We start from the raw sequence: 57671 nt of genomic DNA, 5'->3' as shown, positions 1-57671 counted from the left end.
GCGGAGAAACCACTACCGCCGTGCCTTCACTCAATAGGGCGGGAAGTTGGTAGCAGATGGATTTTCCACCTCCCGTAGGCATCAGTACTAATGCGTCTTTACGGTCCATCAGATGGCGTATGATGTCTTCTTGTAAGGGGCGGAAACTGTCGTAACCGAAATATGTCTTGAGCGTTTGTAGCATAATCTGGCAGTATGGATTTCTTCCGGCAAAGGTACACTAATTATTGCATATACTACAAATGTAAAGTCATCAAGATTTTGTATCATATGAGTTTCTACAAAAGGTTAAAGTTTCTTATTAATGGCTGAATTGACCTACTTTTCAACCTTTTTCGTTGTTTATTTATCAAAAATATATACGGGAAAAGTTGTGTATTAAAAAAAAATGTCTGACTTTTGTAAAGTCTAAGGGGCTAACCCTTTGGATTTTCCGATTTTAAACAACCCTAACCAGTTAATTCAATGAGTGATTTAGAAAACAATGCCCAGGAAAAAGGAACGAAGAAACGTCCTTACAACCTGCGCGAAAAGAAAGAAAAGGATGCTGCCTACCGTTCTTTGATAAGGCCGGAATTGGCAGATGAGTTGTATGACAAGATATTGAATATCGTTGTTGTACAAAAGAAGTACAGAGATGCTGATTATTCCGCTAAGGATTTGGCGAAAGAATTGCAGACCAATACCCGCTATTTATCTGCAGTGGTGAATTCACGCTTCGGCATGAACTACTCTTGCCTGCTGAATGAATATAGAGTAAAAGAAGCGCAGCATTTGTTGACAGACAAAAGATATGCTGACAAGAATGTAGAGGAGATCAGTACGATGGTCGGCTTTGCAAATCGTCAGTCTTTTTATGCTGCTTTCTATAAAAATGTAGGTGAGACTCCTAATGGATATCGTAAAAGACACGCAGAAAAAGAAGCTAAGAAGAAATAATTCTGTATGACTGAATGAATAAAAAGGAAATATTCCGGAACAGTTGTTTCGGGATACTTCCTTTTCTTCTTTTTTAATACCAATCTATATACTCCCGACACATGAAGAAACAACTAATTTCTATGGTGACTGCCCTTTCTCTATTGACGGCTTGTGGCGGAAATCCGAAAACAACTGCTGAGGCAGAAAAATTTGACTATACAGTGGAACAATTTGCAGATTTACAGATTTTACGTTACCGCGTACCAGGTTTTGAGGATTTGTCCCTCAAACAAAAAGAATTGGTTTATTATTTGACGGAAGCGGCTTTGCAGGGCAGAGACATTCTTTTCGACCAGAATGGTAAGTACAACCTGACGATTCGCCGGATGCTGGAAGCTGTCTATACCGGCTATAAGGGAGATAAGAATACTCCTGATTTCAAGGCTATGGAAGTGTACCTCAAGCGGGTATGGTTCTCCAATGGCATTCATCATCACTATGGCAGCGAAAAGTTCGTTCCGGGATTTACTCCCGAATTCTTCAAGCAGGCTGTGCAGAGTGTGGATGCAGCTACGTTGCCGCTTGCCGAAGGACAGACTGTGGAACAACTGTGCGAGGAAGTGTTCCCCGTTATTTTCGACCCCACGGTAATGCCCAAACGGGTGAACCAAGCTGCCGGTGAAGATTTGGTTTTGACTTCCGCATGCAATTATTACGATGGCGTGACGCAGCAGGAGGCCGAAGATTTCTATAATGCCTTGAAGAATCCGCAGGATGAAACTCCCGTTTCCTATGGTTTGAACAGCCGTTTGGTGAAAGAGGATGGCAAGATTCAGGAGAAAGTATGGAAAGTGGGTGGCTTGTATGGACAGGCACTTGAGAAGATTGTCTACTGGCTGAAGAAGGCGGAAGGAGTTGCCGAGACTCCCGAGCAGAAGGCGGTGATAGCCAAACTGATGGAATTCTATGAAACCGGTGATTTGAAGACGTTCGATGAATATGCCATCCTGTGGGTGAAGGATTTGAACTCACGCATTGACTTTGTGAACGGTTTTACCGAAAGTTATGGTGACCCGCTCGGCATGAAGGCAAGCTGGGAATCTCTGGTGAATTTTAAAGATTTGGAAGCTACCCAGCGTACAGAGTTGATAAGCGGCAATGCACAGTGGTTTGAGGACCATTCGCCGGTAGACGGACAATTCAAGAAGGAGAAAGTGAAAGGGGTGTCTGCCAAGGTAATCACGGCGGCTATTCTGGCCGGTGACTTGTATCCTGCAACTGCTATCGGCATCAACCTGCCCAATGCCAACTGGATACGTAGCCATCATGGTTCGAAATCCGTTACAATCGGTAACATTACAGATGCTTATAACAAGGCAGCTCACGGCAACGGGTTCAATGAGGAGTTTGTGTACAGTGATGCAGAGCTTCAACTGATTGATAAGTACGCAGATGTGACAGATGAACTGCATACTGACTTGCATGAATGTTTGGGACATGGTTCCGGTAAATTGCTCCCGGGTGTGGACCCCGATGCGTTGAAGGCATATGGTTCTACTATCGAAGAGGCGCGCGCCGACTTGTTCGGACTCTACTACGTGGCCGACCCGAAACTGGTGGAACTGGGGCTTACTCCAAGTGCGGATGCTTATAAGGCTCAATACTACACCTATCTGATGAATGGTTTGATGACACAGCTTGTACGTATCGAACCGGGTAACAATGTAGAAGAAGCCCATATGCGCAACCGTCAGCTCATAGCCCGCTGGGTGTACGAGAAAGGTGCGGCGGAGAAGGTTGTGGAATTGGTAAAGAAGGATGGGAAGACGTACGTTGTGATAAACGATTATGAGAAAGTGCGTGACTTGTTTGGCCGGTTGCTTGCCGAGATACAGCGTATCAAGTCCACCGGTGACTATGCCGGCGCCCATGATTTAGTGGAAGCCTATGCCGTGAAAGTCGATCCCGCTTTGCATGCCGAAGTGCTGGAACGCTACAAGAAGCTGAATCTTGCGCCGTATAAGGGTTTCGTCAATCCCAAGTATGAAGCGGTGACGGATGCCGACGGTACTATAACAGATGTGACAGTGACTTATGATGAAGGTTATGCGGAACAGATGTTGCGTTATAGCAAAGACTATTCTACATTGCCTTCTGTCAATAAATGATGAACTATGATAGATACTAAAGAGCAGCTGCATCAGCGGCTGAAAGATATAAAGACACAGCTCCGTCTCTCGATGAACGGGGCTGTGTCCCAAAGTATGCGTGAGAAAGGGCTGGTATATAAGCTGAACTTTGGCGTGGAGCTGCCCCGTATCAAGGGTATTGCTGCCGGTTACGAGAAAGACCACTCCCTGGCTCAGGCTTTGTGGAAAGAAGATATCAGAGAGTGCAAAATATTGGCGGGACTTTTACAGCCGGTAGAGAGTTTCCTGCCCGAGATAGCCGATATCTGGGTGGAAGATATCCGTAACATCGAGATTGCAGAACTTACCAGCATGAATTTATTCCAACATCTTCCTTATGCGCCTGCCAAGTCCTTCCATTGGATTGCAAGCGAGGACGAATACACGCAGGTTTGCGGCTTCCTCACCATAGCCCGTCTATTGATGAAGAAAGGGGATATGAACGAACGGGTTGAAAATGAGTTTCTCGACCAGGCAATAACGGCTTTTTTGTCGGGCTCCTATCATGTACGCAATGCAGCCATGACTGCCATCCGCCGCTTTATGCAGCAAAATGAGGAAAATTCTTTTCAAGTTTGCCGCAGGGTGGAGGGTATGGACAATTCTTCTTCTGATGTAGAACAATTACTATACAATCTTGTAAAAGAGGAGGTTTGTTAGATTAGTTCTATGGTTATAGAGACTGATGCGGTAAGGGAATATTTCCCTTATCGCAATTTTTATCTCTTTCTCGTTTGCTTTCCACAAAAAAGGATTAACTTTGTTGGCTGTAAAACTGCGCCGTCAAATGGAAAGTCAGAATGTGAAAGATACAGTTAGGCAGATATTCACTGAATATCTGAATGCGAACGGGCATCGGAAGACTCCCGAACGTTATGCTATACTTGACACCATTTACTCCATAGACGGTCATTTTGATATCGACACGCTCTATTCACTGATGGCCGACCAGGAGAACTTCCGCGTCAGCCGTGCAACGCTTTACAATACCATCATTTTGCTTATAAATGCTCGTCTGGTCATCAAGCATCAGTTCGGCAACTCTTCCCAATACGAAAAATCTTATAATCGCGATACGCACCATCATCAGATATGCACCCAGTGCGGAAAGGTGACCGAGTTTCAGAACGAGGAGTTGCAACATGCCATTGAGAATACCAAACTGAGCCGTTTTAATCTTACGCACTATTCCTTATATATGTATGGGTTGTGCAGCAAGTGTGACCGGGCCAATAAACGGAAGAAAAAGAATAATAACCATAAAAAAGAAAAATGAAAGTAGACGTATTATTAGGATTACAATGGGGCGACGAAGGCAAAGGCAAAGTCGTTGATGTGTTAACTCCGAGATACGATGTCGTAGCTCGTTTCCAGGGCGGACCGAATGCCGGACATACACTCGAGTTTGAAGGGCAGAAGTATGTGCTCCGTTCCATTCCGTCTGGAATATTCCAGGGGGACAAGGTGAATATCATTGGTAACGGTGTAGTGCTTGACCCGGCTCTCTTCAAAGCGGAAGCCGAATCTTTGGAAGCGTCCGGCCATAACTTGAAGGAACGCTTGCACATTTCCAAGAAAGCACACCTCATTCTGCCGACTCACCGCATACTGGATGCTGCATACGAAGCAGCCAAAGGCGATGCAAAGGTAGGAACGACCGGAAAAGGCATCGGACCGACTTACACGGATAAAATCAGCCGTAACGGTGTGCGTGTAGGCGACATTCTGCATGATTTTGACAAGAAGTATGCAGCGGCCAAGGCCCATCATGAGCAAATCTTGAAAGGCTTGAACTATGAGTATGACATTACCGAAATGGAGAAGGCATGGTTCGAAGGTATCGAATACTTGAAACAATTCCAGTTGGTGGATAGCGAACACGAGATGAACAATCTGCTGGCTGCCGGCAAGTCTGTATTGTGCGAAGGTGCGCAGGGGACAATGCTGGACATTGATTTCGGTTCTTATCCGTTTGTAACGTCTTCCAATACGGTTTGTGCAGGTGCTTGTACCGGTCTGGGTATTGCTCCCAACAAGATTGGTGAGGTATATGGAATTTTCAAAGCCTATTGTACGCGCGTAGGTGCCGGTCCGTTCCCGACGGAATTGTTCGACAAGACCGGTGACCAGATTTGCACGCTAGGTCATGAGTTCGGTTCTGTGACAGGACGTAAGCGCCGTTGTGGCTGGATTGACCTGGTGGCATTGAAATATGCCATTATGGTAGACGGGGTTACCAAACTGATTATGATGAAGAGCGATGTACTCGATTCTTTTGAAACCATTAAGGCTTGTGTAGCTTACAAGATGGATGGGGAAGAGATTGATTACTTCCCGTTCGATATCAATGAGACTATTGAACCGGTTTATGTAGAGCTGCCCGGTTGGCAGACGGATATGACCAAGATGCAGAGTGAAGATGAGTTCCCGGAAGAATTCAATGCATACTTGTCATTCTTGGAAGAACAGCTTGGTGTGCCCATCAAGATTGTTTCCCTGGGACCGGACCGTGAACAGACCATCGAACGGTATACAGAGGAATAATAAAACAAACAGATAACCTTAGACACGGATTACACGGATTTCGCGGCTTCATCTGAAGAACCGTGGGTGTCCGGATAATCCGTGTCTTTTTTATTTATTGCCATGAAAACACGTCTTTTGTCTTTTTTACTGTTGTTTCTTCTTGTGTGCTCCGCACAGTCGCAGACTTATCAGCCGACGGAGGAGAACCTGAAATCCCGTCAGGAGTTTCGGGACAATCGCTTCGGTATCTTCCTGCATTGGGGGATATACAGTATGCTGGCTACCGGAGAATGGACCATGACGAACAAGAACCTTAATTATAAGGAGTATGCCAAACTGGCGGGAGGTTTCTATCCTGCCAAGTTCGATGCCGCCAGATGGGTGTCAGCCATCAAGGCGTCCGGGGCAAAGTATATCTGCTTTACATCCCGGCATCACGATGGCTTTTCTATGTTCCACACACGCTTTTCCGATTACAATATTGTGGATGCCACCCCTTTTAAACGGGATATTCTGAAAGAATTGGCGGACGAGTGCCACAAGCAGGGTATCCGTCTGCATCTCTACTATTCGCACATCGACTGGTATCGCGAAGATGCTCCGTGGGGACGCACCGGACGTGGAACGGGACGGCCGAATCCGAAGGGCGACTGGAACAGCTACTATAAATTCATGAACAACCAGCTGACCGAGTTGCTCACCAATTATGGAAAAATAGGTGCCATTTGGTTTGATGGCTGGTGGGACCAGGACCAGAATCCGGATTTTGACTGGCAACTGCCCGGGCAATATGCCATGATACACCGCCTGCAACCGGCTTGCTTGGTTGGGAACAACCATCATCAAGCACCGTTTGCCGGCGAGGATATCCAGATATTCGAGCGCGACCTGCCGGGAGAGAACCGTGCCGGTCTTTCCGGGCAGGATATCAGCGCCTTACCCCTTGAAACCTGCGAGACGATGAATGGAATGTGGGGATATAAGATTACGGACCAGGATTATAAATCCACCAAAACGCTGATACATTATCTGGTGAAGGCTGCGGGTAAAGATGCCAATCTGCTGATGAATATCGGTCCTCAGCCGGACGGTGAGCTGCCTGCTGTTGCATTGGAGCGTCTGGCAGAAGTAGGGGAATGGATGAAGGTATACGGTGAAACCATCTACGGAACCCGTGGCGGCTGCATTGCTCCGCATCCTTGGGGAGTCACTACACAAAGAGAAAATAAATTATACGTGCATATCCTCGAATTGCAGGATAAGGCTCTCTTCCTGCCGTTGGAAGGCAAGAAAGTGAGGAAGGCAGTGGGGTATGCCGACCGTCTTCCAGTGAAGTTCCGTAAGTGTGAAGGAGGGGTGATGCTCTACTTGCCGGAGGTTCCGACGGATATCGATAAAGTGATAGAGGTGGAGATTGAAAAATAAATTATAAATCAGAAATCTTTAATTCTTCCTAAAAGATAAAGGAAACGCTGGCATTGCTCACCGTTTCCTTTTATTTTTGGCAGACTATTTGTTATACAATAAGAAACGACTGATTTATTCACAATTTAAAGAAAGAAAATTATGGGAACAGGAATGATAGGAATGCAATGGATTATTTTTATCGGTATTGCCGTCGTCAGCTGGCTGGTACAGATGAATCTTCAGAACAAATTCAAGAAGTACTCTAAAATCCCTACCGGCAACGGAATGACGGGAGCAGACGTGGCTTTGAAGATGCTGCACGACAATGGCATCTACGATGTGACTGTGACGCATACTCCCGGACATCTGACCGACCATTATAATCCTGCCAATAAGACAGTAAACCTGAGTGAGAGTGTTTATAGCAGTAACAGCATCATGGCTGCTGCCGTTGCAGCCCACGAATGTGGTCACGCCGTGCAGCATGCACGCGCATATGCTCCGTTGACAATGCGCAGCAAACTGGTACCGGTCGTTTCTTTTGCCTCACAGTGGATGACGTGGTTGCTGCTGGCAGGTATCTTGATGCTGAACTCCTTCCCGCAACTGTTGCTGGCAGGCATTATACTGTTTGCATTGACAACTTTGTTCAGCTTCATCACCTTGCCGGTGGAAATCAATGCAAGTAAGCGTGCGCTGGTATGGCTTAGCAATTCCGGCATTACGAATTCATATAATCATGCGCAAGCGGAAGATGCACTCCGTTCGGCTGCCTATACGTATGTAGTGGCTGCTCTCGGTTCGCTTGCTACCCTGATTTATTATATCATGATATTCCTGGGACGCAGAGATTAAACACATGATGCAGACATAAAAAACAGACCATCTGTTCACCCGAAACAGATGGTCTGTTTGCTTTAAATAGATGATGTGTCTCTGCCGGATGCATCATCTGTTTTTTTTATTCCTGATAGGGCGATTGCCAGAACCAGGTATCGTCATTGACCACGTACTTGGCTTGGAAGAAGTTTTCTGCATTAGGGTCTGAGGGGCAAAGCAGTACATCGTCTGCTTTTATGCTGTAGAGATTCTTGGCCATATAGCTGTCTAAATAATATTCTTTGGTAATCTTCTGCTGGTTGTTCCAGTTGGCTTCTTCATTTAGGATTACCGGACGACCGTCTCGCAGACGTTCGCGCACTTCTTGCACGCTTAGCATGATGCCGTTTTCATCCATCACCCAGGCATTGTTGGTGGGGTCTACCCATATCCATTTATCCAAGGTATTGGAATAAACTACGTTAATGGAATGGCATTCGCCGATGTATTTTTGAGGTAATCCGCTGATGTGTCGTGCCTTAAATCCCATGGACAGATAACAATCCTTCAGTACATGGGCAAGACCTCCGCAATGCAGACCTCGCGCACCGCCTTTGCAAGCTTCTGCCCATTTGATGATGTTGCTGCCTGCCGGACTTTCATGGTTTCCGTCATGTTTTATGGTGTTGTGTATATAAGTCAGTATGTTCTTTATTTTTGATAATTCGTCGCCTGCGCCTGCCACACTGTCCAACTTGAAGTATTGGCGTACCTCTACTAAATACTTGTTGTTGGGATTGATGTATTCGAAGCGGGGGAGTGTATCAGGGCGCTCATTGTGGGTGTATCCCGGTGCTTTTTGAAGTATGTCGAGGTAGTCACCCACTTTCTTCACTTTGGCAAGCACTGCTTGAAGCGTTTATCGCTGCGCAGGTTGTCTAAGTCGGTATCATTCATCATGTGGTTGTAATCTTGAAATCCATTGTCGTAGGCCAGTTCTAAATTTTTGATGGCTTCACCTTTTTTCTTTAACAAGGATTGGAAGCAGGCTAAATTGTAGTAATAGGACTGTATGAGCCAGCTATACTTTTTCTGAGTGTTCTCGTCTTGTTCTTTGAACAGAGTTATCAAAGCCTTACCGTTCTTTTCGGCTTCTTTATAGTTTTTCTCATTGACGGCTTGTTGCAGCTTTTGTGCGATGGCTTCTTCTTTTTGGTCGAAGTCTTTGGCGTTGTCGGATTGTGCCCGGCTAATGCCGATGCCGCATAGCAACAACATGCAGAATAAAATCAGTCTCTCTTTCATAAATGTGTAAGTTTGAAGTTTGTTTTGGTCGTTTTTATGCGACGGTAATGATACAAAGGTAAACATTCTCTTTTCTTAATCAATAAAATACTGTAACTTTGTCGTCCGATTTTTAAAATAATTGAACTGATTATGGCAGCAAAACCAAGTATTCCGAAAGGAACCCGTGACTTCTCGCCCGTAGAAATGGCGAAGCGTAACTATATATTCAATACGATTCGTGAGGTGTATCATCTCTATGGTTTTCAGCAGATAGAAACGCCCTCGATGGAAATGCTTTCTACCTTGATGGGGAAGTATGGTGAGGAAGGCGACAAGCTTTTGTTCAAGATACAGAATTCCGGTGATTACTTCTCCGGACTGACAGATGAAGAACTGTTGAGCCGTAATGCCCCGAGACTTGCCTGCAAGTTTTGCGAGAAAGGTTTGCGCTATGACCTCACAGTACCTTTTGCCCGCTACGTGGTGATGCACCGCGATGAAATAACTTTTCCTTTCAAACGTTATCAGATACAGCCCGTCTGGCGCGCCGACCGTCCGCAGAAAGGACGCTATCGTGAGTTCTATCAGTGCGATGCCGATGTGGTAGGCAGCGATTCCTTGCTGAATGAGGTGGAGCTGATGCAGATTGTCGATACGGTATTTACCCGCTTCGGCATCCGTGTTTGTATCAAGATTAACAACCGTAAGATATTGAGTGGCATTGCCGAAATCATCGGTGAGTCTGACAAGATTGTTGATATTACTGTGGCCATCGATAAGTTGGATAAGATAGGTCTGGACAATGTCAATGCCGAGTTGAAAGAGAAAGGCATCAGTGACGAGGCTATCGCCAAACTGCAACCTATCATTTTGTTGAGCGGAAGTAATGAAGAGAAACTCGCAACTCTGAAGGAGGTTCTTGCTGCCAGCGAGACCGGACTGAAGGGCGTGGAGGAAAGTGAATTTATCCTTTCCACCTTAAAGAACCTTGGCTTGAAGAACGAAATCGAGCTGGATTTGACATTGGCCCGTGGCTTGAATTACTATACCGGTGCCATCTTTGAAGTAAAGGCGCTGGATGTGCAAATCGGTAGTATTACTGGTGGAGGACGCTATGACAACTTGACGGGTGTATTCGGTATGTCCGGTGTCAGTGGTGTCGGTATCTCGTTCGGTGCAGACCGTATCTTTGATGTGCTGAACCAGCTTGACCTCTACCCGAAAGAAGCGGTGAACGGTACTCAGTTACTGTTTATCAACTTTGGTGAGAAAGAGGCCGCATTCTCAATGAATGTATTGACTGAAGTGCGTGCGGCAGGCATCCGTGCCGAGATTTTCCCCGATGCAAGCAAGATGAAGAAACAGATGGGGTATGCGAACTCCAAAGCCATCCCGTTTGTGGCTCTGGTGGGTGAGAATGAAATGAATGAAGGTAAGGTGACATTGAAAAACATGGAGACCGGAGAGCAGAAAATGGTCACTCCCCAAGAGTTGGTTAGCGAACTGAAATAATAAAAACTGAAATACATTTAAAAAGGAGCACAAAGTTGCTCCTTTTTTTGTATATTTATGGCACGAATATAGGTATTTGTAATAGTGGCGTAGGAGAAATGAAACATCCTGCATTTATCTTTGTACTGACAAAAAAGGAGGTTCTTATGGTTTCTGTTGAGCTTAAGCAAGAAAAACACAATGCCCTCGTCAGTTTCCTGATGATTGTCATAGCGGCATTGTTCCTGCTCTATATGGCAGTTCATTGATACATTCTACAAAAGCGTTCTGGGAAAATTATTCCATAGAAGAGCTGCTGGAATAGAAGGAATTCAAGTCAAATCACTACCTTTGTCGGCAAAACATATTGCCGATGATACTTTATTTTACCGCAACCGGAAACTCACGCTGGATTGCAGAATTGCTTGCAGAGGCTATGCATGATACTGCTGCCAGCATTGTTGATTGCCTTAAACAAGGCTTGATACCCGCAGGGCTGTCGACTGCTGACAGACTGGGTATTGTTTTTCCGGTACACTCATGGTATGCACCCCGTGTCTTGATTGATTTTTTGTCGCAGCTCCGGTTGCCGGACTGCTGTTACCGTTATGCCGTGTGTACATGCGGGGACGATATGGGAAAGGGAATGAACCGCCTGGCGGAACATTTTCCGTTGGATGCAGCCTGGTCTGTTGCAATGCCCAATACCTACGTACCGATGTTCGACTTGGACGATGAGGCGCTTTGCCGTAAGAAGATAGAAAATGCACGGCATGCCATTGCTTCGATTGCGGCGGATGTCATTGCACGGAAAAAGGTCTGGAGTGTGCATGAAGGCGGTGCTGCCTGGTTGAAAACGTATGTAGTGAATCCTTTGTTTGTACGTTTTACCATTGGTACCAAGGGATTTCATGTAGATGAAGGCTGTGTCTCTTGCGGAATATGCAGAAAGTCTTGTCCGGTAGGCAATATCAGGATGGTAGATGGACGTCCGGTGTGGGGAAAGCAGTGCATTCACTGCATGGCGTGCCTGCATGCTTGTCCCCAGGAGGTGATACAGTATGGAAAAACGACACGGAAGAAGGGGCGGTACCGGTTGGCCGACTACTTATAGGCTATCGGGATATCAACTTGTCCTTCAATAGGGCATTCAGTACCTCATCGCGTAGGTTGCGGGCTATCGGTATCTTATGTGTCCCTATGATGAGCATATTCCCTTCTATGGCTTGTACTTTGCTTGTCTGCACAATGTAGGAGCGGTGTACTTGCATAAACTGGTTACCGGGCAGGAATTCCAATAAACTCTTTAGGGGAGAATAGGTGATTTCCTTTGAGGAGGAGGTATGTATCAATACGTAGTTGCCCATACTTTCTATGAACAGAATATCCTGGATGGTCACCTTCTTGAGCAGTTTGTCTGTCTTTACGAAGAGGTAAGGCGTGGGAGTGGATTCTCGCTCTTTCTGTAGCAGTTCATGCACTCTGTTCACCGCTTTCAGAAAGCGGTCGAAGGAAATGGGTTTGAGCAGATAATCGGTTACATTCAGCTCATATCCTTTCAATGCATACTGCTCGTAGGTTGACGTGATGATGACTTTGGGAGGATTATGGATACCGCTTAGAAAATCAATGCCGTTGATGTAGGGCATTTCTATGTCCATAAACAGCAACTCTGGCTGTTCTTTTTTCAACAGCTCGTTCAGTTGCAGGGCGTTCTCGCATTCTCCTGTCAAAGTCAGGAAATCTGTTTTTTCAATGTAACCGCGCAATCCTTTGCGTGCAATCGGTTCATCGTCGGTTATCACACATTTTATTTTCATAGGGTGTCAGTTCAATGGTGAGTTCTGCAAAGAAAGTGTTTTCTTCGGGACATATCTTTAATAGGTGTCTGCCGGGATATAGAATGTTCAGGCGCTTCTTCATATTTTCAATTCCCAGGCCACTGCTCTTTTTACGGTGGGCGATTGCCGGTTGGTCTACAGAATTCCCGGCTGTAAAAACAAGCTTATTTTCAATAGCTTTCAAGGAAAAGTGAATCCAATAGGCTCCGCTGACATATTTGAAGGCATTTTCTACTAGAGGCTGGAATAGGAGAGGATGAATCTCCTGCGTGTGGAGGTGTTCGTCGTATTCCTCTGTAAGTACAAGTCGTTCACTCATCCGTAATCGCTGAAATTGGATGTATGCCTCCAGATAGTCGAGTTCCTGCTTTACGGTTACTTTTTGCTTGATGTCATACAGTTGATAGCGCAACAGTTCGGAAAGTAGCTCAATGGAGTGCTTGGCCTGCATGTTGGAGTCTTCTATCTGGAAATAGATGGTGTTCAGCGCATTGAAAAGGAAATGCGGATGATATTGTGATTTCAGTAGTTTGAGTTCTGTATCCAATTGCTCGTTTCGGAGCTTTTCCAACAGCAAACTCTGGTGCTGGTAGTAATTGGATATTTCCTTGTTGCGGATGATTGTATAGTATAGTACGTTGAGGGGAACATAGATAATATTGACTAAGATATAGTCACTTATAGGTTGTCCTAATTCTATGAGTCCTAACGCGTAGGTGATTGATAGGGTAACGTTGGTCGTTATGAACAGTCCGAGTGTTATGTACGAATACTCTTTGCCTATGGATATTTCTTTTCTGAATATGTATTTATGAAAGATGTTCCGGAGGCAGTAATCCACTATATAGCAAAGTAATATGGTCAAGAGCAGGGCACGTAGCTGGTTGTTGAAGTCAGGCCACCACTCGGTTCCCCGCGAAGGGTCCGTTGCCAGCCTTAGGAAATAGAACTCAATTACTCCTAGGATTAGGGGAGATATCCAACGCAGGAAATGCTTCATTCGGAATTGTTTTAACTGGTTACAAATTTATCCGTTTACTTTCACTTATACTATTTTTAGGGGTAAATTCTTTCGGTGTCTCTCCTTTGTGGAAACGGAAAGAAAAGCCTACGCCCAGTTTCATTCGCATTTTCTCTTTATACCATCCTTGCTGGGTGGTGCTGAATACATCTATGTGTATGTGGCGTGAGGAGAATAGGTTCTCGGCAAAGAGGCGTAATGTCCCCCGGTCACCGAACATACTTTTGCTGATTCCCCCGGATACGGACCACATGGGGAGATGATTGCTTGCCCCTGGGGTGTCTTTCCGTTCCAATAGCCGTTCAGCTCGGTTGTCCATCCTTGGGGCAGATGCAGTTGGTGGCCTATGTAGAGCATGGGAGTAAACTTTTTGTTCCGGTATTCGTCCCCATCCATTTGCCAGGCATACTTCCGGTAGATGAGGAGCAGGTTTGTATTAATCTGCCACCACGGGAACGGTTTCAGGTTGGCGGCACTCAGCCGTATACCTGCTGAATAGTCGGAGGAAAGATTCATGGGCAGTACCAATATGCGTTTGTTTTCTTCGGCCATGTAACTTTTAGTTATGGGATGACGGGTATAGGAAGCCAAGAGACTCATTCGATAGCGACTCTTCAGGATATAGGAGAATTCGGTGTTATGGGCGAGTTCCGGTTCCAGGCGGGTATTGCCTTGTTCATACAGATAATTGTCGTTAATGGTGACAAACGGGTTCAGGTCCCGGTATTGCGGACGTACAATCCGTTTGCTGTACAGAAAGGAGAGCTGGTGTATATCCTTCCACTGATATTGCATTTGCAGAAAGGGGAAGATATGGGTGTAGTGATTGGTAAAGGAAGAGTCTGCACGCAGGGTATTTCCTGCCAGTTCTCCTTTTATATTGGTATTTTCTACACGTATCCCTGCTTCCATCTTCCAGGATTTTCCGAAAGATGTATTCAACGTTATATATCCGGCGTTGATATTCTCATTGTAGATGAAGTGATTGTTCAGTGACAGTATTTCTTGCCAGTTGTCATATTCTTTATTACAATAGGTGGCGGAGTTATCGATGGATACAAAGGTAGTCTTGCCACCGATACCCAATGTCGTTTTCTCAGAGAGTGGTGCAACAAGGTTCGTTTGTCCGCAATAGATTTGAATATCCCCTTCCATGTCTCCCTTGAGTAGGCTGTTCCTATATATTTCCGAGGATTCTATGAGCGAGAAACTACTTTGCTGGTCCTGTTTGTCGGCGTTGCCGAACAATTGGAAATCAAAGGAAGCATCCCATTTCAGTTTGTTGGGAGATTGATAGCCGGTACTGATTCCGCCAATCAGGTTGTGCTGGCTTGCTCTCAGGCGGTTCCGGGTGATGGAGGAGGAATCTGGAGCTGCTGTGAGTGAATAGAAATCCGAGCCCAGCTTTTCTTTTCCCCGCCGGCTGATCGAGCTCCCGTTGAGATAGCCGTTCAGGTTAGTATGCGGAGTCAGCTCATAGTCGGCTGCAATCCTGAAGTTATGGGATTTATACGCGTAGGTACGATAGGCTTGCTGCCCCATATGGAAATCAAGGATTTGTTGGGTAGCCAAGTCTATGTACTCACGGGACATGGTGGTTTCGTTAAGGTCGATTCCCTCATAATAGGCATAATCGGTATATAGATTGAACTTGTTCTTGCGCAGGTTTAGATAAATGTTGCCATAACCGGAACCGTAGATGTACGCTTGATTGTAACCGGCATTCCCGCCGGCAACCAGTCCTTTTATATTTATCCTTTTTGTTTCAATGTTTATCACTCCCGTTTTCCCGGCTGCATCGAGATGGGAGGACGGATTGTTTATCGGTTCTATTTTCTCCACTGTCGACGCCGGGATACTTCGCAAGTAGTTTATCAGCGTTTCTCCGCTCAGATAGGTTGTCTTTCCATTCATCAGTACGTTGATGCCTCCTTGTCCGTCCAGCAGAATATTGCCGTTGCTTTGAATCTGCACGCCTGGCATCTGTCTCAATGCGTCGTACAGATTGCCTTGTGTACCCGAGATGGTAGCCGAGAGGTTGTAGACCGTTTTCCCGGCCTTCATCTCTACCGGTACTTTTTGTGCAGTAACGGTGATACCGGACAATGCATAGGAATCTTCCTCCATAAGAATCCTACTCAGTTTGGCGGTTTCTGTGTCGGTGATACTGAAAGGGATATAGCGAGTTTTGTATCCTACGGCCGATGTCTTTAACAGATAACTGCCGTTATGCCGCAGGGGTAGGGTGAAGTGACCTTGTTCTCTGGTGACAGTGCCTTGTACAAAGGAAGAATCCTTTGCATCCAGTCCCACTACGGTAGCTCCTTCTATGGGTAGTTGCTTACTGTCGGTTATTTCACCTTGTACCGCTTGTGCTTGAAGTATGGAGAAGGGCAACAGCAATCCCCACAAAAGAATCGGAATTCGTTTCATCATCATATCCATTTGTTTTCTGCACGAAAGTAGATATGAAGAGGGCGGTAATCAAATAAAAAGGATGAATGGCAGGAAATCCGTGATGAACGGTTGGTTTCTTATCTTCGTTTTACTATTCCCACGTAAACCAGCAGAATGACGTTCATCATCAGTGCGTAGATAATAGCAGGTATTGCAATGATGTCATTGTTGAATACAAACGGGCTACTGGCAACAGCAATTGCTTGTGCGGCATTCTGCATACCGATTTCTATAATGAGTGTACGTTGTTCTTTCCGGTTGAGATGCATGGACTTCGATAGCACTACGCCGCCTCCTATAGCCAGCAGGATAAGAATGGAGATGCAGAGGCCCAGTTTGCCGAATTGGTCGGTGATGGTAGCATGGTGCTGTATGAAGAAGATGGTTGCCAGCAGGATAAGTGCGGGAAAGGCTGTCTTGGACAATATCTTATGAAGCCTTTCTGCCATTTGCGGACGGTAGCGCTTCGTGAGTATGCCGGCTACAATGGGAAGAAGCATCAGGACCAAGTTCTGCATGATGAGGCTGCCTACGGGGAGATGGATATCTATGTCCAGATTGCTGTCTACAAAGTGTGTGGCGAATTCCATAATCACGGGGATAGTGAACAGCGTAATAATGCTGCTGCATGCCGTCAGTGATACGGACAATGCTACGTCTCCTTTGGCTATCATGGAGAAGATGTTGGATGAGCTGCCGCCTGGCGAGCAGGCTATGAGTATGATGCCGATAAAGAACAGAGGTTCGAGCTGGAAGACATGTCCTAAAGCAAATGCCAGTATCGGCAGTAGGATGATTTGGCCTGCCAGCCCGGCAATAATGGGGCGGGGGCGTTTGCGGAACAGTTTAAAGTCTTCGGTTTGTAATGTCAGTCCCAGTTCAAACATCAATAAGGTAAGAATGGGGAGGACTATCCATATTGCGTTCATAAGTCAAATCATTTTTGAGGCTGCAAAGATAGCAAATATTGTTGTATACTTTGCCATTTTGTCAGCCTTTGTCTGCCAAACAATCAGCTTGTTCGTTTGGCACGGTTTTCGTAAGTTGTTTATCGCTTGTTTAAAGCAAAATTACCATTATAACAAATGTATAACATATAAAACAAAAAGATTATGAACATTAAACCATTAGCAGACAGAGTGCTGATACTCCCTGCACCTGCAGAAGAAAAGACAATTGGCGGTATCATTATTCCTGATACAGCGAAAGAGAAACCTTTGAAAGGTGAAGTTATTGCAGTAGGCAACGGAACAAAAGACGAAGAAATGGTGTTGAAGGTTGGTGACACAGTGCTGTATGGCAAGTATGCCGGTACTGAACTGGAAGTTGAAGGAACCAAGTACCTCATCATGCGTCAAAGCGATGTGCTCGCTGTTTTAGGTTAATTTGTAAATTGTAAATCGTTAAAATGTAAATATAGTTATGGCAAAAGAAATATTATTCAATATCGATGCCCGTGACCAATTGAAGAAAGGTATCGACACACTGGCAAATGCAGTAAAAGTAACCCTCGGCCCTAAAGGTCGTAACGTTATCATCGAAAAGAAATTCGGTGCTCCCCACATCACGAAAGATGGTGTAACGGTAGCTAAAGAGGTAGAGTTGGCAGACGCATATCAGAATACCGGCGCACAGCTGGTAAAGGAAGTTGCTTCCAAGACCGGCGACGATGCAGGTGACGGTACTACAACTGCTACTGTTTTGGCTCAGGCTATCGTGGCCGAAGGTCTGAAGAACGTGACTGCCGGCGCTAGCCCGATGGATATCAAACGCGGTATCGACAAGGCTGTTGCCAAAGTGGTTGATTCCATCAAAGGCCAGGCAGAGAAAGTGGGTGACAACTATGACAAGATTGAACAAGTTGCTTCCGTTTCTGCCAACAACGATCCCGTTATCGGCAAACTGATTGCAGATGCTATGCGCAAAGTTTCCAAAGACGGTGTTATCACTATCGAAGAGGCCAAGGGTACTGATACTACTATCGGTGTGGTTGAAGGTATGCAGTTCGACCGTGGTTACCTTTCTGCTTACTTCGTTACCAATACGGAGAAGATGGAGTGCGAAATGGAAAAACCGTACATCCTGATTTATGATAAGAAGATTTCCAACCTGAAAGATTTCCTGCCTATCCTCGAACCTGCAGTACAGACCGGCCGTCCTTTGCTGGTTATTGCAGAAGATGTGGATAGCGAAGCGCTGACAACTTTAGTTGTAAACCGTCTGCGTTCTCAGTTGAAGATTTGTGCAGTGAAGGCTCCGGGCTTCGGTGACCGTCGCAAGGAAATGTTGGAGGATATTGCAGTGCTGACCGGTGGTGTTGTCATCAGCGAGGAAAAAGGTCTGAAGCTGGAACAAGCTACTATCGAAATGCTGGGTACTGCCGACAAGGTAACTGTTTCCAAGGATAACACGACCATCGTAAACGGTGCCGGTGACAAAGAGAACATCAAGGAACGTTGCGAACAAATCAAGGCTCAGATTGTAGCTACGAAGTCTGATTATGATAAGGAAAAACTGCAGGAACGTCTGGCCAAGTTGTCTGGCGGTGTAGCTGTTCTTTATGTGGGTGCTGCTTCTGAGGTTGAAATGAAGGAAAAGAAAGACCGTGTGGACGATGCACTCCGTGCTACCCGTGCTGCTATCGAAGAAGGTATCGTTCCTGGTGGTGGTGTAGCCTATATTCGCGCGTTGGATGCATTGGAAGGCTTCAAGGGTGACAATGTGGACGAAACCACAGGTATTGACATCATCAAGCGTGCTATCGAAGAACCGTTGCGTCAGATTGTTGCCAACGCCGGTAAAGAAGGTGCTGTTGTTGTGCAGAAAGTACGCGAAGGCAAGGCAGACTTCGGCTACAATGCCCGTACCGATGTTTATGAGAACCTGCATGCAGCCGGTGTGGTAGATCCTGCCAAGGTTACTCGTGTGGCTCTTGAAAATGCCGCTTCTATTGCCGGTATGTTCCTGACTACAGAATGTGTAATCGTAGAGAAGAAAGAAGATAAGCCTGAGATGCCGATGGGTGCTCCCGGAATGGGAGGCATGGGCGGAATGATGTAAGATCGTTTTCCCTGATTGCTTAATCAAATAGGAGAACCGCAGTATCTTTTTGATAGATACTGCGGTTTTTTTGTTCTATTTTCCTTCTTGATTATCAATAAAAAGAGTGTAATATTACAAAAGTGTTGCAAAAATGGTTCATTTTCATATCTTTTGTTCGTTTTTGTTGTTAGTTAAATAAAAAATCATATCTTTACCCTTCGTAAAGATAACCTAATCAACAAGAACTATTAACCTTTTTAATTGAAGAGAAAATGAACAAAAGCGAAATTGGACTAAATGCTGGGAAAGTTTGGCAGTTGCTTAGCGATTATACCAGATGGAGCTACGGTTCTTTAAAGAGGAAGTCCGGACTGAAGGACAAGGAGTTGGGAGCCGCATTGGGGTGGCTTGCCCGTGAGGACAAGATTGAAATTCATCAGGAAGAAGATGAACTTTATGTTTCACTAGGGGTAAATGTTTATATCGGATAAAGGAAACCGATTGAATGGATTGATTGAGGAGCACAGATTTCGCAGTGCGGAAGCATTTTCCGCCGGGGGATGAAATCTGTGCTCCTTTGTTTCTTCATGTTGCAGAATATTCTTTCCTTTGCACATTCTTTTCAATGAACAAAAACAGAAAGACTATGAGAAGTTTTGCTTCAGACAATAATTCAGGCGTACATCCGTTGGTAATGGAGGCGCTGAACCGGGCCAACCGTGACCATGCTGTCGGTTATGGGGATGACCCTTGGACAGAGGAGGCTGTCCGTAAAATAAGGGAAGCGTTTACGCCGGATTGCGAACCATTGTTCGTATTCAACGGTACGGGCAGTAATGCGGTGGCTTTGCAGCTGTGTACCCGCCCTTATAATTCCATTATTTGTGCGGAGACCGCCCATATCTATGTCGATGAATGCGGTGCGCCTGCCCGCATGACAGGTTGTCAGATTCGTCCCATAGCTACTCCTGACGGCAAGCTGACGCCCGATTTAGTCCGTCCTTATTTGTGCCACTTCGGCGAGCAGCATCATTCGCAGCCCGGAGCCATTTATATTTCGCAATGTTCGGAGCTGGGCACTGTCTATAAGCCGGACGAGTTGCGGGCTTTGACGGATTTGGCCCATCGGCATGGCATGTATGTCCATATGGACGGAGCCCGTCTGGCAAATGCTTGTGCAGCCTTGAATCTTGGCTTTAGGGAACTGACAGTGGATTGCGGGATAGATATTCTTAGCTTTGGCGGTACGAAAAACGGACTGATGTTGGGAGAAAGCGTGGTTGTCTTTAACCCGGCCTTGAAGAAGGAAGCTTATTTTGTGCGCAAGCAGTCGGCACAGCTCGCATCCAAGCTCCGCTATCTGTCCTGCCAGTTCACTGCCTACCTGACGGACAGCCTTTGGCTGAAAAATGCCACGCATGCCAACCGTATGGCAAAGATTCTTTACGACGGATTGAAGGAGTTGCCAGGTATGCATTTTACGCAGAAGGTGGAAAGTAACCAGCTTTTCCTTACGATGCCCCGTCCGGTGATTGACGAGCTGTTGAAGGACTATTTCTTCTACTTCTGGGATGAGGCCATCCACGAAATCCGTTTTGTAACCTCTTTTGATACTACGGAAGAAGATATCGGGCAATTGCTGCAATCGGTAAAAAGGCTTCTCTGAAATATATAAAAGCTCCTAACCTTCACAGGCTGGGAGCTTACTTCGAAACTTTCCCCTCTTGGGGCAGGGGAAAGTTTACTGAAAACAAACCGATTGAATATTTACCTTAAATAGCTTTGCACGATAACCTTTTTAACTAACCTTTTCAATAAATCCTTGTTAGAGTATGCTTATATACCGACAGCCTCGCGGACCGGTACAAAAGTGTAGCCTTTTCGTTTCAGCGTCTTAATCATCTTGTCCAGATAGCCATTATAGAACTTGTCTGTGCGGCGGTCGTCCGTTCCGAAATGTATCAGCATCAGGTGTCCGTTCAGACCTTCTTTCTTTTCCACCTCCATAATCTTGTCGTAGATGAATTTGCTGCTCCGGTACTTCTGTCCCATGTCCGGAGTGGTGTAGTCGGCATTGCTCATGGTGCCAGGGTATAGTTGATAACTTGAATACCCATATTCTTTGCCCAGGCGGATATTTCCTTGTTATAGTATTCGTAAGGAGGAATATAGACGGGAGCGTCCTTGTATTCGATACCTGCCTTGCGGAGAGTCTCGTAGCTTTTCATCATATCGTTCTCAAACTCTTCGCGGGTGACCAGCAGAGAATCACGGTCTTCCCAAGGCATGTACAACAGATGTCCGTAACTGTGGCTGCCTACAAAATGCCCTTCGTCGAGCAGGCGTTTCACTACATCGGGATAGAGTTCATAGAACTCTCCGGTAAAGAAGAATCCGCCTTTGATGCCATGCTTCTTCAAGGTGCTGATGATGGCATCGGCACCGTCTGCTTTGTCGGCAGCAGTGAATACAAGGGTGATTTGCTTTTTTGAGGGATCGGTGCGGATAATGCCTCCGTCCACATATACATTCTTGTCATTTGGGATACCGGCTTGCTTCATTCCATCCTTCTGCATGGCAGAGAGGTAGTACGTGAGGCAGGCGGTTCCGTCCATGGTAGGCTCATTGGTGGAATAGTCGTGGATGGCGTCGTGATATACCATCAGGTCCGGCTGGAAGCGTTCGTAGTCTTGTCCGGGAGTTCCGGGAATTCCCGTCATGTTGACACCGCGCAGGCTTTCGAAGATGGTACGATAGACAGGACCGTCCACTAGTCCGCCGGTAGTATTGCCCACGCCTGCATTCAGCAGTGAGGAGTGGGGTTGCGAGGGATAGTCTCCGTAAAGGGGAAGTTCCACAATCATGCTGGTTCCCCAAGGGTTACAGCCGAACAGCCAGTCGCGCAGGGAGGCTTCCATTTCGGCGTATGTGTCATCGCCGGTGATTTCACGGTACAGCCGGCATTGGGTCAGCATGGCGGTAGTCAGATTGTTGGAACACCAGATGTAGGGTATACCGTGCAGGAAGGGGCTTTCTACCGCTTTCTCGTACGTGCGTTCGATGCCCGTACGCATGTTGCGGATGAATTCCTTGCTGATGCGGCTGTTGTCCACTTTGGCAAGATGGTAGTGGCCCATGTTCATGAACGGATACCATTGGTAGTGGCGTGCACTGTCGGCGCCCATCCAGGGAGTCACCGGTTCGCGACGTCCGTATTCAAGGGCTTGGGCCAGATATTTGTTGTCGCCGGTGGCTTTGTACAGCTCCATGGCTCCCAGTTCCATATCGTCCACCCAGTTGTCCTCTTCGTAGATGTAGGGAGACAAGACAGAGGCAGTCTGGCATGCTCCCGGCTTCTTGACGCCTTCCTGATAGGCGGCATCGGCCTTGTCTTCGATTTCTGCTGCAAATTCAGGATAGTAGTCTTTCAATATCTTGGCGCCTAAAGCGAAGCAGGAGGCAAACTTGCCGGCAGTGCTTGCCACTCCGGTCGTTGCGTTCTTGAACTCTCCACGTACTTGCGGTTCGCCACTGCAAAAGTAAACGGGGCGTCCTTTACCCGGTCCGTAGCCGTAATCCACCCGGTCTTTGTTAGGTAGGCGCATTCCGGCATGGTCACGGTCGTCGGCTATCTGGTTGTACAGCTCGCCCGGAGCGGGATTCATCCGGTTCAGCCAGTCCAGTCCCCACTTGATTTCGTCCACGATGTCGGGAATGCCGTTGGCTCCCGGATGTCCGGCTGCATCATAGGCGTCACCGAATGATTCCGGATTTTCCTGATAGGCAAACATCATCTGGTAGATGGCATTGGCGGAAGTGGTGGTGTATTGCAGATAGTCCGTAGCATCGTGCCAGCCTCCGCGGACGTCTATATGTTGTCCGGTTTTGGTGGGGTGATAGACGATGTAGCCGTCGTGCACGTGGCAGCTGTCTTTCAGGAACGGATTATAGCCGCAGCGTTGCTGCCGCATGTAGTGCAGCAGGTAGTCTGCGGTACCGTTGTAGACTTGTGCATTGATGGGAAAACGGGGGGAGACCGCTTTGCCTGCTTTCAGATAATACGTGCCCGGTTCTGTGAAATCACTGAAGTTCAACCGGTAGGTACTCTTCATGCCTCCCATCTTGCCGGTGGCCTTGGCTGTGTTGAAGGTACGCACCACCTTTCCGGTGAAAGCGTCAATCAATGAATAATTTTCTACGTTTGTTCCTTCCTCGCTCATAAATACAGCGACTTTGACGGATTGCGGCAAATAGCCGAGTTGGTTGATTCTGATCCATTCGCCTGCTTTGCCCGGCAGGGCTACGAGAGCGAATATTACCGTTAGGAGCCAATAATTACTTTTCATAATGGGGGTTTTTAATCTAAGGTTGGGGATTATATATAAAACAAATTTTCCTTATTACAAATAAAGCATTTTCTGTCAATTTTAGGAAGATTTAGGATGAATAATTAGACGATATTAGGTGTCGTTTACACTATTTTGGTATTTTATAGACGTGAAATAAGTGTTTGGTTGAAACTAAATGTTTGTTTATCACGTAATTATTATGCTTGATGATGCTTTTTAATTTTCGTTTACCTATTTTAGTAATGTATGAAACAAATTGGCGTGTTATTTGTTTTATGGTATTTAGACAATAAAACTAATAGACTATGGCTTATATTGATTACTATCAGGTCCTTGGAGTGGACAAAAAGGCATCTCAGGATGACATCAAGAAAGCGTTCCGCAAGCTGGCGCGCAAGTATCATCCTGACTTGAATCCGAACGATGCTACGGCCAAGGATAAGTTTCAGGCTATCAACGAGGCGAATGAGGTGCTGAGTGATCCTGAAAAAAGAAAGAAATATGATGAATATGGTGAACACTGGAAACATGCCGACGAGTTTGAAGCGCAGAAGCGGGCACAGCAGCAAGCCGGAGGATTCGGGGGATTTGGCGGTGCCGGTTTTGGAGGTTCCGGTGCAGGATTTGGTACGGACGGAGGCGGTACGTATTGGTATTCTTCCGACGGTCAGGAATTTTCGGGCAGTAATGCCGGTGGTTTCTCGGACTTCTTCGAACAGATGTTCGGTCATCGTACGCGCGGCGGAGGCGGTGCCAATGCCGGTTTCCGCGGGCAGGATTATCATGCGGATTTGAACCTCTCGCTTCGTGAGGCTGCGAAGACTCATAAACAGATATTGACGGTGAATGGCAAGCAAGTGCGTATTACCATTCCGGCCGGTGTGGCCAACGGACAGGTCATCAAACTGAAAGGCTATGGTGGCGAGGGCATCAACGGAGGTCCTGCAGGTGACTTGTACATCACGTTTGTGATTCCGGACGACTCGGTATTCAAGCGTTTGGGAGATGATTTGTATGTAGATGTGACCGTCGACCTTTATACAGCTCTGCTGGGTGGCGACCAGTTGGTGGATACTTTGGATGGTCAGGTGAAGCTGAAGGTGAAACCCGAAACTCAGAATGGGACTAAGGTACGTCTGAAGGGTAAGGGCTTCCCCATATATAAGAAGGAGGGACAGTTTGGCGATCTCATCGTGACTTATTCCGTGAAGTTGCCGACAAACCTGACGGAACAGCAGAAAGAGATGTTCCGTAAAATTCAGAGTATGAACTAATGAAAGGAGAACGGATTATGCAGAACGAATGGATTGTCATCAGCGAATATTGTGACAAGTGTCATATAGAGCCCACTTTTATTGATATGCTGTGCGAAAGTGGACTGATAGATGTGGAGCAGGAAGGTGGAGAGCGTTATCTGCCTTTCTCCGAGTTGCCGGATGTGGAACGGTACAGCCGTATGTACTACGACCTTTCCATCAATATGGAAGGGATTGATGCCATCCACCATCTGCTGGCAAGGATGGAAGAGATGCAGCGGGAGATACACTCGCTGCGCGGCAGGCTGAGGCTGCACGGAGAGTATTAATTTTCCTTTCGTCTCTTTGAGAGCTTTTGTCCTTTTAAGAAGGGGCAAGCAGGAGGAAGTATTTCAAAAAAAACAAGCGGGCACCGGAGTAGCTAAACTCCGGTGCCCGCTATATTTGTCTTGTCAAGCAATGCGTTTACTTGCGGTAGCTTTCTAGCTCTTCTGCCTTGAACTTACGGATGAAGTTAAAGTGTTTTTCCACTTCTGCTTCTGCGTAGTTCACATACACCAGAGCCGACTTGCCGAACAGTTCGGGAGCCTTTGTCGCGTCCTGGATGATGAGGTGCGACATGATACATACCGCAGCCATCTCATAGAGGCGACGTGCCACGAAGTCCAGCAATTCTTGGTTCTGTGCCTCTTTCACCGCATTGGTGCAGGCTTCGAACTTGTTGGTCATCTCTTTGATGCGGTCCATCAACGGTTGCATTTCTTCGCTGCACGGCACTTGCTCGTAGTCGCGCAAGGTGGCAGAGTATGAGCCGTTTGTTACATAACGGATAGCGGCTACGGTTTGCAACTGAGTAGTACCTTCGTAGATAGAAGTGATACGTGCATCACGATAGATACGTTGGCAAGCATACTCCAGCATGAAGCCCGAACCGCCGTGAATCTGGATGCTGTCGTAAGCATTCTGATTGGCATATTCAGAGTTCATACCTTTTGCCAGCGGAGTGAAGGCGTCGGCAAGTTTGGCATACTTCTTTTGTTCCTGGCGTTCTTCCGGAGTCAGTTTGCGTTCGCGAGCAATGTCGTCCAGCGCTTTGTAGATGTCCACGTAGCGGGAAGTCTGGTACAGCAAGGAGCGTCCTGCATCCAACTTGGCTTTCATAATAGCCAGCATGTCATATACAGCCGGGAATTCGATGATAGCCTTGCCGAACTGCTTGCGGTCTTTGGCATAAGCCAGACCTTCGTTGTAGGCAGCTTGTGAAAGGCCTACCGACTGTGCGGCAATACCCAGACGGGCACCGTTCATCAAAGCCATAACGTATTTAATCAAACCAAGCTTGCGGTCGCCGCAAAGTTCTGCCTTTGCATTCTTGTAAACCAGCTCGCAGGTGGGAGAGCCGTGGATACCCAGCTTGTTCTCGATGCGGCGCACGTCTACACCGCCTTCATTCTTATCGTAGATGAACATGGACAAGCCACGTCCGTCTTTGGTACCCTCTTCTGAACGTGCCAGTACGAGGTGGAGATTGGCGTCACCGTTAGTAATAAAACGCTTCACGCCGTTCAGGCGCCAGCAGTTGTTGGCCTCGTCATAGGTCGCTTTCAGCATTACGCTCTGCAAGTCGGAACCGGCATCCGGTTCTGTCAGGTCCATAGACATGGTCTCTCCGGCGCAGACACGCGGTATAAAACGGCTGTGCTGGTCTTCGTTACCGAATTCGTAGAGCGTTTCGATACAGTCTTGCAGTGACCAGATGTTACCGAAACCGGCATCGGCGGCGGCAACGATTTCGGCACACATGGTGTACGGAGTAATCGGGAAGTTCAAGCCACCGAAACGGCGCGGCATGGTCATACCGTTCAATCCGGCTTTTACCATGGCGTCGAGGTTCTGCTTGGTGCCGCTGGCATATTCCACACGGCCGTTGGCACAGTGGGGACCTTCTTCGTCCACGCCCTCGGCATTGGGAGCGATAATCTCTCCGGTAATCTCTCCGGTGATTTCAAGTACCTTGTCAAAAGAGTCCATAGCATCCGCATAGTCCTGCGGGGCATAGTCATACTTGTCTTTGTCTTGGTAACCGCGTTCTTTCAGTTCGCAGATACGTTCCATCATCGAGTTGTTCAGATGATACTTCAATTCGGGAACTTCGGTATAAAAATTTGCCATAATTTCTTGGTTATTTAGGTATTCTGAAGTATAGGGGTATGGTGAATTTCACCCGCTTGGCCTTTCCGTCCTGATAACCGGGCGACCAGCGGTAGACGTCGGCAATGGCCTCGAAAGCGCGTATGGCTTCTTTGTCGATGTCATAGCGCACGGACTGGAGAATTTGGGGATGGGTCATCTTGCCTTCTTCGTCTACAACGAATCGCAGGATTACCCTTCCTTCTGCCTTTTGCTTCCAGGCGTCTTCCGGATATTTGGTAACATTGGCCACCAGTTTCATAAGGTTCTCTATTCCGCCGGGGAAGGATGGAAACACGAAATACGGCTGATGTTCCATTTCAGTTCCGTGTTCGTCGAACATCTTTCCACCGGTACACTGATTCTCTGAATAGTGTTCCTCTCTACGGAGTTTCCCGTCAGGATAGTACTGCAGGAGTGTTCCGTCAAGTTTCCCATCGCTGTAGCTCCGGGCCAGATGTATGGCACCGTCGGGATAATACACCATGGTCTGCCCCTCCAGGCGGTTGTCTCTATATACTTCTGTCAGGCTGTCCTTGCCATTTGCATAGAATGATGTATGCAGGCCTTCCCTTATCCTTTTGCGGGGATTGCTTTTGTATTCGGAGAAATGCCAGACATCCTTCTTCTGTCCTTCCAAAGCATACTCTTCCACCTTGATGCACTTCTTGTTTATCTTGGAAACAAGAGCATACCTGACTGCCTGGATGGAGTCGTCCGTCCATTGGTAATTCTTGTCCAACCAGAGCTTTTTTTGAGTGATAGCGGAAGATATACCTGAAAGAAGAACAAATATAAGAATCAGCTTCATGATTACCTTTATTGTTATTTACTGTGTGATTTATAATATTTTATCATCTTCGGGATAACCTCTTCCACCGCACCGTTGATGACATAGTCGGCAATCGTATTGATGGGAGCGTTCTCGTCATTGTTGATGGAGATGATAATACCACTTTCCTGCATACCGGCAATGTGCTGGATTTGTCCGCTGATGCCGCAAGCGATATACAGTTTGGGGCGGACAGTGACGCCGGTCTGGCCAATCTGGCGGTCATGGTCGGCATAACCGGCATCGACGGCAGCACGGCTGGCACCTACCTCTGCATGGAGTTCTTTGGCAAGCTCGAACAACATGTCAAAACCTTCCTTGCTTCCCATGCCGTAGCCGCCGGCAATCACGATGGGAGCGCCTTTCAGGTTGTGTTTTGCTTTTTCTACGTGGCGGTCGATGACTTTTACCACATAGTCCGTCTCGGGCACGTACTTGGCAACGTCGTGGTTGATGACTTCGCCTTATAGTCAGCGTCCAGTATCTCTTTCTTCATCACACCTTCGCGAACGGTTGCCATCTGCGGACGGTGCTCGGGATTCACAATCGTGGCAACGATGTTACCGCCGAATGCGGGACGGATTTGATACAGCAGGTTCTCGTAAACCTTGCCTTCCTTCTTGTCTTCGTGGTTGCCGATTTCCAGTGAGGTACAGTCAGCAGTCAGTCCGCTGGTCAAAGCGGAAGAAACGCGCGGACCGAGGTCGCGACCGATAACGGTGGCGCCCATCAGGCAGATTTGCGGCTTTTCTTCTTTGAACAAATTGATGAGGACAGAGGAGTGGGGAAGGGAAGTATAGGGGAACAAGCCCGGAGCGTCGAATACGTGGAGTTTGTCTACTCCGAAAGGCAATACTTGCTTTTCAATGCCTGCCAGATTGCTTCCGGCAGCAACTGCCTCCAGTTGACAGCCCAACTGATTGGCTAATTTACGACCTTTGGTCAAGAGTTCGAGACTGACGTCGGCAACTGTTGTGCCTTCTATCTCTAAATATACAAATACATTATTCATAATCTTATCCTATCGTATGGTTGGCTAACAGTTCAACAATCAAATCTTCCACATCCTTGTCGCTGCCCGTCAGCGTTTTGCTTTCTTTGGCCTGGAATGAGATGTTCTGAATGGTCTTCACCTTGGTAGGCGAACCGCTCAGACCGCATTGTGCAAGGTCGCCGTTCACGTCGGCAACACTCCATTCCGTGATGTTCAGATAGGGATATTTCTCGTAGAGGTCGGCGTAGGCAAGCTCAGCGCCTTCCTTGGTGATGGCAGCTTTTTCCTGGGCACCGAGGGCACGTTTGTACTTCTGCACCAGTTTGGCATTGCGCGGGCGGCAGGGAGCGGCACTTCCGTTTACGGTGATGACTATGGGCAGGGGAGCCTCAACGGTTTCCACACCACCGTCGATATGACGTTTCACGGTAATCTTCTTGGCAGCTTTATCCACGTTCAGAATCTCTTCTGCGTAGGTCACTTGCGTCAGCCCCAGCTTTTCGGCAACCTGCGGGCTACTTGGGCGGTATCACCGTCGATGGCCTGGCGTCCGCCGATGATGACGTCATAGTCGCCTATCTTCTTGATGGCTGTGGCAAGGGCATACGAAGTGGCAAGCGTATCGGCACCTGCAAAGGCGCGGTCGGTCAGCAGATAGCCGTTGTCGGCACCACGGTAAAGTCCTTCACGAATAACTTCGGCTGCACGTCCCGGTCCCATGGTCAGGATGGTAACAGTGGAGCCGGATGTTCATCTTTCAGTCGGAGAGCCTGTTCAAGAGCGTTCAGGTCCTCGGGGTTGAAGATGGCAGGGAGTGCCGCGCGGTTGATGGTTCCGTCGGCTTTCATGGCATCTTTCCCAACGTTGCGTGTGTCGGGAACTTGTTTTGCCAATACAACAATTTTCAAACTCATGCTATTAATTATTAGTATTAGTATTTCTTTGTATGTCAGTACCGGGAATAAGAGTAGTAGAATCCTGCTACTGAAATTGGCCGGTTAACTCATTATCAGCCTGCAAATTTACGGAAAGAGTTGGGTTTGACAAGAAAATGGGGTGAAAAATGCACAAGTTGAGGGATTTTGCGCAAATATCAGTTGGCTCTATATCTGTAAAAAAGGTAATAAAACCGGTAATTTATCTACCTTTCCGTTCCCGTTTCCTCTGTACTTTTGCAGCGTCCGGATGAGGCCTGCACGGACGGGCAGCATCGGATAAACAAGCATCGCTACTTAAATGTTATTATAGAATATGTATATTGAAAAAGTAAATTCCCCTGCTGACGTGAAAAAGTTATCAGTCAGCGAAATGAACGGATTGGGTGGAGAAATCCGCCAGGTGTTGTTAAACAAGTTAAGCTCCCACGGAGGACACGTAGGTCCCAACCTGGGAATGGTAGAAGCCACCATAGCTCTGCATTACGTGTTCGATTCACCAACGGACAAGATAGTCTATGACGTGTCTCACCAAAGTTATACCCATAAGATATTGACAGGCCGCCGGGCAGCGTTTATGAATGCGGACGAGTATGACGAAGTCTCCGGATATTCCGAACCGTCGGAAAGCGAGCACGACTTCTTCGTCATCGGGCATACCTCTACCTCCGTCAGTCTGGCAAGCGGGCTTGCCAAGGCGCGTGACCTGAAGGGGGAGGCGGGTAATGTGATTGCCGTCATCGGCGACGGCTCCCTGAGTGGCGGCGAAGCTTCGAAGGATTGAATGTAGGTGCCGAACTGGGCACGAACTTCATCGTCATTGTCAACGACAACCAGATGTCCATTGCCGAGAATCATGGCGGGCTTTACCGCAACCTGCAACTGCTGCGCGAAACGGAGGGCCAGGCTCCCTGCAACTATTTCAAGGCGATGGGTTACGACTACCTCTACGTGAAGGACGGCAACGACGTGCAACGGCTGATAGAAGCTTTTGGCCGTGTGAAGGACATCGACCATCCGGTGGTGGTGCATATCAACACCTTGAAAGGAAAGGCTACCGCCTTGCCGAGGAGCAGAAGGAACGCTTTCATTACAGCATTCCCTTCAGCCTGGAGACCGGAGTGCCGACGATAGACTTCGGTGGAGGTGAAGACTATGCCGACCTAACCGCCAACTATCTGCTGCAGGAAATGAAGAAAGACCCCACCGTGGTGGGTATCACGGCAGGCACTCCCACCGTGTTCGGCTTCACCGAAGAGCGGCGCAGGGAAGCGGGAAAGCAGTTCATCGACATGGGCATTGCCGAAGAGCAGGCTGTGGCCATGGCATCGGCCATTGCCGCAGGCGGGGCCAAGCCGGTATTCGGGGTATATAGCACCTTCATTCAGCGTGCCTACGACCAGATGTCGCAAGACCTCTGCATCAACGATAATCCCGCACTGATACTCGTCTTCTGGGCCAGCTTGTCCAGCATGAACGATGTGACGCACCTCTGCCTCTTCGACATCCCGGTCATCGGTAACATCCCCAATATGGTCTATCTGGCACCTACTTGTCGTGAGGAGTATATGGCAATGCTGGAGTGGGGCATCCGCCAGACGGAACATCCGGTTGCCATTCGCGTGCCGGCCAATGGGGTTATCCGCAGGAATATAGAACCGGAGAAGGATTACGGTAAGACGCTGAACCGTTATGAGGTGTCCCATCGTGGAGAGAAGGTCGCCATATTGGGACTGGGCTCTTTCTATCAGTTGGGCGAAGCCGTGGCTGCCCGGTTGAAGGAAGAGAAAGGAGTGGATGCCACGCTTGTCAATCCCCGCTACATCACGGGTGTGGACGAGGTTTTGCTCGATGACCTGAAGCGCGACCATACACTGGTCATTACTCTTGAGGACGGAGTGCTGGACGGTGGCTTTGGCGAGAAGATTGCCCGTTACTACGGTCCGTCGGATATGAAGGTGCTGAACTATGGTGTGAAGAAAGAGTTTATCGACCGTTACGATGTAGAGGAACAGTTGAAGAAGAACCGGTTGACGGTTCCGCAGATTGTGGAGGATATCTGTAGGTTGGGGTAGTTCTTTGTTTTATTCTTTCACTTGCTTCATTGTTCTCCTCTATTTCCCTATTCTTAGAGTTTTCCCATGAATAAGGAGATAGAGGAGAATAATGAAAGAGGTGGAAAAACTTACTATTTATAAATCGTGTTCAACTATGTTCTTGAAATTGCTCCATCCCGGAGCCGTTTCATACAGTTCTTTCGTCCCGGAAGGAACGGACAAGGTTTGACCTTCAGGAACGATCTTCAAAACGGGAGGGATCTCCCAATCAAGATATAATGAATCTACATGGCAGCTTTTGAATGCAAGTTCTGAAATACAGGTCAGGCCAATCGGAAGATACAAGGACTTTAGTCTCGTCCCCGTTGCAAAAGCATAGTCGCCGAGCGATGTCAATTTTGAAAATGGAGTTATATTAATCTCTTCCAATTCAGAACAACCTTTAAAGGCATATTCCCCAATGATAATCACATCATCAGGTATGTTGATTCGTTCCAATCCTGTGCAGCCTTGGAAACAATGCGATCCGATTTTTTCCAAATATCCCGGTAGCTCCAATGAAACGATGTTGTCAACGTTGGCAAATGTTTCTGAGGATAGGGAGGCTTCTTCAATAAAAGGCAGATTGTCGGGCAGGTCTATCTCCAAATCGGAATAATAAGATTGGTATCCCTTGAAAATGTAAGTTTCATATAAATCCAGTTGGAGCGGATAAGACCGGGCAATTAAGCCAGACAAGAAAAGCCTTTGTTTGAGCACATATAAATCCAAGGTGTTCAGACTACCGGAAATTGTAAGATTGCGTATGTGGCGTATGTTGGCTTCTTCGTCTCCCAGCAATACATACAGGCTACCAGCTTCGACAGCCGGTATTACCACGTCTGGAGAAAAAGTAGCGGGTTGTTGGCGCACGCTTATTGATGAATGCTTTATGCCATCCACGTAAACATCTATGAACGCTATTCTCCCCAACCCCTCATTGGGCTCTATGGAAAGTTGCAATTGCACTTTCCCTTCCTGCTCTATGGTGTCGCATTTTATCCATATAGGTCGGTCAAACCTCAAAGAAAAAGTCAGCTTTCCGTTGGATGTAAATTCTATTTCTTTCGTCTGCTCCTTTTCCCCGACTACATAAGCGTCATACGCGGTGTTCACCGTTCCTTCGGGCGTTGGATGACGTTGATGGTGAAACTGGCATCATCTACCGTTACATGGATGGAAGCTTCTCTTTTGTCGAACGTGGGGTTCTTGGCACAATGAATCGTAATCTCCCCATTCCCATTGTCAATGAAGCCCTCCGCGTTCAGCCATTCCGGTTCATCCAATGTCAGATAGTCGATGGATATAACGGGTTGCGCGTCCTTGTTGGTAGTGAAGAACAGGTCGGCATTTCCGCCATTGACAGAAAACTCCAGTTTATTATTGATTAGCTCCTTGCTTCCGGAATCAAAAGTCAAGATAGTATCGTTTTCGTGGCTGCAAGAGAGGAGGAGTAGTGATAGGAGGGTGTATAGGGTTAGATAGATTGTTCTTGTCATAGTGTTTCTGTCTTTTAGTTGATAATGTCGTGAAGTTATAAAAATGAGAAATTATATAGTAATTTGTTTCTGTTTTTATAACTTCACGAATTAGTTAGATTAAAGTCCGATAATGGTATAGTAATTAGCCAAGGATGACATGGCAATCTTTTTTTCGGGTAGATTTTCCACCCAATCGCGGATACCATAATCGTCTAAAACTGCATCTTCATCCCATTCTGAGATGTAATAAGAAAGTGCTACCTTAGCTTCCGGCATATAGATATATCCCATGTTCCCATCTACTATAAATTTATAAGCTTTGGTTTCATCGAAATTATCCAAACGAATACAGACGGGATTTCTATCTCTTGGGTCTAACCATGTTTTTTCAAAACCAATATACTTTATGCCATTGAAGTACTCTTTCTTTTGTGCTGCAATACTGGATAAACGAGACCTATAGTAGTCATTGTCCGAATTTTGTTTTAATTGCACATTAGACATTTGCTTGTATTTCCCATCGCTCAAAACGATGTAATCACCTTGGCGTGTAACTAACACTGGGGCAATCTCATACAGCCGTTGTCCTTCTGCGGAACGTGCATAAACTCTAAGCACCTCTATATGGGGTTCTGTAAAGTCTGTCAAAGACTCCAGATAATCACAAGCAGTGTCATCGAATCTATTTTGGAAATTTTCTTCCAATACAAAAGCGGACAATGGCATTAATCCTTCATCGGTAATATCAATCATTGTATGTGTGTTTACGTCAGACAATGAGGACTGCCATGAAGATAAATCAACTGAAAGATTTTTCAAATCAACAGGTCCAACAATTGCATTGTTATAATTTCTGCCACCATAAGTACGAATTTGTACCATGGTATTTTGTATGCTTGATTGTGACGTAGAAACATGACCATTGTTAAGTTTGAATTTTAATGATGCTGAGACACTGCTGCTGTCGTTGTTCCAAGTAAAAGAGGCGGCAATACTATCTTGCAGGTTCTTTTCATGTAATGAATAGGATGCTCCGGCTTTTGTTTTTGCAGCATATAAAGCTAATGCTTTACCTCCCGTATCATATCCAATGAGTACATAAGGTCCGTATTGGTTTATTATTTCGCCTATTGTTGAACCATATAACGCTTCTTTAAATTCTTTTGTCAGACATTGCCGTGCGTAGATTCTTCTGCTACTACTTACGCAGTCTAAGGCAAAACGGCTATCACGTATAAGAATATCTAACTCACCATACACGGACTGATTGGATGAAGTATAAGCAGATTTAAAGACTTCTGTGGTTGTCTTTTTCCTACCTATCTTGAACAATCCTAAATTTAGGCTAAAGCCATGAGATGTTTTTTTTGTGATGCTTGAACTATCGGTAAAATGTTCAAAATCACTAAAAGTAAATTTATCCGTGACTTTATCATTCAGATAATGAGAACTAATCCTATTATTGCCTAATGCTTTTACCTTTTCGATATCAATTATCTGAAAGCCAACATTGGCATAGTCACCTATGATGCCATTTCCTGCTTTATAAGCAGAACCTAAAAGTTTCTCACTATTGCCTATTAAGGCTCCGGTTTCGGAAGAGGCTCTGCTTTTTACTATTAATGGTCTATGACGTCCATTTACATCAGGCATAGATGGCGATCTTGGTATAATTTCAATCTCGGTATCAAGTATATTACTTGATTTTTCGGTCAAATCAATCAGTTCTCTCTCTTGGCATCCCATGCAAATTGAAAGCATGAGCGTCACAATTGTTGAATATTTGATTGTTTTCATTTCTTTTAAAGTATTACTCGGGGAATAGAATCGATTATAATAGGTTTGGGACCCGCAATTATGATAGGATCGTCCGGATCTCCAATACTAGTGTATGCTGGATCATCATATTGGGGCTTTATTTGGTTAGGATTTTCGTATAAAAGTGCAGTCCAAGTTCCGGTTATTTTTACTTCTCTTACATTATTGTTTTTATCTGTTATTTGAGCTTTTGCTATGAATTTTGTAGAAATATTGTATTTGATAAAATGGGCCTTTACTTTTATATTCTTTTTTGCAGGGCAATTAAGCTTCAATATATACGAAATGGGTCTGCTTGTATGATGAATGGATGGACTTTTAAATGGAACTTGGCTATGTAGTTTTGAATTTTCCGATGTAGGAAGCATCATGTCTCTTCCGCTTACCCTGGGACATGCTATAATTGTATCTCTTACATTTATTTTTAGAGTGTTATTATTCGTATTGTAGTAAGAGCTTTCTAAGGCATTGAAATTAAACTGAATATCCACTTCTTTTTTTTGTGAGGATAAATTTTGCCCAGTTCCATAGTGATCTTCTATTTGCTCATATATCTGTGCATTATCAATATCGTATTCAATTGAAACCAGTTTGAAAGATTGACATGGAGTTATGATAAAGTTTTGTTGCTCCTTATTTGCGTCTGGTTTAGCAAATCCAAGTTTGTCATTTTGTATCGCCTCTATTGTATAATTGAAAACTGACCACATGTTATTGGGGTCGGCTTGCCCGAAATAAAGATTGTTTTGGATTCCAAAATAGCCTTTGTATCTTGTTGATGGAATTAAATTCCATCCCACGAAATCTGAATAGCTGGAATTGTCCTTTTGAGACATCAGAATTTTTACATTTGGAGTTTTGTCATAATGTCCTATCGTTATAGGTGTATTAGATTTGCAAGAATATATGAGGTATTGCATGCCACTTGATGGGGGCAGTACTTTTATGTAAAAATCATTTGCAGTATTTATTTGGGTTGTTATTCGGGATGTTCTTTGGGCAGTTCTATGAGTAGGAGTTGCCAACGTTACTTCTTGTCCTGCGCCTAAGCAACACCAACTAGTATGGCTGCTGTTTGCCCCTCCTGCCACACTTTTTACATTTATAGATACTGGTAATTCGCGGATTGCATATATGTTTGATGAAAAATAATCCTCATCATATTCAGAAGATGAAATGAATGGTGCATTCATTCGTTTGGGGCGGTTCAACATTTTCAGTTGCTCTGGAGTTGCAACAAGAGGAGTCAAAGGGTTGGAGATTGAATCTTCTAATACAGAACGAGTGAGAATATCTTGTTGTTCCATGTTCGATGTAAGGGAATTCAACATTTCATCTTGACTAGATTCGCAAGAAATAAAAGTCAAGATTGCCATTGCCATAAATAATAATTTTGTTTTTACCATAATGATAGTTTTTTATTAGTTACATGTATAAATAACTTTAAGATTAATTTTATTAAGAGATAAAATCTCCGGTAAAATCGTCCTTTCCGTCTGAAATGGAAAGTGTGTATTTGCAGGCAGTGAATCCTTCTAAAGGAATTTGCACTTTGCTACCATCAATCATCATAAGATAATCGGTGTAGATTACATTGCCTTTTTCATCTTTGACTTCTACAAGGATAGAATAGCCTTCATCAAAAAGCATCAAGGTGAGTTCATGAAGCTCGTCATCATAGGTGGCTTCGATGGGGATGGTTGGACCTAAACTTCGTTCTTCACATTTGCTCTTTTTTTTGAAATGGATAGCACGGACTTTAGCATTACTTGGTAAAGAAATAAAGCATACACATAATAATAGTGCGGTTTTTAGTCTCATCATAATACATTCGTTTTTTCAGTTAATGATGCTGCGAAATTATAGGAAATAATATTTTAATAGTGATTTTATCTTATTTCCTACTATACAATCGTATGCTGAAAATCAGATGATTATAAATGAGTTCCTATACAGATGCCTATATGAATGTTGGACTAAATACCAGTTTATTAGTGCTATATCTAATTCAATAAAATATCGACTAAAATATCATGTAGTGACTGGTCTTTAGGGGAGTCATTGTCCAACTTTTGCTTGATTCTACTGCGTTTCATCCAGACGGAAGAAGGATTGATGTTTAACAATACGGCTTCATTGTTCCCATCAAACCCTAAAACATGCAGGCAGCAATAGCGGCATTCTTCTTCGGATAGACCGGGGCATTGTTCATAAAGAGAGGCACGAAAGTCCGGATAGATTTTGCTTAATTCAATAACCAGCGTGTTCCAAAGTTTGTCCGTCAATAATGGTTTGTTATTATTGGGTTGTGGCTTTGCTAATAGCGATGAAAGTTTTTTGTATATTGCTGAGTTTTCTAAACGTTGTTTTTGTAACTCTTTGTATTTCTCAGATAGGAACAGAATCTTTTGTTGTAGTCTTATGTTTTCTTCTCTGTCCTCTTGTATGTTTTCCAAAGAGTGACGTGCTTCAAACAATTGTGCGGCAATTTCGGAACGTTCGTTATCTAAACTATTCAACTTTTCTTCCTGCCAATGCAGTTGCATTTTGGCATGTTTGCGATAAAAATAGAAAACTATGCTTCCTATAGTCAACAAGCTGACAGAAATAATCAGATAAATGAAAGAGCGTTGTCGAGCATTTTTCAGTCTTCCGTTTTCTTCTTGTATTTTAAGGTGATTATACTTCTTCTCTACTTCAAGAACTTTTGTGTTACTTTGATGGATAAACATAGAGTCTAAAAGATTTAAGCATCGTTCTTTAAAATGAAATGCTTTTGGGTAATCTTCTTTGGCTTTATAAATATTGGAATAGAAATCATTTAAAACAAAATCCATAGAGTCATTGGGAAACATTTTATCTACCAATTCCTTTGCTGCATCATACTTGCCGGAAGCAATATAAACGCCAGCTAAGCCTATTGAATCATTTACTTCTCTATAAATGTCAAGCGAGATAGCTTTTTTGTAATATTTTTCAGCTAAATCATAATGTTTTTGTAAATCATAAATGTTGGCATATGCGTTGGCTATGTTGTAATTCAATCTTTGGATGTTTAATAAATCGGCTATTGAATCAACTTGTTTCATAATGCTCTTTGCGTGTAAGAATGAATCTACAAAAGCGTATTGAGTAGCCAGATTCCTCATTGCATAGGCTTGACTTTTGAGGTTTCCTGCTTTGGAAAACAAAGAAGCGGCTTCTGTGTATTTTATTATAATTTTTTCGGGGGCATCGTATTCTTGATATAAGTCCGCCATATACGTACATATATATCCCGCTACATTGTACACTCCTTGCTCCTTGGCATAGTGCAATGCCTCTGTATACGTCTGCATTGCCAAATCCAGCTCTCCGTCTTCTACATATGCACGTCCCAAGAATAGTCCCACTTGTGCACGCTCTTCGGGCGAGCCGTGCTTGTCTATCCATTTCTGTGCCCGTTTCCATTGGTGGACGAAAAGGGTATCCGCGTGGGTGTAGTTCGTGGAACGACCGCACAGCATGCACCACCGGGCAAAATCGCGGTTGCCCAGTTCTTCGGGCTGGGGGATGCCTGCCAGCAACCGGGAAGCGCTGTCGGCATCGGTCGGCAGCAGGCGCTCGGCGGCATCGAGTATGGAACGGCGGGATGCGGTGGATTCGTCGGAGCATCTTGTTGCAAGCAGGCAGAAGAGCAGGAAGAGAGGGAGATAGAGTAGTCGTTTCATAATAGTTATGATCTGTTAAGTTAACAAAAGTACATAAAAATCTCAGGATTTTCACACCGGCAAGATAAAGAATCCGTTTTTTTCTTTAGAGAAAATGGAAAAATAACGGTCTGGAGAAGAAATACATGAAACTCCTTTAAATGAATGACGGTCCGTCGGGAACATGAGTGTCTGCGGGGCCGTACCATATCCCGCATCGTCGGATACCGGTAAAAAAGATGCCGGCATCCTATAAAAAAAGTTCCGGGAACCCATACTAAAATGTCTGAAAACAGGACGAAAGTTCTATCCCAAGCCTTGGGATAGAAAAACCAAACCTTGGGACGGACAGACCAAGCCTTGGGATACATGTCCGCAAGCCGGAGATAAGATTACTCATGCAACACTGAAGGGCAGCCTTGGACAAGGGTTCAACTGCCGATTCGCATAATATATAGAATTTCAACATGACCAAGTCGAGGTTTGCAGTCGTCAAGTTGAGGAATGCAATTTCCGACCTCAGCTTCAGCATCAGTCATCCTGTCCGCTTCCCGCTCAAACGTCTTTCACCATAAAGCGTTGTCAGCCAGATGATTTCTTGTAAAGGTGAAGGGTGTGGAACTTAGAAAGGACTGTTTAAATTTGGTTCCGCATTTCTTCAGCCATTCAAGCAGGTCAGACCGTATTCGGGCTGTGCCAACGCCTTCTCCGGCAGCAATCTGGAATTTCACCACAGAGGGCACTGAGGCGCACAGAGTTTTTTTGAATTATGAATAATTATGAATTGTCAATTAAAAAATAAGAGGGTGTGCCGAAAGCACATGAGCGCTTTCATAATGTTATAATATTAGGCGCGGATTACGCGGAACAACGCGGATTCAGTAAAATAAATCCGTGGAATCCGCGTAATCCGCGCCTGGAAGAAAGTGCTAAGAGGTTTTTTGACACCCTCTTACGAGTCTTTTCGCGCTCTCCTCTTATTTGATGCCCAGCTTCTTGGCAATATCCTTAGGCAGTGTATCCTTGTGCACAATGATGTTCATTGTTTTATAGCGCACGAAGGCTTTGGAAGCATACCACAGTCCTTTGTACTTTCCGGCTTCACCCCAAGAGTTCTTTACCATATAGTATTCGTTTCCTTCCTGGTCTTTGGCTATACCGTAAATCAGCATACCGTGGTCGTCAGTAGTTTCCCAGTTGTCGTATGCCAGCTGGCGCTCTTCTTGTGTGCACCACTTCTGCGGTTGGGGTTTGCTGTTCAGTTTCTTTTCTTCGGGTTTCATTTTCAGCCAGTGTGCCATGTCCGAACCGCTCAGTTCTTGCGCCTTTTCTGCGTCGGGCATTACGGCTACACCGTCGCGTGTGAAGCCTTGTTCGCTTACGTCGCTGCCCCATGCAATGGTGTAACCCTTGTTGATGGCATTGTCGAACACCTGCATCAGCTCGTCGATGGGCAGGTTGTAGGAAGAAGCCCAACGCCAGTTGTCCTGTATTTCGAGGATGAACGGCTGGTAGAACGGCTGGTGGGTATAGGAGGTCAGTGAGATGTAGTCGTCTGCATTCAGTCCGGTAGATTCATAGAAAGACTTCGGAGTGTATTCCTTGCCTTTGTAGGTGAACTTCTCGGGACGTTCGCCCAGATAGATGTCGTGGATAGCGGTAATGGCCTTCTTCCAGAGCGGATTCTTGTCCTTGTCTGCTTGCAGGCTGCGGTGTCTGCCTTTGGCAATGGCTGCCACTACGGCATCAGATACGGCTGTCAATTCGGTGTGGTTGCTCAGCGTGTCGCCATACATGACACCTGGACGCATTTCCTCTTCGGGCACCAGACCGAAAGTCTTCATACCATAAATTACATCGTAGAACGAACCGCCTTGTGAGAACGAAACGTCACCATGTGTACGCACTGCCTTGTCGGCACGGTCCAGATAAGTGTTGTGCACGATGTACATTTCAGAAAGGTCGTATTCGCCTTTGCCCATGCGGAGCAGTTCGGATTCGATGAATGCCAGTCCGGAATAGCACCAGCATGTACCGGCACGGTTTTGGTTCTTAACAGAAGTGATAGGATTTTCTTTTACGGTTGTAAAAATGAAACCTTCCTCTTTCGGAGTGTCTTGTGCTATTGTGTTTAAACTTAATAAACCCAATGCAGCCATCAGTATTGATTTCTTCATCATAATTAAAATGTTATAGATTTATAGTTGCAACTGCAAATATAGGCAGAATATCGTAAACAAAAGCTATCTTTGAAGCGTTAATTCTGACACTTATGGAGAAAATAATACGTATCGACGACCATAGCGGTCTTGTTTTGGAGGGCGGCGGTATGCGCGGCGTCTTCACTTGCGGTGTGCTCGACAGCTTTATGGATCGTGGCATTCGCTTTCCCTATACCATCGGCGTCAGTGCCGGAGCCTGCAACGGACTTTCTTATATGTCCGGTCAGCGCGGGCGTGCCAAGTACAGCAATATCGACTTGCTGGAAAAATACAATTACATCGGATTGAAGTATCTGTTGAAGAAGCGGAATATCATGGATTTCGACTTGTTGTTCCAGGAGTTTCCGGAACACATACTTCCCTACGACTACGAGGCATACTTTCATTGTCCCGAACGTTATGTGATGGTAACTACCAACTGCGAGACGGGCGAAGCGAACTATTTTGAGGAGAAGCGGAGTAAAGAGCGCGTCATTGATATTGTGCGTGCTTCGAGCAGTCTGCCGTTTGTCTGTCCCATTACCTACGTGGACAACATCCCGATGCTGGATGGAGGTATTGTGGACAGTATCCCTTTGATGCGTGTCCGTCAGGATGGATTTACCAATAATGTGGTGGTGTTGACGCGCAATCATGGGTACCGTAAGGAAATTCAGGGAACGAAGGTTCCACCTTTTATATATAAGAAATATCCGCTATTGCGTGAAGCCATCAACCGCCGCAGCATTGTCTATAATCAACAGTTGGAGCAGGTGGAACGGATGGAAGCCGCCGGGGAAATCGTTGTGATCCGTCCACAGAAGCCGGTAGTGGTAGACCGCATCGAGCGTGACATCAAGAAGCTGACGGAGCTTTATGAAGAAGGATACCGGTGTGCGGAACAGTTTGCTTTTCGTTTTTGATTCTGAGAGAGTATACTATGAGAGCTGGTGCAATTAGCATCTGCTCCCATATTGTTTTCATTCTTTTCTATTAATTTGCTGCTAAAGCTAAAGTTTATTTAGCAAAAAACACGCGTAGAATACCTTTAGAAAGGGGATGTATCAAAAATACCACCTTTCGTAACATTTGTTATAGGTGCAAATCCTGGTTTCGCTTAATTTTGCTGACACAAAACTCAATTGCAGAATTGGTTTATTATTAACTTTAAATTAATAGATATGTTGAAAAGCATTAGTCTCAGGCTTTGCACACTAATTGTGCTTCTCTTTGCGGGCATCTATTCCTTTGCCCAGCAAGTCCAGGTAAAAGGTACTGTCGTTGAAAAATCGAGTGGTGAATCCATTATCGGTGCTTCTGTCATGGAGGTAGGTTCCAACAGTAATGGAACAATTACGGATATTGACGGAAATTTCACTCTGTCTGTAGCTTCCGGTGCCACATTGTCTGTATCCTATATAGGATATAAAGCCGTTACAGTAAAGGCACAGCCCACTTTACGCATTGAGTTGACGGAAGATTCCCAGTTGATTGATGAAGTAGTAGTGACCGGCTATATGTCCGAGAAGAAGGCCAGTTTGACTGGTTCGGTGGCTGTGGTCAAGATGAAGGATGTAGCAGATATTCCTACGGGAAATGTGTTGTCGAGCTTGCAGGGACGTGTTGCCGGTATGAACATTACGACTGACGGCACACCGGGCGGTGGAAATACTTCTACATTGGTCCGTGGTAAGTCATCTTTCCGAAATGATGCCAATTCCCCGCTTTATGTCATTGACGGTGTGATGACCCGTGAGAACATCTCGTCTATCCTTTCTTCCAATGATGTAGAATCCATTCAGGTATTGAAGGATGCCGCTTCCGCTTCTATTTATGGTGCACAGGCTGCCAATGGTGTGATTATCATTACTACCAAACGTGCCAAGAAAGGGGAGACCCGTGTGGATTTTGATATGTCGTTGACTTTGCAGACTATCAATGTGGCTTTGATATGTTGAATGCAGATGAGTGGGGCCAGGTTTATTGGTCGGCTTATAAGTATGCCAATAATGGAGCTACGCCAAGCAGCGAAATATATGGTAATGGTGCAACTCCCCAACTTCAAGACTATATCGGCCTGAATGGAGCTAAAGTACATGCCGTTGATACGGATTGGCGCGATGTGGTTTATCGCACTGCTTGATGCAGAATTATAGTGCGACACTTTCAAAGGGCTCTGACAATGGTGCCTTCTCGTTAGCGTTGAACTATCTCGACCATGACGGTCTGGTAGAGAATACGAATTTCCAGCGTATCAATACCCGCATCAGTTCTAACTATCATTATCTTGACAATCGCTTGCGTATCGGCGAGAACGTTGCCATCAATCGTTGGACACAGACCCTCAGTCCGGCCGGTGTAGATGAGAATGCCATCAAACAGCATCCTGCCAAGACGGTTTATGATGAGAATGGCAATTATAACGATGCCATCAATGATGTTTTGGGTGATGCCCCCAATATGGCACGTTTGTTGGAGAATGAAAAACAGAACAAACATGATTACTGGCGTATCTTTGGTAATGCATTCCTTGAAATTGAACCGATTAAGAACCTGGTGCTGAAAACCAATTTCGGTATGAATTATTATGATGAAACCAACAAAACTTTTGAGCCGGCATGGGCACGCGATGAGGTCAATAAGCTGACTCAATCATCCAACAAAAGACTGGATTGGGTATGGACCAATACCGTGACTTATAGCAAAGCTTTTGGAAAGAACAATCTGACTGCACTTCTTGGTACAGAAGCCAAGAAGAACCATTCGGAATCCATGTTCGGTTATGGTACGGGACTGGCTGTAGAAGATGAAGATTATATTTATCTCGACGGTGTGACTGCCGGTAAGAATGTAGGTGCCGGTGCTTCCAATTATGGCATGGTGTCTTACTTTGGTAAAGTGAACTATGATTATGAAGGACGGTATTTGGCCTCTGTTACGGTGCGCGTGATGCTTCTTCCCGCTTGGCAAAGGGTAATAATGTGGATTACTTCCCTTCAGTGTCGGCAGGCTGGCGCATTTCAAGTGAGAAGTTTATGGAAGCGACCAGGGATTGGTTGGCTGATTTGAAACTACGTGCTTCATGGGGTGTCAATGGTAACGATATTATTGATAATGAGGCTCCCTATACAAAATACTTGATTAGTCTGAAGGATGCAAGCTACAACATGAACGGTGATGGAACGACTTTGGCTCCCGGTGGTTACAAAGTGAGGTCTACCAATCCCGATTTGAAGTGGGAGAGTACAAGACAGCTCAATATCGGTGTGGACGCCGCTTTCCTGAACGGACGTCTGAGTGCTTCTCTCGATTATTTTGATAAGAAGACAAGTGATATGCTTGTGGAGAAACCGTATATCGCTGTCATTGGCGAGGGTGGTTACTGCTGGTATAATGGTGGTACGATGAACAATAAAGGTTTCGAGATGGCACTGACCTGGAATGATAAGGTAAAGGATTTCCAGTATAATGTAGCATTCAACCTTTCATATTACAAAAATGAAGTGACAGAGCTGACGGAAGAAATTTACTATACTTATGGTGGCGGTAATGGGGTTGACAAGACTTTGGTTGGCCAACCGTTCGGTTCATGGATGGGCTTCAAGACAGATGGAGTGTTCCGTACCCAGCAGGAGGTGGATGAGTATAAATCCAAATATAATGTACAGTTTGGCGCTCCCGGAGTAGGACGTATCAAATACGTGGATGCTGATGGTAACGGTACGATTGATACGAACGACCGTGTATGGTTGGGTTCTGACAATCCGAAAGTGATTGCAGGTCTGAATCTTGGGGCATCTTGGAAAGGCTTTGACCTCAGCATGTTCTTCAACGGTATGATTCGTGATGCCTATAACAACTCCAAATATTATACGGATTTATTCCAATGCTGGACCGGTAATCACTCTACCCGCCTGCTCGATGCCATGCATGCTTACGAGAACTTTGAAAAGACGGGTGTTTACAATAGCAGTGTACCTGCTTTGACCACTCTTAACAGCAACAATGAGCACGAAGTATCTGAGTTCTATATTGAAAATGGTTCGTATATCAAGCTGAAAAGTCTGACATTGGGTTACACGCTTCCTAAAGCAGTTCTCGACAAGATGAAGATGCGTCATGCGCGCATTTATTTCCAGGCTCAGAATTTGTTTACGATTACCGGTTATACAGGTGCCGACCCTGAAGGTCTGGGTTATCCTTATCCGTTGCCCCGTACGTTCTCTTTGGGATTATCATTTGGTTTCTAAACTTTAAAACTATACTATCATGAAATTGAAACATTTATATATGCTTGGCGTAGTAGCGCTGATGACTGCAAGCTGTAATGAAGACCGTTTCCTGGATTTGAAGCCCCAGGGTAGCTTGAATGAAGATATTATGACTTCTACAGAAGGTGCCGACCTTTTGGTGAATGCCGCGTATGCAGCTTTGGGTGGTCCCGAAGGACAGAGCTGGAGTGTATGGTGTCATCCTACTTCCAATTGGACCTATGGTGAGGTACGTTCGGATAATGCCTATAAAGGCGGTGGTGGTGTTGGTGACCTTAATGAAGTGCACCGTATGGAGACATTTGATATGGATGCAACCAATGGATTTCTGGACAGCAAGTGGTACCATCTATATTGCAGTGTACAGCGTTGTAACTCTGCATTGCGCGTTCTGAATGCTGCAACAGATGAGCAGGTGAACGGACGTGTATCCCGTATTGCGGAGATGAAAGTGCTTCGTGCCCATTATTACTTTGAATTGAGCCGCCTTTTCAACAAGATACCTTATTTTGATGAGAACGTTGAGATTTCCCAATATCCGGATATTCCGAACAATGAGTTTACCCGTGACGAGATTCTGAGTATGCTGGCCAAGGAGATGCTTGATGCCGCCGAACTGCTTCCTGCATCACAGTCGGAGGTAGGGCGTATTCATAAATATATAGCACTGGCCTATGCGGCTAAAATCAAGCTGTACCAAGCGTATCAGCAAGATGAGACTACGCATGCCGTAACTTCCATCAATAAAGAGCTGCTGAGGGAAGTCGTTTCGCTTTGCGACCAAGTGACTGCCAGCAACCGTTACGGTTTGCTTGACGATTTCCAGGGATTGGATTTAGTAGCTAATGAAAACGGTAAAGAGTCTGTTTTTGCCATTCAATATTCCATGAATGACGGTACCGAAAGTGCCGGCCGCATCAACTGGAGCAATCTGTTGAATTCTCCGGGTGGAGGCAGCCCTTACGGAGGTGACGGTTTCTTCCTGCCCAGCCAAGACCTGATTAATGCTTATCAGACAGATGCAAACGGTCTGCCCGATTTTAATTATCAGTCAAAGTCTGATTATAGTTGGGCGGTATTGAACAATGGGGTTTATACTTTACAAAACACGACTCCCAATGTAGACCCGCGTCTCGATTTTGTTGTGGGCCGTCCTACTATAACTTGGAAAACTTACCCAGACAAGCCATGTGAGGGATGGGTGCGTGATAAGGAAACTTATGGCTATAATTGCGCGAAGCGCTTCTGGGTTTCTCCGGAAAGTAGTGATATGTTTAATGGCTGGCCTTGGGGGGCTTCACAGTTGAACTGGCAGATTATACGTTACGCAGATATTCTTCTTTGGAAAGCTGAGGCTCTTATTGAACTCAATGAAGGCGATGGACTCGAAACTGCCCGTGATTTGATTAATCAGATACGCAATCGTGCCCGGAACAGTGCCTATGTAAAGGATTTCAACGACCATTCCAAATATGCGGCCAACTACCTTGTCAATCCTTATCCTGCTGATGTCTGGAATCAGGATTATGCCCGTCAGGCCCTCCGTTGGGAAACACGTCTGGAGAAGGCTTTGGAAGGTGAACGTTTCTTCGACCTGGTCCGTTGGGGCATAGTGGAAACAACCATGAACAAGTACATTACCGCGGAGTCAGACAATCGCATTTATTATGCCAATGCGCACTTTACGGGTGGAAAGGATGAGTATTATCCGGTTCCGAACAATCAATACGGATTTTCTGGAGGCAAGTATGTACAGAATCCCGGTTATGCTCCGTTCAACTAATTATATTTTGAAATGAAAACGCAAGGGAGGGGAAACGTTTGTTTCCCCCTCTTCCTTTAAACAATCTTTTATTATGAAACACTTTGCCTATTCTATATTGGGCTGTCTATTGCTTTCTTTGAATGCAGCTTTTGCTCAAAAAACATGGTCGTTTGACGGGCAGGACCCCTTACTTTCCAGTGACGGCAAGTCATTGTTGAATTTGTACACTATAAAGGAAATACCGGAATTTGTTACCGGAGTCGAAGGTAAAGCCCTTCGTACAGACGGGTATTCCACTTGGATGGATACAACCACGGAAGGAGATGTTTCGTCGTTGTCCGGATGGTTTGCTCTGGAATCTTATCCGACGGATACTGCTGCCTTTATGGGAATCAGAGACATGGCAGGAACATCTGTAGCGGTATGTGTAGACCGTTATGGTGAGCTGCTGTTGGGAATGGGGCAGAATGGCTCATACTCTTACTGTTCATTAAAGACAAAAGTCGACCGTTTCAAGTGGCTGCATGTGGTCCTTGATTTGAGTAATGAATCGGTTTGCCTGAATGGGCAGAGGGTGAGTGCAGAGGTATGGCCCCGGAACTTGCAGGATGGTGAAATGATACTTCGGGTAGGTAAGGATTTCAGGGAAAAGAAGGTTTGGATGTACGATGTTACGGCTATAAACGGGTTGATTGACGGAATAAGCCTCACTCCCTTTTCCGATGATTCGTCTGCATGGAGAGACGAGATTGCCTTAGGATTGAAGAAGACTCCGGTTTTGGCTATTCCGGAAACCCGTTTTGCGAAGGACTTCAACCGTCCCCGCTATCATCTGTTGCCGGCTGCCAACTGGACGAATGAGACGCATGGTTTACTTCTTTATAAAGGTAAATATCATATATTCAATCAGAAGAATGCTTCTGCAATCTTCCTGGGACAGATAAATTGGGGACATTTCAGCAGTCCCGATATGCTTCATTGGACGGAGGAAAAGCCGGCTTTGACTCCTGATGCTGCTTATGACAAGAATGGAATATGGTCCGGGCATGCTGTTATCAATGATGACGGTATCCCCCAGCTGATATACACAGCCGGTGGAGACAAGATGGGAGTGGGTATTGCTTTTCCAAAAGATACTGCGTTGATAGAATGGGAGAAATATGCGGGTAATCCGGTTATTGCCGAGAAGCCTGCCGGATATACCCGTACGGACATGCGTGACCAGTATGTCTGGAAAGAGGGTGATGTCTGGTATATGATTATCGGTTTCGGCATTGAGCAGACCGATACACCCCACGGGGCTTTGCTGCTTTATAAATCGGCAGACTTGAAGAAATGGGATTTTGTACATTTGCTGTTTGAGGGCAATCCGGAAGTGGATGACTCCGGTATTTTCTGGGAAATGCCGGTCTTTAAGAAGATGGGCGGCAAGTATGTTCTTTTGGTGAATAGGGTTCCTCATAAAGGCATACCTGCGCGTTGCCAGTATTGGATAGGAGATTTCAAGAATGAAAAGTTTATACCGGACAATCCGGTTCCTCAAAATCTAGAGGTCATCAACCGCTTGCTGTCCCCCTCTGTTGTGGAGACTCCGGAAGGGGATGTCGCTGCCATTGCCATTATACCCGATGAAATAGGAGGGGAGGCCACTTATGAACAAGGATGGGCGCATCTCTATAGTATGCCCAGAAGATGGCAGCTGAAAGATGGAAAACTATGTCAAACACCCCATCCCGTAATGAAACAATTGCGTGAACAATCCACGGTTTATTCCAGGCAGGCATTGACTGCTGCGAAACCGCACATTGTGAGCAGAAGGGAACATCAGCTTGAAGTCAAGGCGACTTTTTATCCCGGTGACGCAAAACGGTTTGGATTTACATTGTGTAAGAATCCGGATAATAGCGAATATAGCCTGATTTATTATGATGTGGAAAAGGAGGAACTTATTGTGGACCAGACGCATTCTTCCTTGCGTGCACACATTCCTTTGAAGCTCCGCAAGGACTGGTATCGGTTGGATACAACCAAGCCGGTGGAGATTCGTCTATTTATAGACGGTTCTGTGGTGGAAGGATTTATTAATGATGAGGATGCATTCACTACAAGAATCTTTCCTCTGAAAGAAAACAGTACGCTATTGGAACTATTCTCTGATGGAAATACAACGGAAGTTGCTGCCGAAGTTTGGAGACTGAAAGATGCAAGGGTAAAGATGAACTTTTAATGAAAATACAGAAAATGAAGATACCTACTATATTGGGTGCACTTTTAGTGGCAGGAACATTGTCTGCCGGTGCACAAATGAATTCAGACAGTTTATACAAAGAGCCTTATCGTCCTCAGTATCATTTCAGTCCGGAGAAGGGATGGATTGGTGACCCCTCGGGATTCATGTACTATCAGGGTAAATATCATATGTACTGGTGGGGCAAAGTCGAATCTACAGATTTGGTACATTACCAACAGATAACCCCTTATGCCATGACCGGAGCGGATGACAATATCAGTTACTTCACCGGTTCTGCAGTCATAGACAAGAACAACACTGCCGGTTTCGGCAAGGGTGCTTATGTGGCGGCTTACACCGTTTTTGAGAAGGACTCCAAGAAACAAGCGCAGGGCATCTCTTTCAGTCATGACGGAAAGACATTTCATTATTACGAAGGTAACCCGGTTCTGGACCTTTGGAGTACGGAATTCAGGGACCCTACCGTCTTCTGGCACGAGCGACTCAAAAATGGGTGATGGTTGTAGCCAAGGCCCTGGAGAAGAAAATCAAGTTTTATACCTCTCCTGATTTGAAGAACTGGACTTGGACCAGTGATTTCGGCCCTGCCGGTGACAGTGAAAAGTCTTGGGAGTGCCCGGATTTATTCCAGTTGTCGGTTGACGGGGATTCTGACAAGAAAAGGTGGGTGATGGTCGTATCTGTAAACTGGGCGCAAGAACAATACTTTATAGGAGACTTCGACGGCACTTCTTTTAAGCTGATGGATAACCATCCTGCAGAGCCTCTATATGTGGACAAAGGGCTGGACTTTTATGCATCCCGTACATTTCAGGATTTTGACGGAACGTTGGATTCCAAAATTTCGATGGGCTGGGTTGCAACCTGGGACTATGCACCGGTAGCTCCATCGAAGTATGGGAAGGGCTTTTGGTCTATTCCCCGCAACCTGGAACTGAAGACATACAAGGAAGGCGTGAGGCTGGTGCAGAAGCCGGTGGAACAGTTGCAAACACTTCGCTATAAGCCTGCATCGGTGAAACGTGCTTTATCGGTGGGGACACAGAGGTTACCCGGCTTTGTTCCCGATGAGAATGTCTACGAACTCGATGCTTCGTTTTCTACTGACGTATCCAACACCTTTGGCTTGAATTTGTGTGTGGGTGAAGGGCGCAAAGTGGTGGTCAGCTATGATACGGATTCACATAATCTGGTGATTGACCGCACCCATTGCTCCGATGTGCAGATTCCTAAATTCAGCCGTATGGCATATACCAGGGTGGAACCGGTAGATAATAAGATACGTTTGCATATATTTGTAGACAAATCGAGTATTGAAATCTTTGCCAATGACGGGAAGGATGTATTCACATTATTAACCTATCCGGGCGAGGCTCAAACCGGTATCGAACTTTTTGCGCAGAAGAAGGGGACGAAGATGGAGTTGGATGCTGGATGCTTAAATCAATATGGAGATGAGGAATTTAATTTGTATTATTTTAGACTGAATGTAACATTTGTAGTATGCTTTGAAACAAAAAAGATAGCCTCCTGCTGCTTGGTGGCGTATCTTTGCATGGTAGAAAAACATAATTAATTTAATACCAACAGAAACATGATTCATTTAAAAGACTTTTGGCGGACAATCAGAAGGACGCTTACCGTATTTATATTAGGAACTACCGTGGCTGTCTTCACATGCCAGGCCATAAATCCTCCTTTCGTGATTAAACATCTGGGTGACGGACAGAGTATCGTCCAAATTGACGAGCAGAAGAAGTTTTTGCTGCTGCCGGTGGAAGAGGCTTCTCCGGAGGCAAAATTGTATATGATAGCGGACAATGATGTTGTACGCAGTATGAACGTGCGATTGGCAGTCAATAAGGTTGACTATTTTGTTCCGGTCGATTTGACCGGCTTCGATAATAAACATCTCTCTTTCAACTTCCAGCTTATTCCGGATTCGGCCTTATGCTGGGAAGAAATGAAACTGTCGGATGAATTCGATGTTTCGAACCGGGAGAAATTCCGTCCGGTGTATCATTTCAGCCCGGCTTACGGTTGGATGAATGATCCTAACGGAATGTTCTACAAAGACGGGGTCTACCATTTGTTCTACCAGCATAATCCCTACGGCTCCATGTGGGGGAACATGCATTGGGGACATGCCACCAGTACGGACCTCGTCACTTGGGAGCATCACGGAGATGCCATTTCGCCCGATGCGTTGGGAACAATTTTCAGTGGCTCTTGTGTTGTCGACAAGGATAATACGGCCGGGTTCGGTGCCGGTGCCGTCATTGCCTTCTATACATCGGCAAGCGACCGCCAAGTGCAGAGCATGGCCTATAGCCTTGACAACGGAAAAACCTTCAAGAAGTATGCGCGAAATCCCATCCTGACTTCCACGCAGCGCGACTTCCGTGACCCTAAAGTCATCTGGCACGAAGATACCAAGAAATGGATCATGGTTCTTGCCGTAGGGCAGGAAATGGAGATATACTCTTCTGCCGACCTGAAGAACTGGACGCTGGAGAGCAAATTCGGTGAAGGACAAGGTGCTCACGGCGGAGTCTGGGAGTGTCCCGACCTGCTTGAACTGCCGGTTGAAGGTACGGAACTGAAGAAGTGGGTACTCGTCTGTAACCTCAATCCGGGCGGACCGTTCGGTGGCTCTGCCACACAATATTTCGTAGGGACATTTGACGGTAAGAAATTCGTGAACGAGTCTCCCGCAGTGACGAAATGGATGGACTGGGGAAAAGACCATTATGCAACTGTCACTTGGAGCAATGCTCCTGCAGGACGTGCCATTGCATTGGCATGGATGAGCAACTGGCAATATGCCAATGATGTGCCCACCCGTCAATACCGTAGTGCCAACTCCGTGCCGCGTGACCTTTCGCTCTATACCTCGGAGGGTGAAACCTATGTAAAGGTAACCCCGTCTCCCGAATTGCTGAAACTGAGGGATAAAGGCAGCAAGAAGCGTGCTTTCAAGGTAGACCGCACGTATAATCTGGACAAACTGCTGAATGACAATTCCGGAACGTATGAAATCGAAATGACTATTAAGAATAAGGATGCGGATGTGATAGGATTCCAGCTCTTTAACTCGAAAGGCGAGGAGGTGGAGATGTACTATAACCTGGCGGAAAAGACGTTCACCATGGACCGTACCAAGAGTGGTGAGGTGTCGTTCAGCAAGGACTTCCCTGCAGTGACCGTGGCTCCTGTCGGGGGTGGCAATGAAATGAAACTCCGCTTGTTCGTAGACAAGTCGAGCATTGAAGCGTTTGGCAACGACGGACGTTTTGCCATGACAAATCTTGTATTCCCGTCGGAACCTTACAACCGTATCAGTTTCTATGCTAAAGGTGGAAGCTGCAATGTCACCTCGTTTACTGTGTACAAACTCGGATTAAAATAACAGATAATAATCTTCAGCATGAAAAATACTAAGAATTCTTCTTTGGCAAAGCTCTTTCCGGTCATGCTTTGTTTCTTCGCCATGGGCTTTGTGGATTTGGTGGGCATCGCCTCCAACTACGTGAAGGCCGACTTGAACCTGACCGACTCGCAAGCCAACATATTCCCGTCTCTGGTGTTCTTCTGGTTCCTCATCTTCTCCGTACCTACGGGTATGCTGATGAACCGCATCGGACGCAAGAAGACGGTGCTTCTCAGCCTTGTCATCACGTTTGCCTCTTTGCTTCTCCCGGTTTTCGGAGACGGCTATGTGCTGATGCTGCTCTCGTTCTCATTGCTGGGCATCGGCAATGCGCTGATGCAAACGTCGCTCAACCCGCTGCTTTCCAATATCGTAAGCGGCGAGCGGCTGGCAAGTTCGCTCACCTTCGGACAGTTTGTAAAAGCCATTGCTTCGTTTCTGGCTCCATACATCGCCATGTGGGGAGCTACGCAGGCCATTCCGTCTCTGGGCATGGGCTGGAGGGTGCTGTTCCCGGTCTATATGGTCATTGCGGTGATTGCCATTCTCTGGCTGAGCGGTACTTCCATCCGCGAGGAAAAGGAAGAGGGACGCCCTTCCACCTTCGGGGAGTGCCTCGCTCTGCTGGGCAAGCCGTTTATCTTTCTCTGCTTCCTGGGCATCATGTGCCATGTGGGCATTGATGTAGGTACGAATACCACAGCGCCCAAAATCCTGATGGAGCGTCTGGGCATGACGCTGGCCGATGCCGGCTTTGCCACCAGCCTTTACTTCATCTTCCGCACGGCGGGTTGCTTTCTCGGAGCCTTCATCCTTCAGAAGATGGCTCCCCGAACCTTCTTCGGCATCAGCGTGTTATGTATGTTGGCTGCGATGGTAGGGTTGTTCGTTTTCCATGAAAAGGCAATGATATACATCTGCATTGCCTTATCGGTTTCGGCAATTCGAACATCTTTCCGGTTATCTTCTCTCAGGCGTTGCTTGCTATGCCACAAAAGAAGAACGAGGTTTCCGGTTTGATGATTATGGGGCTCTTCGGCGGTACGGTATTTCCGATAGCAATGGGCTTGGCAAGTGATGCTGTAGGACAAAGCGGTGCCGTGGCTGTGATGACGGTAGGGGTAGTGTACTTGTTCTTCTATATGCTGCGTATGAAGCGGTAATCTTTGTTCGCAGGCTGCGGACACATATCCCAAGGCTGCGGATATCTGTCCCAAGGTTGCGGATGTCTATCCCAAGCCTTGGGATAGAGATAATCCTTAGTTCTTAGAGACTTTTTAATAGATAATTGGCAACTTTTCATTCTATAGTTAGGAACTTTTTTATTAGGTTTGCAGTGGGTAGGACATTGAGTTTGCCGTGAATAAAATATATCATTCATTAAACAATATAATATTATGAATAAGATAATAGTAGGTATGGGCGAGGCTCTGTGGGACTGCCTCCCCGAAGGAAAGAAGATAGGCGGTGCTCCGGCAAACTTTGCTTACCATGCATCGCAGTTTGGTTTCGACAGCCGTGTGGTCAGTGCCGTAGGTGCCGATGCGGATGGGGACGAGATTCTGGATGTGTTCGCCCGGAAGGGGCTGCGCACGCAGATTGAGCGCGTGCCTTACCCCACGGGAACGGTGCAGGTGACGCTCGATGCCGTGGGCGTGCCGTGCTATGAGATAAAAGAAGGCGTGGCCTGGGACAACATTCCCTTTACCGACGAACTGAAGCGTCTGGCACTGAACACGCGTGCCGTATGTTTCGGCTCTTTGGCGCAACGCAGCGAAACAAGCCGCATCACCATCAACCGTTTTCTCGACACGATGCCCGATGCGGAGGGGCAGCTGAAGATATTCGACATCAATCTCCGCCAGGGGTTCTATACCAAAGAGATACTCTGCGAATCCATGCGCCGCTGCAACATCCTCAAGATAAACGATGAGGAGCTGGTGACCATCAGCCGTATTTTCGGTTACCCGGGCATCGACTTGCAGGACAAATGCTGGATTCTGCTGGCCAAGTATAACCTGAAGATGCTTATCTTGACTTGTGGCACGAACGGAAGCTATGTGTTCACTCCGGGAGTGGTTTCCTTCCAGGAGACACCCAAGGTGCCGGTGGCAGATACCGTTGGAGCCGGTGACTCGTTCACGGCAGCCTTCACTGCTGCCATTCTCAGTGGGAAGCAGGTGCCCGATGCCCATAAATTGGCGGTGGAAGTCTCTGCCTATGTGTGTACCCAGAGCGGTGCCATGCCGGAATTGCCGGACGCCTTGAAAGAAAGGCTGGCATAGATTTTTCTTATTCTTTTCACATTTTTCGCTATCTTTGCTCATCTGCAATCTTAAATGAGAGGAAAGTGAAGATGAGACAACATAACCTTCGGATTTTATTCTTTTTGCTCGTGCTTTGGGGAGTGGCGGTTGCCTGCTCCCGGCGCGAGGCACGTTTCCGTATCGGCGTTTCCCAATGTAGCGAGGATGAATGGCGGCGCCAGATGAACAGTGAGATACTCCGTGAAGCCCATTTCTACGAAGATGTGGAGGTGGACATCCGTACTGCCGTCGACGATAATGACCGTCAGGCAAAAGACATTCGTGAACTGATAGCCGAAGGGGTGGACCTGCTGATTGTGGCCCCTAATGAAGCCACTCCGATAACCCCGGTTGTGGAGGAGGCATACAACCGGGGCATTCCGGTGATTGTAGTGGACCGTAAAATCCTTTCGGACAAATACACGGCCTATGTCGGTGCAGACAACTACGAGATAGGGAAAGCTGTGGGAGAGTATGTGGCCAATGTGCTGCACAGACAGGGAGATGTAGTGGAAATCTCCGGTTTGGTGGGCTCCACACCTGCCGTAGACCGTCATCAAGGATTTGTAAAGGCTATATCCGCTTATCCCGATATCCGGTTGCTGGCCGCTGAAGACGGTGCCTGGTTGCAACTCAAGGCCGGAGAGAAAATGGATACCCTGCTGAGCCGCTTTCCGCATATCGATCTGGTGTATGCGCAGAATGACCGTATGGCGGCCGGAGCCTATGCTGCCGCTGCCCGTAAGGGGCGGGAGAAGGAAATGCGGTTCATCGGCATAGACGCTCTGCCCGGCAAAGACTACGGAGTGGAGAAAGTGCTTGCCGGCGAACTGGATGCCACGTTTATATATCCTACCGGTGGCGACCGCGTGATGCAGATTGCCATGGATATCCTGAACAAGCGTGATTTCCCCCGTGAAACTATCCTGGGCACTTCCGTCGTCGACCGCGACAATGCTCTCATCATGAAGATGCAGACCGCCCACATCGGCACCCTGGATGGAAAGATAGAAACCCTGAACGGAAAGATAAACCAGTATTTAGCCAGTTATGCCACGCAGCAGGTTGTCTTGTACGGCAGTCTGTCCGCACTATTGTTGCTGGTCGGCTTGTTGGTGGCTGTCTACCTCTCCTTGCGTGCCAAGAACCGGTTGAACCGTGAGCTGTCCATGCAGAAAAAGAAACTGGAGGAACAGAAAACCCAGTTGATACAGCAGAAGGAACTGTTGGAAGTACAGAAGTCGCAGTTGGAACAGCTTTCCCATGAACTGGAGGAGGCTACGCATGCCAAGCTGGTGTTCTTCACGAATGTTTCGCACGATTTCCGTACTCCATTGACGCTGATAGCCGATCCCATAGAGCAGCTTCTTGCCAACCGCACCCTCGACGGACAGCCGCGCCAGCTCCTCGAGCTGATGAAAAAGAATGTACATATCCTGCTTCGCCTGGTTAACCAGATACTTGATTTCCGGAAAGTGGAGAACGGGCGCATGGAGCTTCATCTCGAACCTTTTGATTTGCTCGACAGCTTCCGGGGCTGGAACGACTCTTTCCGCATGGCGTTGCTGAAGAAACATATTGCTTTCAGCTTTGAGGCATCTCCCGATACGGACTTCCGGATGATGGCGGATGCGGAGAAGATGGAGCGCATTTACTTCAATCTCTTCTCCAATGCCGTGAAATATACGCCGGAGAACGGGAAAATCACCGTACGGTTGTTAAAGTCGGAACAGAACTACAGTCTGTCCGTCTTCAATTCCGGCAGCTACATTTCTTCGACCGATGTGGAAGCCATCTTCGAGCGCTTCTATCAAGTGGACGGGCATCAGGCCGGTACCGGTATCGGACTGGCGCTGGTACGTGCCTTTGTAGAGATGCATGGCGGTAACATTACGGCACGCAGTGACGAGAAAGGCACTACTTTCACCGTTACTTTCCCGCAGCAGGATGTTTCGCAGTACCATCCCACCATAGTGACGTTGCCTGCCGAAGAGCAGGATGTGTCTTCCACCCTGATAGATACGGAAGTGAAGGCGGGCGAAGAGGTGGTTGAGGCCGATTGTCCTACTGTGCTGGTAATTGACGATAATGCGGATATCCGCAGCTATGTGAAGTCGCTGTTGTCGAACGAATTCCGTGTATTGGATGCGGCGGACGGGGCAGAGGGTATCAGGCTGGCCATGAGGTATGTGCCGGATGTGATTATCTCGGATGTAATGATGCCCGGTATGGATGGTGTGGAATGCTGCCGCCGCTTGAAGGGGGAGTTGCAGACATGCCATATCCCGGTGATTCTGCTGACGGCCTGCTCGCTGGACGAACAGCGTATCCAGGGCTATGACGCGGTGCCGATTCTTATATTTCCAAGCCGTTCAATTCGCAACTGCTCTTGTCTCGTGTCCGCAATCTCATTGCAAACCGCCGCCAGTTGAGGCAGTTCTTCGGAGATAACCAGACTATCGAGAAGGAAAGCATCAGTGATTTGGATAAAGGTTTCGTCTCCCGCTTCAAGTCGCTTGTCGAGGAGAGGATGAAAGATGCGGAACTCAATGTGGAGGATTTGGGACGGAATATGGGTATGAGCCGTGTGCAGCTTTACCGTAAGCTGAAATCGCTGACCAACTATTCGCCGAATGAGCTGTTGCGCCAGATGAGGTTGAAAAAGGCCGCCTCACTGCTTGCCTCCTCTGACATGACGGTAGCGGAGATTGCCTATGAAGTGGGCTTTTCGTCACCTTCCTATTTCACGAAATGCTATAAGGAACAGTTTGGGGAGAGTCCCACCGAGTTCCTGAAAAGAAGGGGA

The 57671-nt window shown here is 46.4% G+C and carries 39 protein-coding genes and 7 pseudogenes (1 of these 46 running past the window's edge); 27 read left to right on the top strand and 19 right to left on the bottom strand.

All coding sequences use genetic code 11. The features are described from left to right. A protein-coding gene (recQ, locus tag JCM16496_RS12260) for a DNA helicase RecQ (RefSeq protein WP_025834587.1) crosses the window boundary here: on the bottom strand, positions 1-184 show its start. Its footprint begins 1628 nt before the window's first position; only the first 184 of its 1812 coding nucleotides appear in the window; the start codon lies at positions 182-184; the stop codon falls past the left edge of the window. Positions 185-465: 281 nt separating this feature from the next. Between recQ and JCM16496_RS12255 the strand changes: the two genes are divergently transcribed. From JCM16496_RS12255 to JCM16496_RS12225, 7 genes are all read left to right on the top strand, one after another. After that, positions 466-939 (top strand): helix-turn-helix domain-containing protein, encoded by a 474-nt coding sequence (locus JCM16496_RS12255; protein ID WP_005826207.1) that lies wholly within the window; start codon positions 466-468, stop codon positions 937-939. Between the two features lie 101 nt (positions 940-1040). Next, entirely contained in the window at positions 1041-3089 is a 2049-nt protein-coding gene (locus tag JCM16496_RS12250; protein ID WP_025834584.1) for a dipeptidyl-peptidase 3 family protein, read from the top strand. A 6-nt stretch (positions 3090-3095) separates the two neighbouring features. After that, entirely contained in the window at positions 3096-3770 is a 675-nt protein-coding gene (locus JCM16496_RS12245; protein WP_025834582.1) for a DNA alkylation repair protein, read from the top strand. Between the two features lie 127 nt (positions 3771-3897). After that, on the top strand, positions 3898-4386 hold the full coding sequence (locus JCM16496_RS12240) for a Fur family transcriptional regulator (RefSeq protein ID WP_005835580.1): 489 nt from the start codon (positions 3898-3900) through the stop codon (positions 4384-4386). Continuing rightward, positions 4383-5654, top strand: a complete 1272-nt coding sequence (locus tag JCM16496_RS12235) for an adenylosuccinate synthase (protein WP_025834579.1) — start codon at positions 4383-4385, stop codon at positions 5652-5654. Before JCM16496_RS12240 ends, JCM16496_RS12235 begins: the two co-directional genes overlap by 4 nt. A gap of 102 nt (positions 5655-5756) precedes the next feature. Continuing rightward, a complete protein-coding gene (locus JCM16496_RS12230) occupies positions 5757-7061 on the top strand; it encodes an alpha-L-fucosidase (protein ID WP_005826218.1) in 1305 nt (434 codons plus the stop codon). Positions 7062-7202: 141 nt separating this feature from the next. Then, complete coding sequence (locus JCM16496_RS12225) at positions 7203-7898, top strand: zinc metallopeptidase (RefSeq protein ID WP_016273159.1); 696 nt, start codon at positions 7203-7205, stop codon at positions 7896-7898. 106 nt (positions 7899-8004) lie between these two features. On the opposite strand, the gene JCM16496_RS23810 is transcribed toward JCM16496_RS12225, so the two are convergent. Next, entirely contained in the window at positions 8005-8769 is a 765-nt protein-coding gene (locus JCM16496_RS23810; protein ID WP_244440353.1) for a transglutaminase domain-containing protein, read from the bottom strand. After that, positions 8754-9167 carry a TPR end-of-group domain-containing protein gene (locus JCM16496_RS23805; RefSeq protein WP_244440352.1) on the bottom strand — a complete coding sequence of 138 codons (414 nt, stop codon included), beginning with the start codon at positions 9165-9167 and terminating at the stop codon, positions 8754-8756. The genes JCM16496_RS23810 and JCM16496_RS23805 overlap by 16 nt, the downstream gene beginning before the upstream one ends. A gap of 132 nt (positions 9168-9299) precedes the next feature. Here JCM16496_RS23805 and hisS point away from each other — a divergent pair, with 132 nt between their 5' ends. Beyond that, a complete protein-coding gene (gene hisS, locus JCM16496_RS12215; protein WP_025834577.1) occupies positions 9300-10661 on the top strand; it encodes a histidine--tRNA ligase in 1362 nt (453 codons plus the stop codon). Between the two features lie 352 nt (positions 10662-11013). Beyond that, complete coding sequence (locus JCM16496_RS12205) at positions 11014-11754, top strand: EFR1 family ferrodoxin (protein ID WP_025834576.1); 741 nt, start codon at positions 11014-11016, stop codon at positions 11752-11754. Position 11755: 1 nt separating this feature from the next. On the opposite strand, the gene JCM16496_RS12200 is transcribed toward JCM16496_RS12205, so the two are convergent. From JCM16496_RS12200 to JCM16496_RS12185, 4 genes are all read right to left on the bottom strand, one after another. Next, the gene (locus JCM16496_RS12200; RefSeq protein WP_025834574.1) at positions 11756-12460 is read right to left on the bottom strand and encodes a LytR/AlgR family response regulator transcription factor; all 705 of its coding nucleotides are present in this window, start codon (positions 12458-12460) and stop codon (positions 11756-11758) included. Next, positions 12429-13481, bottom strand: coding sequence for a sensor histidine kinase (locus JCM16496_RS12195; RefSeq protein WP_025834571.1), 1053 nt, complete (start codon positions 13479-13481; stop codon positions 12429-12431). Before JCM16496_RS12195 ends, JCM16496_RS12200 begins: the two co-directional genes overlap by 32 nt. A 171-nt stretch (positions 13482-13652) precedes the next feature. After that, positions 13653-15941 carry a TonB-dependent receptor gene (locus JCM16496_RS12190; protein WP_159102454.1) on the bottom strand — a complete coding sequence of 763 codons (2289 nt, stop codon included), beginning with the start codon at positions 15939-15941 and terminating at the stop codon, positions 13653-13655. Positions 15942-16036: 95 nt separating this feature from the next. Continuing rightward, positions 16037-16888, bottom strand: coding sequence for a bile acid:sodium symporter family protein (locus tag JCM16496_RS12185; RefSeq protein WP_025834569.1), 852 nt, complete (start codon positions 16886-16888; stop codon positions 16037-16039). 183 nt (positions 16889-17071) lie between these two features. Between JCM16496_RS12185 and JCM16496_RS12180 the strand changes: the two genes are divergently transcribed. The 4 genes from JCM16496_RS12180 to JCM16496_RS12165 all read left to right on the top strand — a co-directional run bounded on the left by JCM16496_RS12180 (position 17072) and on the right by JCM16496_RS12165 (position 20667). After that, positions 17072-17344, top strand: coding sequence for a co-chaperone GroES (locus tag JCM16496_RS12180; RefSeq protein ID WP_004290132.1), 273 nt, complete (start codon positions 17072-17074; stop codon positions 17342-17344). Positions 17345-17381: 37 nt separating this feature from the next. Then, a complete protein-coding gene (groL, locus tag JCM16496_RS12175) occupies positions 17382-19019 on the top strand; it encodes a chaperonin GroEL (RefSeq protein ID WP_025834564.1) in 1638 nt (545 codons plus the stop codon). A 254-nt stretch (positions 19020-19273) separates the two neighbouring features. Next, the gene (locus JCM16496_RS12170; protein WP_005826242.1) at positions 19274-19492 is read left to right on the top strand and encodes a winged helix-turn-helix domain-containing protein; all 219 of its coding nucleotides are present in this window, start codon (positions 19274-19276) and stop codon (positions 19490-19492) included. Positions 19493-19647: 155 nt separating this feature from the next. After that, on the top strand, positions 19648-20667 hold the full coding sequence (locus tag JCM16496_RS12165) for a threonine aldolase family protein (protein ID WP_025834563.1): 1020 nt from the start codon (positions 19648-19650) through the stop codon (positions 20665-20667). A gap of 170 nt (positions 20668-20837) precedes the next feature. Here the strand turns inward: JCM16496_RS12165 and JCM16496_RS12160 are convergent. Further along, positions 20838-23347 (bottom strand): annotated as a pseudogene (locus JCM16496_RS12160) (bifunctional glycoside hydrolase family 9 protein/polysaccharide deacetylase). Positions 23348-23655: 308 nt separating this feature from the next. Here JCM16496_RS12160 and JCM16496_RS12155 point away from each other — a divergent pair. Both JCM16496_RS12155 and JCM16496_RS12150 read left to right on the top strand, forming a co-directional pair. Next, positions 23656-24624: a DnaJ C-terminal domain-containing protein gene (locus tag JCM16496_RS12155; protein ID WP_025834562.1), complete on the top strand. Its 969-nt coding sequence runs from the start codon at positions 23656-23658 to the stop codon at positions 24622-24624. A 17-nt stretch (positions 24625-24641) separates the two neighbouring features. Beyond that, positions 24642-24935: a chaperone modulator CbpM gene (locus JCM16496_RS12150; RefSeq protein ID WP_009036538.1), complete on the top strand. Its 294-nt coding sequence runs from the start codon at positions 24642-24644 to the stop codon at positions 24933-24935. Positions 24936-25071: 136 nt separating this feature from the next. On the opposite strand, the gene JCM16496_RS12145 is transcribed toward JCM16496_RS12150, so the two are convergent. The 4 genes and pseudogenes from JCM16496_RS12145 to JCM16496_RS12130 form a co-directional block, all read right to left on the bottom strand. Continuing rightward, on the bottom strand, positions 25072-26778 hold the full coding sequence (locus tag JCM16496_RS12145) for an acyl-CoA dehydrogenase family protein (protein WP_005826256.1): 1707 nt from the start codon (positions 26776-26778) through the stop codon (positions 25072-25074). A 10-nt stretch (positions 26779-26788) separates the two neighbouring features. Continuing rightward, positions 26789-27538, bottom strand: coding sequence for an energy transducer TonB (locus JCM16496_RS12140; protein ID WP_244440351.1), 750 nt, complete (start codon positions 27536-27538; stop codon positions 26789-26791). An 83-nt stretch (positions 27539-27621) separates the two neighbouring features. After that, positions 27622-28640 (bottom strand): annotated as a pseudogene (locus JCM16496_RS12135) (electron transfer flavoprotein subunit alpha/FixB family protein). Positions 28641-28644: 4 nt separating this feature from the next. Beyond that, positions 28645-29536: pseudogene (locus JCM16496_RS12130) on the bottom strand (electron transfer flavoprotein subunit beta/FixA family protein). Between the two features lie 337 nt (positions 29537-29873). Here JCM16496_RS12130 and JCM16496_RS12125 point away from each other — a divergent pair. Continuing rightward, positions 29874-31632: pseudogene (locus JCM16496_RS12125) on the top strand (1-deoxy-D-xylulose-5-phosphate synthase). A gap of 117 nt (positions 31633-31749) precedes the next feature. Here the strand turns inward: JCM16496_RS12125 and JCM16496_RS12120 are convergent. The 6 genes from JCM16496_RS12120 to JCM16496_RS12095 form a co-directional block, all read right to left on the bottom strand. After that, a complete protein-coding gene (locus JCM16496_RS12120) occupies positions 31750-32769 on the bottom strand; it encodes a leucine-rich repeat protein (RefSeq protein ID WP_025834559.1) in 1020 nt (339 codons plus the stop codon). Then, on the bottom strand, positions 32766-33152 hold the full coding sequence (locus tag JCM16496_RS12115; protein ID WP_128809576.1) for a BACON domain-containing protein: 387 nt from the start codon (positions 33150-33152) through the stop codon (positions 32766-32768). Before JCM16496_RS12115 ends, JCM16496_RS12120 begins: the two co-directional genes overlap by 4 nt. Positions 33153-33251: 99 nt before the next feature. Then, a complete protein-coding gene (locus JCM16496_RS12110) occupies positions 33252-34931 on the bottom strand; it encodes a BSAP5a family pore-forming toxin (RefSeq protein ID WP_025834555.1) in 1680 nt (559 codons plus the stop codon). A gap of 5 nt (positions 34932-34936) precedes the next feature. Continuing rightward, positions 34937-36358 (bottom strand): hypothetical protein, encoded by a 1422-nt coding sequence (locus JCM16496_RS12105; protein WP_025834554.1) that lies wholly within the window; start codon positions 36356-36358, stop codon positions 34937-34939. Positions 36359-36410: 52 nt separating this feature from the next. Next, positions 36411-36776: a DUF3244 domain-containing protein gene (locus JCM16496_RS12100; RefSeq protein WP_025834552.1), complete on the bottom strand. Its 366-nt coding sequence runs from the start codon at positions 36774-36776 to the stop codon at positions 36411-36413. Positions 36777-36955: 179 nt separating this feature from the next. Beyond that, positions 36956-38332, bottom strand: coding sequence for a hypothetical protein (locus JCM16496_RS12095; protein WP_128809575.1), 1377 nt, complete (start codon positions 38330-38332; stop codon positions 36956-36958). Between the two features lie 12 nt (positions 38333-38344). On the opposite strand from JCM16496_RS12095, the gene JCM16496_RS21865 reads away from it, so the two are divergent. Further along, positions 38345-38653, top strand: coding sequence for a hypothetical protein (locus JCM16496_RS21865; protein WP_128809574.1), 309 nt, complete (start codon positions 38345-38347; stop codon positions 38651-38653). Between the two features lie 965 nt (positions 38654-39618). Here the strand turns inward: JCM16496_RS21865 and JCM16496_RS12085 are convergent. After that, entirely contained in the window at positions 39619-40818 is a 1200-nt protein-coding gene (locus JCM16496_RS12085) for a C1 family peptidase (RefSeq protein ID WP_025834547.1), read from the bottom strand. Positions 40819-40913: 95 nt separating this feature from the next. Between JCM16496_RS12085 and JCM16496_RS12080 the strand changes: the two genes are divergently transcribed. The 10 genes and pseudogenes from JCM16496_RS12080 to JCM16496_RS12040 form a co-directional block, all read left to right on the top strand. Continuing rightward, a complete protein-coding gene (locus tag JCM16496_RS12080) occupies positions 40914-41765 on the top strand; it encodes a patatin-like phospholipase family protein (protein WP_025834544.1) in 852 nt (283 codons plus the stop codon). Between the two features lie 258 nt (positions 41766-42023). Continuing rightward, positions 42024-45092, top strand: a pseudogene (locus JCM16496_RS24935) (SusC/RagA family TonB-linked outer membrane protein). Between the two features lie 19 nt (positions 45093-45111). After that, positions 45112-46896 (top strand): RagB/SusD family nutrient uptake outer membrane protein, encoded by a 1785-nt coding sequence (locus JCM16496_RS12070; RefSeq protein WP_016273168.1) that lies wholly within the window; start codon positions 45112-45114, stop codon positions 46894-46896. 73 nt (positions 46897-46969) lie between these two features. Then, a complete protein-coding gene (locus JCM16496_RS12065; protein ID WP_025834541.1) occupies positions 46970-49105 on the top strand; it encodes a glycoside hydrolase family 32 protein in 2136 nt (711 codons plus the stop codon). Further along, a complete protein-coding gene (locus tag JCM16496_RS23780; protein WP_244440347.1) occupies positions 49105-49626 on the top strand; it encodes a glycoside hydrolase family protein in 522 nt (173 codons plus the stop codon). Before JCM16496_RS12065 ends, JCM16496_RS23780 begins: the two co-directional genes overlap by 1 nt. Next, positions 49626-50705, top strand: a complete 1080-nt coding sequence (locus JCM16496_RS23775) for a glycoside hydrolase family 32 protein (RefSeq protein WP_244440354.1) — start codon at positions 49626-49628, stop codon at positions 50703-50705. The genes JCM16496_RS23780 and JCM16496_RS23775 overlap by 1 nt, the downstream gene beginning before the upstream one ends. Positions 50706-50723: 18 nt before the next feature. Further along, positions 50724-52538, top strand: coding sequence for a glycoside hydrolase family 32 protein (locus tag JCM16496_RS12055; protein WP_025834539.1), 1815 nt, complete (start codon positions 50724-50726; stop codon positions 52536-52538). An 18-nt stretch (positions 52539-52556) separates the two neighbouring features. After that, positions 52557-53722, top strand: a pseudogene (locus tag JCM16496_RS12050) (MFS transporter). Between the two features lie 234 nt (positions 53723-53956). Then, positions 53957-54844 carry a carbohydrate kinase family protein gene (locus tag JCM16496_RS12045; RefSeq protein ID WP_005835617.1) on the top strand — a complete coding sequence of 296 codons (888 nt, stop codon included), beginning with the start codon at positions 53957-53959 and terminating at the stop codon, positions 54842-54844. Positions 54845-54915: 71 nt separating this feature from the next. Then, positions 54916-57671: pseudogene (locus tag JCM16496_RS12040) on the top strand (hybrid sensor histidine kinase/response regulator transcription factor); the annotation flags it as partial.

The organism is Bacteroides rodentium JCM 16496, from assembly GCF_000614125.1.
Taxonomy (GTDB): Bacteria; Bacteroidota; Bacteroidia; order Bacteroidales; family Bacteroidaceae; genus Bacteroides; species Bacteroides rodentium.
This window is presented reverse-complemented; position numbering and strand designations above follow the sequence as displayed.

Bases quoted from the DNA above. Each gene is read 5' to 3' on its own strand.
- JCM16496_RS12200 (WP_025834574.1), bottom strand. From the start codon at position 12,460: ATGAAAATAAAATGTGTGATAACCGACGATGAACCGATTGCACGCAAA.
- JCM16496_RS12100 (WP_025834552.1), bottom strand. From the start codon at position 36,776: ATGATGAGACTAAAAACCGCACTATTATTATGTGTATGCTTTATTTCT.
- JCM16496_RS12240 (WP_005835580.1), top strand. From the start codon at position 3,898: ATGGAAAGTCAGAATGTGAAAGATACAGTTAGGCAGATATTCACTGAA.
- JCM16496_RS23805 (WP_244440352.1), bottom strand. From the start codon at position 9,167: ATGAAAGAGAGACTGATTTTATTCTGCATGTTGTTGCTATGCGGCATC.
- hisS (WP_025834577.1), top strand. From the start codon at position 9,300: ATGGCAGCAAAACCAAGTATTCCGAAAGGAACCCGTGACTTCTCGCCC.
- JCM16496_RS12080 (WP_025834544.1), top strand. From the start codon at position 40,914: ATGGAGAAAATAATACGTATCGACGACCATAGCGGTCTTGTTTTGGAG.
- JCM16496_RS12085 (WP_025834547.1), bottom strand. From the start codon at position 40,818: ATGAAGAAATCAATACTGATGGCTGCATTGGGTTTATTAAGTTTAAAC.
- JCM16496_RS12070 (WP_016273168.1), top strand. From the start codon at position 45,112: ATGAAATTGAAACATTTATATATGCTTGGCGTAGTAGCGCTGATGACT.
- JCM16496_RS12145 (WP_005826256.1), bottom strand. From the start codon at position 26,778: ATGGCAAATTTTTATACCGAAGTTCCCGAATTGAAGTATCATCTGAAC.
- JCM16496_RS23775 (WP_244440354.1), top strand. From the start codon at position 49,626: ATGGTTGTAGCCAAGGCCCTGGAGAAGAAAATCAAGTTTTATACCTCT.
- JCM16496_RS12115 (WP_128809576.1), bottom strand. From the start codon at position 33,152: ATGACAAGAACAATCTATCTAACCCTATACACCCTCCTATCACTACTC.
- JCM16496_RS12165 (WP_025834563.1), top strand. From the start codon at position 19,648: ATGAGAAGTTTTGCTTCAGACAATAATTCAGGCGTACATCCGTTGGTA.
- JCM16496_RS12150 (WP_009036538.1), top strand. From the start codon at position 24,642: ATGCAGAACGAATGGATTGTCATCAGCGAATATTGTGACAAGTGTCAT.
- JCM16496_RS12195 (WP_025834571.1), bottom strand. From the start codon at position 13,481: ATGAAGCATTTCCTGCGTTGGATATCTCCCCTAATCCTAGGAGTAATT.
- JCM16496_RS12235 (WP_025834579.1), top strand. From the start codon at position 4,383: ATGAAAGTAGACGTATTATTAGGATTACAATGGGGCGACGAAGGCAAA.
- JCM16496_RS12055 (WP_025834539.1), top strand. From the start codon at position 50,724: ATGATTCATTTAAAAGACTTTTGGCGGACAATCAGAAGGACGCTTACC.
- JCM16496_RS12180 (WP_004290132.1), top strand. From the start codon at position 17,072: ATGAACATTAAACCATTAGCAGACAGAGTGCTGATACTCCCTGCACCT.
- JCM16496_RS12110 (WP_025834555.1), bottom strand. From the start codon at position 34,931: ATGAAAACAATCAAATATTCAACAATTGTGACGCTCATGCTTTCAATT.
- JCM16496_RS12245 (WP_025834582.1), top strand. From the start codon at position 3,096: ATGATAGATACTAAAGAGCAGCTGCATCAGCGGCTGAAAGATATAAAG.
- JCM16496_RS12170 (WP_005826242.1), top strand. From the start codon at position 19,274: ATGAACAAAAGCGAAATTGGACTAAATGCTGGGAAAGTTTGGCAGTTG.
- JCM16496_RS23780 (WP_244440347.1), top strand. From the start codon at position 49,105: ATGAAAATACAGAAAATGAAGATACCTACTATATTGGGTGCACTTTTA.
- JCM16496_RS12255 (WP_005826207.1), top strand. From the start codon at position 466: ATGAGTGATTTAGAAAACAATGCCCAGGAAAAAGGAACGAAGAAACGT.
- groL (WP_025834564.1), top strand. From the start codon at position 17,382: ATGGCAAAAGAAATATTATTCAATATCGATGCCCGTGACCAATTGAAG.
- JCM16496_RS12225 (WP_016273159.1), top strand. From the start codon at position 7,203: ATGGGAACAGGAATGATAGGAATGCAATGGATTATTTTTATCGGTATT.
- JCM16496_RS12185 (WP_025834569.1), bottom strand. From the start codon at position 16,888: ATGAACGCAATATGGATAGTCCTCCCCATTCTTACCTTATTGATGTTT.
- JCM16496_RS12230 (WP_005826218.1), top strand. From the start codon at position 5,757: ATGAAAACACGTCTTTTGTCTTTTTTACTGTTGTTTCTTCTTGTGTGC.
- JCM16496_RS12250 (WP_025834584.1), top strand. From the start codon at position 1,041: ATGAAGAAACAACTAATTTCTATGGTGACTGCCCTTTCTCTATTGACG.
- JCM16496_RS12190 (WP_159102454.1), bottom strand. From the start codon at position 15,941: ATGATGATGAAACGAATTCCGATTCTTTTGTGGGGATTGCTGTTGCCC.
- JCM16496_RS12065 (WP_025834541.1), top strand. From the start codon at position 46,970: ATGAAACACTTTGCCTATTCTATATTGGGCTGTCTATTGCTTTCTTTG.
- JCM16496_RS12205 (WP_025834576.1), top strand. From the start codon at position 11,014: ATGATACTTTATTTTACCGCAACCGGAAACTCACGCTGGATTGCAGAA.
- JCM16496_RS12105 (WP_025834554.1), bottom strand. From the start codon at position 36,358: ATGGTAAAAACAAAATTATTATTTATGGCAATGGCAATCTTGACTTTT.
- JCM16496_RS12045 (WP_005835617.1), top strand. From the start codon at position 53,957: ATGAATAAGATAATAGTAGGTATGGGCGAGGCTCTGTGGGACTGCCTC.
- JCM16496_RS12155 (WP_025834562.1), top strand. From the start codon at position 23,656: ATGGCTTATATTGATTACTATCAGGTCCTTGGAGTGGACAAAAAGGCA.